Source organism: Pseudomonas sp. S30_BP2TU TE3576 (assembly GCF_050436025.1).
Classification (GTDB): Bacteria; Pseudomonadota; Gammaproteobacteria; order Pseudomonadales; family Pseudomonadaceae; genus Aquipseudomonas.
Window position 1 is genome coordinate 5,676,896 of record NZ_JBNDLK010000001.1, and the last position, 57,224, is coordinate 5,734,119.

Sequence of the window (57,224 nt, forward strand, 5' to 3'; positions counted from 1 at the left end):
ATGGCCATGACGTTCACCGGCACTATCAGTGTTGCCACGGCAGACCAGGCAGCCGAACGCACGATGATGATTGCCGCACTTGGCTGCAATCTCGCCTGGGGACTGGCTGATGCTGTGATGTACCTGTTGCGCACACTGGTCGAGCGCACGCGCAGGATCAATCTGTACCTCACGTTGCGCAATGGAATGGATGCCGCAGCCGGGCAGGCGCTCGTTGCGCAAGTGTTGCCGTTGCAGTTCGCGGCGGCGGCCGGCAGCGAAGGCCTGGAGTTGTTGCGCCGTCGGCTGCTCGAGCAGCCCCCCATGTCGACCAGGGCTTACCTGGGCTGGAAGGACTTCAAGGGGGCTCTCGGTGTTTTCCTGTTGGTCGTGTGCTCGACATTTCCGCTGGTGGTGCCGTTCATACTGCTCGATCAAACCGCACTCGCCATCCGCCTGTCCAACCTGATCGGGCTTGTGGTGCTGTTCATCGCAGGCTGGATGCTCGCCAGATACGCTGGCGCTGCGCAATGGCAGGGTGGGGTGGTAATGGCCGTTACGGGGGGAGTGCTGATTCTTGCAATCATTGCGCTGGGTGGATAACAACTGGACATAATTCAACACACTAAAGACTCATTCTCATTTACTATTGCCCTTCCATTTATGTTGGGCAGCCTGATATGGATGTTCTTGCCACTATCCATCTTTATTTATTCCAGTGGGTGATTGAGCCGGTCACCGGGCAGTTCCTCGGCATTTTCGACTTCAACGGTCGGCTCGGTCTATCCTTTCTCTGCATGTCTTACAGCGTCGCTTACTGCCTGTTCCGGTTCCGCAAGTCCCGGGGCTTGACCGATGCGCGTTCGTTCGGGCAATTCATCGGTGGCTGTCGGGTATATCTGCATCGGTCGGCACTGCTGGACTATCGCTACTACTTCGTGCTCGCCATCCTCAAGGTTGCACTGGTCCTGCCCATTGTCGGCCTGGTTGATCCGTATGTTTTGCGTTCTGCGGACTACATCGCGTTCTTCACCAACCTGTGGGGCGCGAGGACACAAATGCAGGAGAACCTGGCGCTGACCTTGCTCTATGGGCTCGGCGTTTTCCTGGTCAAGGATTTCAGCCATTACTGGGGCCATCGCGCCTTTCATTCGCGGTATCTGTGGGCTTTCCACAAGGTCCATCATTCGGCGCCCGTGCTGGTGCCAGCGACGGCCAGCCGGGTGCATTTTCTGGAAGAGGTGGTCGAGAAGCTGACGGATACCATTTGCCTCGGCGCGTTTGCCGGGGTCTTCTGGTACGCCTGTGGTGGAGAGATCAGCCGCTATACGCTGTTTGGCGCAACCTACATGGTGTTCATCTTCAATGGCCTGGCGGCCAACCTGCGTCACAGCCATGTCTGGCTGTCCTTCGGCCCGGTGCTTGAACGGGTGCTGAGCAGCCCGGCGCAACACCAGATTCATCACAGCGATGCACCGCGACACTTCAACAAGAATTTCGGCATCAATCTGTCACTGTGGGACTGGATGTTCGGCACGCTTTACGTCACACAGTCCAGACCCGAGTCCATTCAGTTCGGCACCGGTGAGCCGGATCACGAGCGTTACCTGACGCTGCGGGGGTTGATTGTCACGCCGTTTGTGGACATCGCCCGCAAACTCCTTGCTGGCAAACGCTCGGAATCACCGCCTTCCAGCCGTTCTGATCCGTATTTTTCAGCGCAATCTGCCTCTGTAACGGATGCAGCCGTCGGCCCACAATAAATCTTCGGTACGCAGTTCGGGCAACGCTCGGCGCCCCTGTACCGCCAATTCATAGTGTGGGAGGCCGCATGGCCAAGATGACGATTTTTCTCGGCGGTTTTCTGCTGTTGACCATCCTGATTGGTGTGCTCGCGACGATTCCTCCGGGGTGATCACCCCCGTCGATTTTCGTCGACTGCAAGGCGCAGTTCTCGGTAGGCCGTGACGAGTTGCTCAAGGCTGAACGCACGATTTCTCCCGCTGGGGTTAGGCAGGACCCAGACCGAGGCATTGCCGAAGGTTTTCGCTTGCAGGCCCCAGGCAATATCCCGCTGACCGGACAGTGCGCAATACGCAGCCTTGCCCAGAAACGCCACGAAACGCGGCGCATGGCGTGCGATTTTCTGTTCGAAGTCCGCGGCGGCGGCGGTGAACTCGTGCAAGGACAACTGATCGGCACTGGCCGTCGGCCGATCGACCACGGCGGTTAGTCCGCATTGGTAGCGCAAGATCGTCCGGTCGTTTTCCGGTCGCACCTCCTCGGGGGTAAACCCGGCGAGATGGAGCGTGCGCCAGAAGCGATTGCCGCGCCCCGCAAAATGCTGCCCTTGAGCAGCGGCAGTCATTCCGGGATTGATCCCGCAAAAGATCACGGCCAATTGCCCGGCAAGAATATCCTCGAGTTGTTCACTCACCGCAGATCACTCTGATCGCCTGGCGTGCGAGCTCCGTCAGTTCGGTCCGGGATTTACCGGCCCGCGCACGTATCGAAATGCTGTGCAGCAGAGAAGAGGCGAGTACGGCAAGGGCGGCCGGGTCTGCATTGCCTTTCAACTCGCCAGCATTTTTAGCCGCTTGCAATCGAATCTCCAGATCGGCATCCAGCCGGCTCAACCGGTCGGAAAGCACCTCACGAATTTCCGGGTCCTCGACGGCTTCGGTGGTTGCCGTGCCGATGGCGAAGCAACCGCGGGGCTGGCCGTCTCCCGAGAAGTAAATCGATAGCTGCCCCTCGTAGAAACGCCGCAAGGCTTCGGCCAACGGCAGATCCAGGTCCGTCAGCGCCTCGCGCATGGACGCCGCTGCAAACTCCCAATACTGCTCCAGTGCTTTGATATAGAGCGCGTGCTTGTCGCCGAATGCCGCATAGAGGCTGGGGCGATTCATGCCGGCGGCGGTGGCGATGCTGTCCAGGGATGCGCCGGAATAGCCGGTGTTCCAGAACACACCGAGCGCCTGCTGCAACGCTGTCTGCGGGTCGTATGCGCGAGGGCGGCCGCGGACTTTGCCCTCTGTCGATTTATTTTGTGCCATGTCGTACAAAATCCTTGTGAGAAGGTGGGTCGAGGGATATTCTTACACCATCGCACAAAATTAAGGAATCAGAAATTCCTTGATCCAGGGTTTGTTGTAGCCGAGCGCGAACTGAGTGTTGCGGCGACGAAACCGACGCGGTGGGAGCGATCCTCCTGACCGCGCACGGGCTTGCTTGTTTCCAGCAGTTATTGACCTCCGGGCCGCCGGCGCTTGTTGCCGATGCCGGCCCGATTACCCGGCTAAAGGTGAACTCGATCATGACCAAACAGTTCGATATCCCGGTTTCACAGACCTTCGAGCAGCCTGGCCCCAACCCGGCTGACGCCCCCATCAGGAAACCGCTGAGACAGACGTTGCGTCCCTGGCTGATGGTGGGTGTTCCCATCCTCTTCGCGGCGGCGGGTTATGCCCACTATGTGTCGGGGCAGGCGTTTGTATCGACCGATAACGCTTACGCCCGGGTGGCGAAGGCATCGATCAATGCGCGGATCTCCGGGCAAGTTGTGGAAATCGCCGTCGAGGACAATCAGCAGGTTCAGAAGGGCCAGGTGCTGTTTCGGATCGACCCGAAACCGTTCCAGATCGCCGTCGACCGTGCGCAAGCGCAACTGAGTGTGGCGCGGCTGCGCATCGACGGGCTCAAGGCCAGCTACCGCCAGCAACAGGCTGAACTGCAATCGGCGAAAGAGTCGGCTGACTTCGACCAAAAGGATTTTGCCCGCAAGAAGGCACTGGTCGTGTCCGAGTTCGTTTCGAAGTCGATTTACGAACGTGCCGACACCGACGTGAAAGTGGCGCGGCAACGGATCGCGTCCATCGAGCAACAGATCGCCAGCACCGTGGTGGCCTTGAACGGCAATCCGAACATCGATGCCGATAGTCACCCGACGGTTCGCGAAGCCAGGGCGCTGCTCGACGAGGCCCAGTTGTACCTCTCGTACACCACGGTGTATGCGCCCGACAATGGCATCGTGGCCAAGGTCGACGACCTGCAGGTGGGCAACCATCTCAACAACGGTGCCCCGGCCTTTGCCTTGTTGTCCGATCATGAAGTCTGGATCGAGGCCAACTTCCGCGAAACCGACGTGACCCACATGCGCCCGGGCCAGGAGGCCACCATCCGCATCGATACCTACCCGGATCGCGTGTTCAAGGCCCACGTCACCAGCATGAGCCCGGGAGCCGGCTCGGACTTCGCGCTGCTGCCGCCCGAGAATGCGACCGGTAACTGGGTCAAGGTGACGCAGCGGGTGCCGGTACGGCTCGAGCTCGACGAAGTAGACCCGACGCTGCCGCTGTTCTCCGGGAGCAGCGCCACGGTCAGGATCGACACCCGGTTTCGCAGCCCCTGGTGGCATCCGCTCAAGGCGTTGCTGACTGCAGGTAACTTCTGATGAACGCCCAATCGGTGGTAAGCCCCGGTGGGGAGGGTGCGCGCTCGCTCAGGTTTGCCGCATTGCTGGCGACTTATATGCAGTCGGCGAATTTGCCGCTGCCGAACTCGGCACTCAGGTTGATTCAGGGCAGCCTGTCGATGAGCGACGATCAGGCGGGGTGGATTTTCACTGCGTACCTGGCCGCGAGTGCGATCAGCATGCCGCTCGCGCAGTGGCTGGCCGGGCGCTTTGGCTTGAAGTTGGTGTATCAGGCGGCGTTGGTGTTGTTCGTCCTTGGCTTGTTGCTCGCCACGGCAGCGACGACGCCACTGGAATTCGTGGGTGCGCGCATCGTTCAAGGCATCGCCAGTGGCGTGCTGGCACCGCTGTCGATGGCAATTGCCACGGAAACCTTGCCGCTGGAAAAACGCGCAAAGTTTGGCGCTACCTGGACCGCCATTGTGCTGTTCGGCATCGTCAGCGGCCCGAGCATCGGTGGCTGGATCGCCGAACATTTTGGCTGGCGGCCGATGTTCTACCTCAGCGTTCCACTGTCGGCGTTTATCTTCCTGGTGGTGGCGCTGTTGCTGGCGCAGAAGAAGGCCGAGAAACCTCCGGCGTTCGATTTCTTCGGTTTTGGCACCTTCACGCTCGGCATGATCAGCCTGCAAATGCTGCTCGACCGTGGCGAGCGGCTGGACTGGTTCGCCTCGCCCGAAATATGGCTGGAAGCGCTGGCATCGGCGCTGGGGATCTACCTGTTCGTGGTGCATGTGCTGACCTCGAACGTGCATTTCCTCAACAAGCGCTTACTCAAGGACCGCAACTTCGTGTTGTCGACGGTGATCTTTTTCGCCCTCGGTTTTGTGCTGTTGTCGACCATGGCCCTGACGTCGCCGATGCTCGACGAGATTCTCGGCTACCCGCCTGACACCACCGGTGCCTTGACGATTCCCCGTGGCATGGGACTGGTCGGCGCATTTCTGCTGATGGGCCGGGTTCCCGAGCGTTTCGACCGCCGTCCCTTCGTGGCGGCAGGCGTGGCGGTGGTGGTTTATGCCAACTGGTTGATGCTCGGCTATTCGCCGCTGATGGACGAATGGCCCGTGGCCGTCGCCGGTGCGATCCAGGGTGCGGGCCTGGGCATCTTGATGCCGGCGGTGAGCAAAGTCGCGTTCAGTACGCTCGACCCCAAGCTGCGCCCCGAAGGCACCGGTCTGTTCAATCTGGCCCGTGTCTACGGCAGCACGCTGGGCGTGGCGATCGTGCAACTGTTCTTCTTCAACAACACCCAGGCGATGCACATGGCGCTGGTCAGTAACCTGACGGCGTACCGCGCCGCTGCGCATTCGCTGGCCTCGGCGCCCTTGCAGGTGCTTGGCGGCCTCAACGAAATGATCACCGGCCAGGCCGCGTTTATCGCCGTTATCGACCAGTTCAAGATTTTGCTGGTGGTGATGCTGGTGGTGAGCCCGCTGGTGTTGTTTCTTCGCAAGCCCGTTGCGGCCAATTAGTTTTCGTGGAGTTTGCCAAATGAAATCTTATGCGCTGGTCATCAACAGGTATCTGCCGCAAACGAAGATCGCGGCGCTGTCGCTGCTGGTCTTTCTCTCGGCCTGCACCGTTGGCCCCGACTATGAAACACCGGCGGCGAGCTCGTCGCAGCACTATGACTTACAGGCCGAGCAGCGTCTTGCTCGCGGCGATGACCCACGCATCAATCCGGGCCAGCGGGTCAGTGGCGACTGGTGGACTGCCTTTCGCTCGCAGAAACTCGACCACGTGGTTCGTCGTGCCATCGATGGCAACCTTGATCTGGTGGCAGCCGATGCAACGATCCGGCAAGCGGCCTCTTCTGTCGCAGCGGCGCAGGGTGCGCTGTATCCGCAGGTCGATTTCGGTGCCGTGGCCGGTCGTCAACGGGTGCACAACGCCAAGGAGCCCTCCATCTCCAATTTCTATGCGATCGGACCGCGGGTGGGTTTCGACCTTGATGTGTTCGGCGGCAACAAGCGATTGATTGAACAGCAACAGGCGTTTGCCGAGCTGCAAAAACACCGCTACGAAGCGGCGTACCTGACCCTGACCGGCAACGTCGCCAGCCAGGCGTTGCTGGTGGCCTCCGCCAATGCGCAGATGCAAGCCGTGGAACAGCTGCTTGCCAATGACGCGAAGAACCTTGAATTGGTGCGCATGGCCCACCGCAATGGCACCACCACACAGATTGATGTGTCGCTGGCCGAGACGCGCCTCGCTCAGGACCGCACGTTGTTGCCACCCCTCGCTCAGCAGCGCGATGCCGCACGTCATGCACTGTCGATTCTGACGGGGAAGGGGCCGGCAGACTGGATCGCTCCCGACTTCGAGCTGAGCGAGTTTGCGTTGCCGTCAAACGTTCCCGTCAGTTTGCCCTCGGAAATGGCCCACGACCGGCCAGATGTGCTGCAAGCCGAGGCTCAACTGCACATGGCCAGCGCGGCGGTGGGTGTGGCGACGGCGAACCTCTATCCCCACGTCACGCTGTCTGCGTCCCTGGTGCAGGCGGCTTCGGGTAATGGCAGCGCGGCACTCTGGGGTTTTGCTGCCGGGTTGGCCGGGCCGCTCTTCGATGGCGGAACGCTCAAGGCGCAGCAGCAGGCCGCCATCGACGGCTACAAAGCGACGCTCGCCGGTTACCAGCAGACGGTCATTACCTCGTTCGGGCAGGTCGCCGACACCTTGCAGGCGATCAACCATGACGCCGAGGAAAATCTGGCACAGGCCGACGCGTTGCGAGCGGCCGAAACCAGTTTGCAGTTGAACCGGCAGGCCTTTGCGCAAGGCGAGAACAGCATTCTCCAGGTCCTGGAAGCGGAGCGCGCCTATGAGCAGGCGCTGCTGGGACAGATCCGTGTGAAAACGGCGCAGTACCTCGACACCGTGCAGTTGTTTATTGCGCTGGGCGGTAATTCGGTCGGTACCTTCGAGCAACGTGTCGCGTCTGGCGACGGGCAGAAACCTTCGTATCAATAATGGCTGCGGCCTGGAGTAAAGACATGACCTATGAAGCCTTTCACGACGGACTGCGCGACACCGGGTTTGCGCTCAACCATGGCGCGGTCGAGATGCCGGCGGTTGGATTCGGTACGTTGTTCCGCGATCTCGCCACCACGACCCAAGCGGTCAAGGAAGCGCTGGCCGCCGGTTTCCGCCATTTCGATTGTGCCGAGCGCTATCGCAACGAAACACAGGTTGGCGTTGCCATCAAGGAAGTGCTGGAAGCGGGCAAAATCCGCCGCGAGGAACTGTTCATCACCACCAAACTGTGGAACACCAACCATCGTCCCGAACGCGTCGGACCTGCGTTCGACGCCAGTTGCCAACGCCTGCAAGTGGACTACATCGACTGCTACCTGATCCACACACCGTTTGCCTTCCAGCCCGGCGAAGACCAGGACCCGAGGGACGAGCAGGGCAACGTCATCTACGACAACGACGTGACGCTGATCGAGACGTGGCGGGCGCTGGAGCGGCTGGTGGATGAGGGGCGGGCCAGGTCCATCGGTGTGTCCGATATCACACTGGAGGCGCTGAAGGCACTGGTCGCCGTCGCCCGGATAAAACCCGCCGTAGTGCAGGTCGAGTCCCACCCTTATTTGCCGGAGTGGGAGTTGCTTGAGTTCTGTAAAGAACACGGAATCATCGTGCTGGCGTTTGCGCCGCTGGGGCATGGCATGCAACCGAATGTGCTGGAAGACCCGGTGATCACCGGCATCGCCCGCGCGCTTGCAGAAGACGCCGGCCCAGGTGGCACTGGCCTGGTCGGTACAACGTGGGGTGGCGTTCCTGACCACCTCGGCAACCCCAAGTCATATCCGGGAAAATATCGATATCTCGACCTTGCCGTTCAGGGCCATGGTTGAGATTAAACAAGACATCACAACCCGTATACGCTTTAACTCGGTGGTTGAAACCGGTGTCCCCGGATTCATTGCGCGCAAGCAGTAGTGCCTGACGTCAGGGCGGTTCGTCACAGGGCCGTCCTGTTTGTCTATCCCTTGAGGTGAAGACGATGGATGTTTTCCAGACCCTGCGGTGTTTCGCGGCGGTTGCCCAAAGCGGCAGCTTCACGGCAGCCGCCGCGATGTTGGACACCACCACGACCAACGTTTCAAAAGCCGTTTCCAGCCTGGAGGCCAGGCTGCAAACGCGGTTGATCAACCGCACCACCCGGCGCCTGGCGTTGACCGAAGCCGGTGTGCGTTATTTGCAGCGCTGCGAGCGGATTCTGCAGGACATACGTGAGGCCGACGAAGAGGCGGGCACGGCGCAGGTCATGCCCGCAGGCCGGTTGAAAATCCATGCCATGTCGGCCATTGGCAACCACTACGTGATCGGTGCCATTGCCCGCTACAGAGAAAACTATCCATCGGTATTGTTTGATCTGACCGTGACCAATCGGCTGCCGGATTTGCTGGAGGAAGGCTATGACATGTCGATTGTGCTGGCGCGGGATCTGCCCGATTCCGGATTTGTCGCCCAGCGGCTGGGTATCACCTACAGCATCCTCTGCGCCTCGCCGGCGTACCTGAGCCAACGCGGGATTCCAGAGTCGCCGAGTGATCTCGGCAGCCATGATTGCCTGCGAATCGTCAACACGGTCATGCCGGTCGAGAATTGGGTATTCGAAGGTCCGCAAGGGATGGAAACGTTCAACGCGCCCGTGTCTCCCTTTCACGTCAATACGGCTGATGCCATGACAGTCGCGATCAGGAACGGGATGGGGATCGGTATTCAGCCGATTGCTTCGGCCGTCGATGGTTTGCGGGCGGGGACATTAGTGCGCGTATTGCCCGGGTATCGACTTGAAGAATTGAACTTGTTTGCCATCTACCCGTCACGCAAGTTTGTCGATGCAAAAATAAAAACCTGGGTGGAGTTTCTAAAACACTCCATTCCGGGTTTGCTCGCGTCTGATGAAAAAATTATCGGTTCGTCTGTAGCGCGTTGAAGCCTTTGATGTGACAGGAGCTGTACGCATGGAGTGTCGACCCTCCATCGTCCATACAGTGTTCAACCGTTCGAGCATCCGGTACCCATGACTTGATATTCAATGGTGCGCCGCTGGCCCCGGGAATCTTCATAGGTCATGCGCGCCGGGACCGGTCCGCATTCATCCGCGATTTCCGACACTTCGATGACGCGTTTGATATCCAGCCTGGTGTCGTACGTGTAGGTTTCAACCGACGGTTTGCTGTTTGCGGCCGCTGCAGGGCTGTCGTCTGCAAATGCCTGGGCGCCGGCGGCGCCAAGCGCTACGAGGAGCGCGATTTTTAGCAGTTTCATGATGTTCACCTTGTGGTTCAAGAGTTGTCCGGCAAGCGTTTTTTACCTCGTGAGTGAGTTGCGCTTCAGTGGGTTTACTCACTTTGGTAGAGCCGATGTTAGGCGTTTGTCAGGGGCGCAAATATCGGTCCGCGGGATAAACACTGTTGCCGGATTGCCCATGAATCGAACCTGTAGTCATGATCGTTTCAACGCTCAGCACCAGCGGCGCACAATAGCCTTGACCGCTTCGACACTGTTCTGGAGAAAGCATGAAAGTTGGTGTGATTTCCGATACCCATGGATTGCTGCGCCCCGAAGCCCTTGCGGCCCTGGAGGGATGTGAGCAGATCATTCACGCAGGTGACATCGGTAGCCCGGAGATTCTTGATCGACTGGCATCTATCGCGCCTCTGCACGTCGTACGTGGCAACAATGACCGGGAGGCACGTTGGGCAGAGAGGCTTCCCGAGCTTCTGCGTTTGGATCTCAACGGATGGCAGATTCTATTGACGCATGACATTGCCGATGTCCCGGAAGAACTTGATGCAGGCATAAAACTGGTCATCACCGGCCACTCCCATAAGCCTTGCATTGAATGGCGCGGCACACAGCTTTATCTCAATCCTGGCAGCGCGGGACGGCGGCGTTTCAAGCTACCGGTGACGCTGGCTTTGCTTGAAGTACTTGAGACTTCAATTGAGCCACGACTGATTTACCTTCTCGAATGACTCACGTTATCGGTGGTGGGGCGCTCGTGCTTCTCATCGGAAAGTCTCGGTGGACGCTTGCGATAGTGGCCTATAGCCGCTAAACGTTAGGAGGTGTTTGGAGAGGGTGTGAAGATGATTTCAAGATTTGTGGTCGTGCCTGCAATCCCAACGGAAACCGGCCCCATGCGTAACGGATCACGCTTCTACTGTCAGACGGCGCCGATAGGCTTCAACCTCTACGACAATCAGGAGAAGCTGCGGCTGAAGACTACCTATCAGGCCCGAGAAGAGGCCGAGAATGAGTGCCAGCGGCTTAACGTGGAGCGGCTACAACGCATCACCCATCATGGTCAGATTTTGGGCCCTAAGGTGAAATAGACGGATCAGGGCTTCTAGCCGTTCATCGAAAATGGACGGTTCATCCAAGGTATGGGTTGCGTGGTCCACAGCTCCTCAAGAACCTCGATTTTGGTTAACTGACTTCCTCAGGGCGTGAAGCAGACACTCACTGGAGGGTCCGTTGATGGGTAATGCCGATCAATCAGGCGAACCCGGACGCAACGCCTTCTTTGTAGCAGCTGCCGAAGGCTGCGTCCGGCTGCGCAGCAGTCGTAAATCCGGCTTGCACGATCTCTCTGTCGTACCGCGAACGCTGATTTTACGACTTTGAATTGGATGCTGTCTGAGGGCCACCAGACCCACGATGGCGGCGAGTAGCTGCAATCAGCTGGCTTGGTTAATAAAATTGTCCATAACGTAGCTCCGCCGTGCGGTGCACCAAGTTGCTGTTTCTTCCGCTCGCATTCAGCCAGCGGCATCTCGTCATGTCGATGGTATTGCTTCGGCGTGCCTGGGCAAGGCGATTGAAATCAGAGCGGCCAATATTACAAACGCCGTGGACACCCACAGACAAGCCCCCAGCCCATAGGTCTGGTAAATCCAGCCGGACAGCACGGTGCCGAGCAGCCGCCCCAGAGCGTTGGACATGTAGTAGAAACCAACGTCCAGCGATACTCCGTCCTCTTTGGCATAGGAGACGATCAGGTAGCTGTGCAAGGATGAGTTCACCGCAAACAGCGCACCGAAGATCATCAACCCACTCAGGAGTACAGTCTGGGGCGACCAGCCCGCCGAGAGACCGAGGGCGATGGCCGCCGGCAGGCCGGCCAGCAACGCCGCCCAAACGAAGGCCGCTCGCCCATCCGGGACGTGGCCATGCTTCTTCCCGGTGATGTTCGGGGCGAGAGACTGGACGATGCCATAACCGATGACCCAAGCCGCCAGAAATCCACCCACCCACCAAAAGTCCCAGCCAAATACCTCACTCAGGTACACCGGCAAAGCGACGACAAACCACACATCGCGAGCACCAAAGAGAAACAGCCGCGCTGCCGAGAGGATGTTGATCGCTCGGCTCTTGGAAAGCATCTCGCGGAACTTCGGCTTGGCCTTGGCTTTGCCCAGGTCCTTTTTCAGCAGGAGCAGGCTCGCAATCCAGACCAGCGCCAATACCGTTGCCATCAGTAGCACCGCCCCTCTGAAAGTCAGCCATGCCAGTAAGGCGCCGCCCAAGAAGAAGCCCATACCCTTGAGGGCGTTTTTTGAGCCGGTGAGGATAGCTATCCACTGATAAAGCGTGCCCTGCTGCTGGTTGGGTACCAGAAGCTTGATCGAACTCTTGGCACTCATCTTGTTGAGGTCTTTGGCGATACCGGACAACGCTTGAGCGCCCATCACCCAAGGGATGGTTAGCCAGGCGGCTGGCACTGTGAGCATCAGCAAGGCGGCCACCTGGAGCCCCAAACCGATGTTCATCGTGCGATTCAAGCCCAGGCGAGCGCCGAGGTAGCCACCCACCAGGTTGGTGATGACGCCGAAGATCTCGTAAAACAGGAACAGCGCGGCAATTTGCAGCGGCGAGTAGCCCAATGTGTGGAAATGCAGCACCACCAACATGCGCAGTGCACCATCGGTGAGGGTGAAGGCCCAGTAATTGCCGGTGACTAGCAGGTATTGCCGAACTTCCGGGGAAAGGGCTGACAACGCCTTCATGATCGCTCCTGTTAACCGGCCAAACCAACCAGCCTGGCCAGTTCGACAACACGGTTGGCGTACCCCCACTCGTTGTCGTACCACGCGTAGATTTTCACTTGAGTGCCGTTCACCACCATGGTCGAGAGTGCATCAATGATCGAGGAACGCGGATCGGTGCGGTAGTCGATCGAAACCAGCGGACGCTCCTCATAGCCGAGGATGTTTATCAGCGGGCCAGCGGCCGCCGCTTTGAGCAGGGCATTGACCTCATCCACCGAGGTCTCGCGTTCCACCTCAAATACGCAGTCGGTAAGAGAGGCATTGGCCAGCGGTACGCGCACGGCGTGGCCGTTCAGGCGGCCACGCAACTCTGGAAAAATCTCGGCAATTGCTGTCGCCGACCCGGTACTGGTCGGGATCAGGCTCATACCCGAAGCACGGGCTCGACGCAGGTCCTTGTGCGGCTGATCGAGAATACTTTGGGTATTGGTCAGGTCGTGGATCGTGGTGATAGAGCCATGGCGAATACCCAGGTTTTCGTGGATCACTTTGACCACTGGAGCCAGGCAATTGGTGGTGCAGGATGCAGCGGTAACAATACGGTGCTGCGCCGGATCGAACAGGTGCTGATTGACGCCCATGACGATGTTCAGCGCCCCCTGTTCCTTCACCGGAGCACAAACCACCACGCGCTTCACACCTTGTTCCAGATACGCCTGAAGCACGTCAACGGTCTTCATTTTGCCACTGGCCTCGATGACCAGGTCACAGCCGGACCAGTCAGTGTCGGCGATGGATTTGTTGGCGGTCACCCGCATGCGTCGACCGTCAATGACCACATAATCGCCATCGGCGCTGGCTTCGTTGTGCCAACGGCCGTGCACCGAGTCGAAATTGAGCAGATGCGCATGAGTGATAGCGTCGCCAGAAGGGTCATTGATTTGCACGAATTCAAACTCAGGCCAGTGCCAGGCCGCGCGCAAGGCAAGACGACCGATTCGACCGAAACCGTTGATTCCTATTCTGATGCTCATAGCGTTGTTCTCTTTCGTGTGCTGTCTTCGGAGGGGCAGGACTGGCCTGATTGAATTGGCTGTTACGTTAGCAGCAGACAGCCCTGCGCTCAGGGCGGCCACCCATCTGATCAAGGCGTTTTTCGTCCCGGCTCAGCCAGTGTCGGTTGGCTTCGAGTGTCACCTGGAGTATGTCGACGACCCACTGTGAAAGTTCAGGGTGCACTCGATAGTAAATCCATTGATCTTGACGGCGATTTTCGAGCAGGCCGCAGGCGCGCAACTGAGCAAGGTGGCGTGAAACCTTGGATTGACTGTCGTCCAGCGCCCAGATCAGTTCACACACGCAGAGTTCGCCTTGTGCACAGAGCATCAGCATGATTCTGGTGCGGGTTTCATCACCCAGGCATTTGAAGACAGTGGCAGGCAGGAGGCTCATAGCACGGCTCGTATATTCGAGAATGCGAATATACAGATATTGTTGAAATGAGAAAGCCGACTTTTTCAACACAATCGGCCGATACCGACCGATTTATCCCTGCCGACCGGGTCTCTGGCAACGTATGAGAGCCCGCGCCCGGCAATCCAATCCTCAGCGCGACCTGCAAACAGCGCCAGACCTCAACTTCGCAAAACCCTCAAAGTAACCGTTCAATGGCAGAATCTCCTCAATTTGATCGTTTTGGAGAACACTATGCTTCGTGCGTTTGAACGAAGGCTCGACCCCTTTCCTCCTGACGAGGTACCCCCGCCACCCGACGGTCTGGCTCGCTTCCTGTGGGCCTGTACGCGGGGCGCCCGCGGTTACATCCTTGCGCTTGCGCTACTAAGTGCCGCTGTGTCGATTTACGAAGCCTGGCTGTTTTCCTTCCTCGGGCAGGTCGTGGACCTGCTCTCGACCTGGCAGGCAGGCGGTGAAGCGGCTGCGCAGGAAAGTCGCGTGTTGTGGGGTATGGGCATCGTAATGGTGACCAGTGTCGGTCTGGTGGCGTTGCGCACCATGGTGCAGCACCAGATATTAGCGATTAACTTGCCGTTGCGGCTGCGCTGGGACTTCCATCGCCTGATGCTGCGACAAAGCCTCTCGTTTTTTTCCGATGAGTTTTCCGGCCGAGTCACGACCAAGGTGATGCAGACTGCGCTAGCGGTGCGCGACGTGCTATTCACCCTTATCGAAATCGCACCCGGGATCGGCGTGTATTTCATTGCGATCATCGCACTGGCCGGCGGCTTCGCTCTGAAACTGATGCTGCCTTTCGTTGCCTGGGTCGTGTTGTTCGGCCTGGCCATGCTGTACTTCGTGCCCCGTCTGGGAAAAGTCGGGCAGGAACAGGCGAATGCGCGGTCGATGATGACCGGGCGTATTGCAGACGCCTACACGAATATCTCTACGGTGAAGCTGTTCTCCCACTCCAATCGTGAAGCGCACTTCGCGCGTGCAGCGATGGAGGATTTCAAGCAAACCGGCTTTCGCCAGATGCGCCTGGTAAGCCAGTTCGAGATCGTTAACCAGGCATTGGTGGTGGCGTTGATCATGGCAGCAGGTGGTTATGCCCTGTGGCTATGGCACCAGGGTGAGGTCGGCGCAGGTGCCGTGGCGGCAATCATCGCCATGGCGTTGCGTATCAATGGCATGTCGAACTGGATCATGTGGCAAATGACCTCGCTGTTCGAGAGCATCGGCACCGTACAGGATGGCATGGCGACGCTGACCTTGGGCACCAAGGTGCAGGACGCGCCGGGTGCCGGCGTGCTAGTGACCTCCGGTGGCGCGGTAACGTTCGATAAGGTGAGCTTCAACTACAATGGCGAACGCCAGGTGCTCGATGGCCTGAGCCTGAACATTCGCCCGGGCGAAAAAATCGGCCTGGTTGGCCGCTCTGGCGCCGGCAAATCCACGCTTATCAACTTGCTGCTGCGCTTCTATGACGTCGACAGCGGGGAGATTCGCATCGACGGCCAAAACATCGCACAAGTGACGCAAGACAGCCTGCGCAGCGCCATCGGCATGGTCACGCAGGATACCTCCCTGCTGCACCGTTCCATTCGCGACAACATCGCCTACGGCCGTCCCGATGCGACCGACGCGCAAATCCGCAGCGCCGCGGCCAATGCCCAGGCCGATGAGTTCATCAGCCAACTGAGCGACCGGCAAGGCCATACCGGCTACGACACCCTTGTGGGTGAGCGGGGCATCAAGCTGTCGGGCGGCCAGCGCCAACGCGTCGCGATTGCCCGGGTGATGCTCAAGAACGCCCCGATCCTGCTTCTTGACGAGGCCACCAGCGCGCTGGACTCGGAAGTCGAAGTAGCCATTCAGGAAAGCCTCGATGAAATGATGCAGGGCAAGACTGTGATCGCCATCGCCCATCGGCTGTCCACGATTGCGGCCATGGACCGACTCATCGTCATGGATGACGGACGCATCATCGAACAGGGCACCCACACCGAATTGCTCGGGAAGAACGGTGTCTATGCGCGGCTATGGCAGCATCAAAGCGGCGGGTTCCTGGGGGAGGACAAGGGAGTGGTCGAGGCGTTGGATCAGGCGTGAGCGTGATCAGCGTAAATCAAAGGCATGTTTCTGGCCGATAGATGCCTGACGCGATGGGCTGCAATCAACCCAAAGCCGGCTGTGATGACAGGCGGCTTTGGGATTGAATCGGTCATGTAAGCGGTTTTTTGCGTTTGCCGACGCCATGACCGGCCGTTTGATAGACGACGCTAGCCTCCGCTGCCACTTCCTTGGTCATTGTTGACCTTGACCTGTGGCCCGACGCCATCCCCTGTACGGAATGTAGGTAACGCAACCGAGTTCACGAATTTCACACCGTCCCAGCTGGGCAAGGGTGTGGGCATCAACTGGAACTGGCCCGGGTGCTCAGAGTCCCAGCGCAGCAGCATCGCCGTGTCCTCATGCTGAGTGTTGTGGCAGTGCTCCATGTAGGTACCGGCAAACTCACGGATGCGTATGGCCATTTCGACATTGTCGAGGCTCTCAGGATGGCGGCCTATATTGTAGATATCTTTGCGCGCCCCTTTTTCCCATTCGGGTGGTGGTTTGCCACCTCGAGTGAGAATGATCCCTTCCTCGAAGTGCACATGTACCGGGTGACTCCAGCCATTGCCGCCGTTCTGGATCTTCCAGACTTCCAGCGTGCCTTCACCCTTGAATCCGGCCGGTGTCGGGCCTGTGGCCAGTTGGGGCGCAGCTGAAATCCGGCGGGGGTCCATGGGGAAGCCTGGGCCGCCATCGGTCTTGATCGTCCAGGGCGTAAAATCCGTGCCGTTGGAGCGGCCAAAGATGAAGGTGCGGTGCCGCGCCTGGGCAAGCCGGGCGATATCGGCAGGGTCATCACGGTGCAAGGGCAGGGGGATCATGAACCTGCCCTCGGGCTTGCCAGGTTTGGCGGGCTCGAAGTCGACCGGATTCAGGCTGACATCCTGGCCGGTGTAAGGCTGGACGTTGAGTTGCAGGAACAGGCCCACGCCCGGGTCACCGTTGACCCACTGTGGCCCGTGGCTGGTTTGCCTGACAACGGGCAGGTACTTCCCGGAGAGTACATCCGCCAATGGAATGTCACGATTTGGACGCTTACCGTCTTCATGCTCCTCGATGTTGACGAAGAAAATCTTGTCGCCCGGGCTGATGCCGTTTTTCGCGAAGTCGATGACGATGTCATAGCGCTCGCCAATGCCCTGTATCGGCAGAATGGCATTGTGGTTCTGTGTGTCACCGTCGCCATCGAGGTCCAGGCTGCCATCGAACGGTACCGCGTGCTCCATGATATTGCCGTCGTTGGCAATCAAGTGGAATGGCACCCGGTTATAGGAAACCCCGGAGCCGTTCGGGCCAGGGAACTCGCCGCCATTACCATTGACCTGACGTACCACCGCCAGCTTGAAGTAGCGAGAAACCGATCCATTGAGAATGCGGAAACGGTAGCGGCGGGCACGTACGTCCAGGAAGGGCTTGTACTCCCAGTTGGTCAGCACCTGGTCACCGAGAAAACCGTCGGTGTTGAAGGGGTTGAACCACAGTTGGCCGGTCTGGTCCCAGGCCTTGTCGGCGATCATCAAGTTGACGTCATAGTCGCGGTTACCCCAGCCCAACGCCGAACCGCTGGGCAAGCGCAGGTTGACCCCGTCGTCGACCGACTCGTTGCCACGGTCCACGGCGCTGTAGTAGTTCATCATCGTCGCATTGCCCTTGTAGACATTTTGCGCGGTGAAATCGAGCATGTGGTCGTGGAACCAGTGGCTGCTCATGGTTTCGCGCCAGTCGCCACGGATCTTGATGGTGCCGTTGTTGCAGGTCTTGAGGCCCGGAGTGGCGTCGTTGACGAACAGGGTTTCACCGGGGTCGCACGGGAACGCTGCCCGTGGGTCCTGTGCAGTGGTGTTGATGGTGTCGTAACCGGCCAACTGGATCGGCCAGCGATAGTCGTAGTACTGGCCCGGGAAGAAGAACGCGTTGGTAAAGCCGTCGCTTTCCGCAGGCGAGTGGCCGTTATGTTCATGGGTGGTGAGGGTGTGCAGGCCGAAGCCCCGGTTGGCCGACGGGTCAATGGGCAAGGCATCGTAATGACGCATCAGCATCGCCTGGCCATAGCGCACCAGGAGCAGTTTGGGCGGAAAGGTGCCGTCGAATGTCCACAACGCATTGTGGTCCTGGACAGGGAAGTTGGGGTGAAACTGCACTTGAATACCCTTGGTCGTGCCCTCGTTGGCCGGGTTGCCGTTGGTGTTGTGGTAGAGCCCGCCTGGCGCAAATTCCCCCACGGCGTAGTTATGCCGTTGCATACGATCACGCAAGCCGCTGTTGACGTGTGCGCCGGCTTGCACCGTCTTGAAGGCATCGCGCGGGAGAAACTCATTGAAACGCTGGTGCGACCAGCCTTTTCCCGGTGGCCGGCCTTCTGCGGGGGAGTCGACCCGGCGGTTGAGGAAAAGCTCGATCTGCGCCTTCCAGGGGTTGCGGTCCAGGACATTGGAGAACTCTGTCGGGAAGGGCGTCAGTGCCGGCTGCCTGAGAAAGGCGTCCAGCGCATCCGGCGACGGGCCGCTACGCGCCACGTTCAATGGATCTTGCGCGGGGGCGGGGCCCACCGTCGGAACGGGAAACGGAACGGGTGATGGCGGGTCGGTCGGATCCAGTTTGTTCGAGCCGAACTCCTCGAAAAGCTCAAGCTTCTGGGTGAAGGGTTGAGCCCCGAACACCGGGCTGGCATTGCCGTTAGTGGGGATGTTGAAGCTGGGTTGCAGATTGGGTGGCAGCACATTGTCGACCAAGGGGGTCTGGCGGTTACCAACCACGCCATTGGGTAAGTCAAAGGCACCGACGTTGGCGGGAGGTAACTTGAGCAAGTCCCGCAATGCGGCATTGGGGTCGGCGGGCGGATTGGTGAACGCCGATGGATCGGTAGGGGGCGGTGGATCGGTGTTGTCGAGGGGGACTGCCTGGGTCTGGGAAAAGCCCAGCCCCAACATGATCACGGCAGCAGAGATACTCAGCGCCAGCCTGGTTTTGAACAATGGACTAGGTTTCGACCTTTCGGTGTCTAGTTTCATCGCAAACACCTCTGACGGGTTCCTCGGAGCGCGTGGCAATACAGGGGCAACGAGCCACGACTTCCTGGCCCGGCTGGCGAAACGTTGGATTTCGAGCAGGGATATTGACGACGCAACTTTCCTGCCAAAAATGACAGAAAGTGACCAGTGGCTCTACGCCATACCTCCTTGTCTGCCGGCTTTGAGCAGGCGCATGAGAAACCGGGGTGAAAGCCCCGAAGGCGGGGAATATCCCCCAATAAAGGGTGCGATTGTAGGGGAGGGGGCGCTTTAGCGGCCTGTGTCAGCCGCCGGTTGACGTGAAGGGCTTGTTTCATGCTCTGATCGCTTCGAGCAATCCTTGAACACCCAAGTTACTCATCATTCGCGTGGGGTTGTAGCCGACCATTTTGGTGCCTCGGCCGCTCTTGGCCGTTGAGCGTGCATCAGGGGCGGTGAGGGGAGTTTGTTGGTCGGGGTTATCGTGCAACTGCGTTTCGATGTCCTTGAGTTTTGGCATCTGCTGTTTCAGGAATAGACCAACCTAGCTTTTTCGGCGCCGTGGGTGCACTCGATGTGCCAGAACACGTCTTCCTCTGGGGGCCTGCGCCTGGCCGATAGCAGTCTGTCGCCAGCAGCTATTTACGGCCATCAGTCTTGCCTGTGAGCCGTGAGGGGCGAAAGACAGTAACGTTCGCAGTACCTCACGGCTGACCTGGGTTGTTTTCAGAAACGGCGCTTAACAAACTGCTCTAATAGCGGTGAGGTCGGGGGCACAGGTCACGGCACTCATCACTTAGAGGCAAGCGCAGTGTTCCCCTGTACCTGTTGGGTATCCGCGGCCGTCTGGCGACCCACCTTGAACCATGCGGCGTATAACGCCGGGACGAAAAAAATCGTCAGCAGCGTCGCCACAGTGAGACCACCCATGATCGCGATCGCCATCGGTCCCCAAAATACACTACGCGTGAGCGGGACCATTGCGAGTACGGTGGCCAGCGCCGTCAGCATCACCGGACGCGCTCGGTGAATGGCGGCGTCCAGCACAGCATTCCACGGGTCGCGCCCCTCGGCGATCTCGATTTGTACTTGATCGATCAGGATCACCGCGTTCCGCATGATCATGCCACCCAGAGCGATGATGCCCAGGATCGCGACGAAGCCCAGCGGCGACTGAAACACCAGCAGCGCCGGCACCACACCGATCAGACCCAGCGGTGCCGTCAGCACCACCATCCACATGCGGGAGAAGTTTTGCAGTTGCAGCATGAGCAACAGCAGGATGGTGATTAACATCAACGGAGCCACCGCGAACAGCGCCTTGTTGGCCTTGTCACTTTCCTCAACCGCTCCGCCCACATCGATGCGGTAACCGGTCGGCAGCTTGGCTTCGATGTCTTTAAGCAACGGCTGGATTTCCTGCGTCACCGATACACCCTGTTCTCCATCCTTCACATCCGCACGTACAGTGATCGCCATGTCGCGATTGCGGCGCCACAGTACCGGCTCTTCCAGTTCAGAGCGCACCTGTGCGACTTGTGACAGCGGCACCACGGTTCCCTGGCGTGTATAAAGATTGATGTTTTTCAGGGTGTCGAGATTCAAGCGCTCCTCTGGCACGGCACGGGCCACGATGTCGATCAGGTCCTCGCGCTCGCGCAGCTGCGACAGGGTTGCGCCGTTCATAACGGTCTGGGTTGCCAGCGACACGTCGGCAGGCGTGAGGCCAAGCGCGCTCGCCTTGTCCTGATCAAGCTCCACTTTCAGCGTACGCACCGGGTCGTTCCAGTCGAGCTGGAGGTCGCGCACCTTCGGGTTGGACGCAATCACCTTCTCCACGTCGCGGGCGATCTTGCGCACCACCTGGGTATCGGGGCCGACCACGCGGAACTGCACCGGGTAGCCGACAGGTGGCCCCAACTCGAGCCGGGTCACCCGCACCCACGCCTGTGGGAATTGTTGGTCGGACGAGGCCACCAGCCGCGCACGTACCCGCTCGCGTGCATCCAAATCCCTGGTCATTACAACGAACTGGGCAAAACCCGGGTTCGGCAATTCGGGGTTGAGCGAGAGGTAGAAGCGCGGTGCGCCGGCGCCGGTGTAGGCAGTGTAGAAGCGCACGTCTTCGTCCTTCGCCAGGATCTCCTCCATGTGCTTGACCTGCTCGGTCGTCGCGGCGAACGAGGAACCTTCCTTAACGCGCAGGTCAATGACCAGCTCAGGGCGCGAACTGTTGGGGAAGAATTGCTGCGGCACCAACTTGATGCAAGCCAGGGCAAGCACCAGTGCGCTCACCGTCGCACCGATGACCACCCAGCGGTGCTCGATGGCGGCGTCGATCAGGCGGCGCAGGTTGCGGTAGAACGTTGTGTCGTGCTGATCACCGTGCTGGTGCTTGCCCAAGTCATTGGGCAGCATCTTGACCGCCAGGTATGGCGTGAAGATGCCGGAACAGATCCACGAGAACAGCACCGCGGCGCCGACGATCCAGAAAATGCCACCCGCATACTCGCCGGTGGTGGACTTCGAGAGGCCAATCGGCAGGAAGCCCACGACGGTGATGAGTGCGCCGGTCAGGCGCGGCATGGCGGTGGACTGATAGGAAAAGGCGGCCGCCTTCACTCGGTCCATGCCGGTTTCCATCTTCGCCACCATCATCTCGATGGCAATGATGGCGTCATCCACCAGCAGTCCCAACGCGATAATCAGTGAGCCGAGCGAGATGCGCTCGAGGTTCCAGCCCATCGCCAGCATCACCAGCGCCACGCCGCCCAGCACCAGCGGCACCGTGGCCGCGACCACGAGGCCGGCGCGCCAGCCCAGGCTGGCCAGACTTACCGCGATCACGATGATCAGCGCCTCGGCCAGCGCACGCCCGAAGTCCAGGATTGCATCCTTCACCGTGGTTGGCTGGTCAGCCACCAGCTCCAGCTCCACGCCGTGCGGAAGTTCTGACTGGATCTTGGCGACTGCCGTGTCCATCGCCTTGCCGAGGTCCACGATGTTGCCGTCGCTGGTCATTGTGATGCCAAGCATTAGCACCGGCTGGCCGTTGTGGCGTACCGTGTAGGTCGGCGGATCCTCGAAGCCGCGTGTAACGGTCGCGATGTCGCCGAGCTTGATCAGCCGGCCTCCCGCGGAGATGGGCACGTTGCGGATTGCCTCTTCGCCGGTGAATTGGCCACTCACGCGCACCATGACGCGGTCGCCGCGGGTGTCAATCTGGCCGGCGGGCAACATTGCGTTCTGGCTCTTGAGGCTATCGGCGATGGCCAGCGGTGTAATGCCCAGCGCTGCCAGGCGCTCGTGAGAGAACTCGACGTAGACACGCTTGGCCTGCTTGCCGATAAGATCGATCTTCTTGACCATCGGCACCTTCAGCATCTGGCGCTTGATGCCCTCGGCCGCGTCCGACAGCTCAGCGTGGTCAATGCCGTCGCCTTTGACGGCGTACATCAGGCCATATACGTCGCCGTACTCGTCGTTCAGGATCGGACCGATTACGCCGTCGGGCATATCCAGCCTCAGGTCGTTGAGTTTCTTGCGCGCCTGGTACCAGGCCTCGCGCTGGTCAGCCTTGGAAGTACCGCCACGCACGGTGAGCGTCATGCCGGCGTAACCTTGCCGCGCGTAGGTAACCACCTTCTCGAAGTTGTCGATCTGCTCGAATTTTTTCTCCATGCGGTTGAGGACCTGGTCCTGCAACTGCTGGGCGGTAGCGCCCGGCCAGATGACCATGGCGGTCATGGAGGGCACGGAAAAATTCGGATCTTCGAGCTGACCGAGCCGCGTGAAGCTGAAGGCACCGGCCGCCGCGACAATGAGGAGCATGAACAGAACGATGGCGCGATGGCGCAGCGCCCAGTCGGTGAGGTTGAAGTTGTTCATCGGGCGGCCTGCTGCGTAGCGTTCGCATCAACAATCGCCGCGCCGGGAAGCGCGACCTTCAGTCCGGATGCCATTTTCTGCACCCCGGCGGTGACGACTAATACTCCGGCCTGCGGCCCGGAGACGAGCACCTCATCGTTGCGATATCCCAATACCGCCACGGGCAGCAGTTCGACAGTGCCTACCGGATCCTTGCCTGCGGGTGTGACCACCCACAGCGCCGGCTGGCCACCGCTTTGCGTCAGTGCCGTCGCTGGCACCCGCTGCCACCGAGACATTGGCCATCACGCGCTCGGCCGTGACCGTTGCGGTGGCACCCAGTGGTAGTGCCTTGGCTGGCTTGAGTCGAGCACGGTAGGTGCGTGTTTGCGCCGCAGCCTGTGGTGAAAGTTCGCGTAAGGTGACGTCAAGGTTTTCGTTTGGCGCACTGGCCAGCGAGGCTTTGAAACGCGCCTCCTTGAAGGCGGACATCTGATCCTCGGGAACATCGATGACGATCTCGGATTCGTCCGGATTCGCAATCGAGATCACTGGCTGACCCTGCGCAACGATCTGTCCCGCTTCGATGCGTACTGCCGTGACCACGCCACTACGGGAGGCGCGCAACACGGTGTACTTGAGCCGGTTGCGTGCGAGCTCAAGCTTTCGCGCTTCAGCCTCGGCGGTCGCATGCGTGGTCTGAGCATTGGTATGCGCACGCTCATCGTCGGCCGCACTGACCGAGCCGTCAGCCTTCAGGGCAGTCAGGCGCTGACGATCGGATTCCGCCTGACGTGTCTGCTCCACGGCAGCAGCCCACTGCTGTTGCGATGCTTCCTCCGCGAGGCGGTAGTCGCTGTCGTCCAGCACAGCCAGTATGTCGCCTTCGTGCACCAACTGACCCACATCAACCTTGCGTTGGGCAACCTTGCCGTCCACACGGAAGGATTGTTCGACTTCATGCCGCGACTGCACGGTGCCCACGTAGCGACTGACGTCGCGGGCATTGTCGTAGTTGATTTCAACGGTACGTACCGCTCTTGGGGCCGGCACGGACGGTTGATCCGGGCTGCACGCGCAAAGCAAAGCGGCGACGGCCAAGGCGCCGGCCGCAGTAAGGGAGTTCTTCAAGACGGTTCCTCTTTGGAAGCTACAGATACTTAGGAAAGTGGTGGCCGGTCGGCTTTGGCAGATGCGGTTGGGTTGGAGGGTTGTTCGAACACCTGCCAGCCCCCGCCCAGTGCCTTGTAGAGCTGCACGCTGTCGAGCAGTAGTCGGGTGTTGCTTTCGTTGGCGCTCAGGCGTGCACTCAGGCGCGCACGCTGCGAATCCAGCAGAGGCAACAGGTCGATCTGCCCACGGTTGTAGAGCGACTGGGCGCGATTCTGGGCAGTCTCCGCAGACGCGGCGGCCAATTGCAGCGACCCGGAACGGCGGCGTTCCTGCGCAAGCGTGACGAGGGCGTTTTCCACATCCTCGAGCGCCCGTACGATGCCGTCTTCCGCGCGCAGCAACGCCTCTTGTTGAGCACTTTCGGCCGCTTCGTTGATCGCTTGCGTACGACCAGCGTTGAAGAGTGGCATCGCCAGCAGGCCCGCGACGTTGGTAAAGCGCGCAGCGCCGAGATCGGCACCGTTCAGGTTGAGACCCTGGCGGCCGAAGGACGCGCCGAGAAAGAGTTGCGGGAACCACTCAGCTTTCGCTTGCTGGCGACGAGCATTGGCGGCGTCGAGCTGTGCCATCAGCGCCAGTACGTCAGGTCGACGTTGCAGTAATTCGGCGGGCTGGCCGGGCTTGGCCTGGGGCACGTCGACCAAATCACCACTCGATGGCTGGATGTTCCTGGTGTTGAAAGACTGGTCGGCGATCAGCACCGCGATACGGTGACGTGCCACGGCTACTTGGGTTTCCAGTGGCGGAATCTGTGCCCGCGCCGACAAGGCGTCGGTCTGCGCGCGTTCGACGTCGAAGGCGGATGCCAGACCCACCTGTTGACGCGCGGTGACCAGACGCAGCGTCTCATCCTGCATTGCCGAAATTGCGCGCAGCGTTGCGACCTGGCGCTGTGCACCGACCAGTGTGAAATAGTTGCTGACGACATCGCTCATCACCAACAGGCGTACTCCACGCATGCTGTGCTCCGCGGCTAGCGCATCGGCGTCTGCCGCCGCTGCGCCGGCTCGCAGACGGCCACTCAGGTCGAGTTCCCACGAGACGTCCAAGCCCACACTGGCGGTCTTGGTATCCGGATACCCCTGTTTTACTGCCGAATTGAAGCCAGTGCTGCGGTCACTGCCGGAGACGGATGCTCCGACGCTCGGGAGCAGCCAGGACTGGCTGACCGTTTCTCCGGCACGCGCGGCACGCAGGCGCTCGGCGGCAATCTTGACGTCGCGGTTCTCCCGCGCGGCTCGGCGCACCAGATCCGTCAGCAGCGGGTCGTGGTAAACCTCCCACCACGCCGACTCGGGTTCCATCTCGGAGGCCGTACTCGCGGCGAAGTTGCTGGGCAGGTCAACCGATGGCTGGACGACCGGCGTGGAGCAACCGGAGAGGGCGAGGGAGATCGAAGTGGCAAGGGCTGCCGCAATTACGACGCCAGTCGTGCGCTCGAAGCGCTGTAAGGTTGTCCGACCGGTGTGATGGGACAGCGGATGGGAAGTGGAAAATCGCGACATCAGAGTGAGCTCGTGTAAATTCGAGGTTGCATCAGCGTAGGTTCGGGTGCGCGCGAAGTCGTCAGCGAACCGTCGCGGTTCGGTCGCCATGCGCTTATTTATGTTTATGTTGGAAGGAGTCACTCACGGTCAGTGTCTACAGCTTGCTCACTGACGGCCGACGCTAGATCCGAGTCAATCGACTCCAGCAACTCTTCGGCAGACGAGAACTCGCGTTGACGACCGGTGACCAGGTTTTCGAGGCGGCCCATCAGGGCCCCCGGCGTGGCATCACTGCGCAACTTGACTACGTATGCGCGGCGGCTCGGGTACTTGGATTCAGGGTTCAGGCTCATCACGGACCAGGGGGGCAAAAAAGTTCGACGACAGCGTAGGCCGCCCCTTGAGTCGAGTCGTAAGCGAAAGGTCAGGGTTTGGTCGGGACAACGCTCGCAAAACAGAGACGGTGATCACCGGAACGCTTGTGGCCAAGCGGTTTTAGCTCACGCTGAGTGGGAGCGATATCAGTTCACCAGGCAATGGGGGGTACGCCGTCGCTTCACGTCGACTTGGCAGACTGAAGCAGTGAATGCGCATGTTTCGCCAGTTCGGTTCCGTCAGTTTCGGGCAATTGGTCAATCAGAATCGACAATGTCTGATGGTCCTCGGCCGTAGCCTCGTAGTGCTCACACAACTGCACCCGCGCTAGCAGCTCCAGCCACGGTGCTTCCTGGACGCGAGCCTCCTCAACTGCGCGGCGCACCGCAACGCTGCCAGCGTCGGGCCGACCCTGTGCTCTCGCGATCGCGGCCTCCAGCAGTAACAGCTGCGGCAGGTATACGCGTTCGCCCAGTTCCTCTCCCACCCGGAGTGCTTCCTGCAATTCGACGTGCGCTGCGTCGTAATCACCTGCCAGCAGCAGCGCCTCGGCGGCGTAGCCGAGTACTTCGCTGGCACCGGAGCGCATGCCAAGTCCAGTGTGTTCCTCGTAGGCCTCACGAATGTGTCGGTAGCCATCGTGGGGGGCACCATTGCGCGCGTCGGCCCAGCCGCGCCACCAGCGGCAAGCCGTACGTCCGAGTGCAAGCGAATATTCATCGACGAGCTTCTGCATTTCGTCAGCCAGCGCTGCCACTCGCACAGGGTTTCCCATTCGTACCTCGACCAACACCTCCTGCCAGGTAGCGACCAACCAAGTCATAGGTTGTCGAAGTGTATGCGCGCGGATTCGTGCCCGCTGCATATGGGTCCGCCCTTGCTCAATCAGGCCAGACCGCACCAGCTCGATGGCCAGCATACCGTGCAGCATGACCTGGGGATCTACCGCAAAGATCTCATTCGCTACGATATCCAATGGCTCGGCGATCGCTAGGGCGCGCTCTAGCCAACTGCGAGTTGTTTTCGTGCGTCCCTGAAGGTGATGCACCTCGCCCTGCACGATGCACGCCGCCAGCATGAGCTCTGGATCTTTTGAATCGGAGGATAGGGCTTCGGCACGTTCGGCCAACTCCAGCGCCTGCGCATAGTCGCCGCGCAACCCGAGCAGATAGCCGAATCCATGTAGCAGGCGACCGCGCATGGGGTGCTCGGGTACATCCGCGAGCAGCGTGTACGCCCGTTCGAAAGCGCCCTTGGCTTCGCTACCTACACCGAACATGTGGAAAGCTGAAACCCCCTGTAATGTCGCCAAGGTAATTTCGAACGTATCTCGCTCCGTCCCTTCGGGTGCCTGCATAAGCAAGATCAGGGCGCGCTCAGTAAGGCCGATGCACAAGTCCGGACTGAAGTGCATTAGCGCGGCTTCTGCGGCCTCGGCGTAGTAGCGCAGCGCGATCATCGGCAGCCGGGCACGGTCGAAGTGCATCGCCAGTTCCGAGGCAGCAACCGGCACACCGGCCGAGCGCTCGCGCTCGAGGGCAGTGCCAACCCGGCCATGGAGATCGATGCGCAATGAACGCGGCGTACGGTCATACAGCACCTGGCGAAAAAGGGCGTGTCGGAACGAGTAAGGAGGCTCTACCGCCTCGTCAACATCGAGAGCCCGCGATTGTGTGAGCCATACCTGCTCACGCATCAGCTCCTCACAGGCGCCGATCACCGAAGAGAGATTGCGCTCAAGGGCCAGCGAAACAGTCTCAACCCGGAAGTCGGCCCCGCACACCGCCGCCGCGCAGAGGAGTGTACGTTGCTCAGGACCAAGCTTGGCGATGTAGTGATCAATGATGGCGGCCAGGTTGTCGGGAACCGCCAGATCCGCCAGTCGAGCTTCGATGGTGGTTTCGTCTTCTTTTGCATCCATCACTTCACTGATGATCGAGGAAACGAACAACGGCACGCCGTCGGTCCGTTCGTGCAGGGCGCGCACGAAGTCTTCATCGCGTGCCAGAGAGGCAGAACGCAGCGCCACATAGTCGGCGACCTCGGTTTCGGAGAACGGGTCGAGCACCACTTCCTCGCACAAGCGTTGCAGACGCAGTTCGTGACGCAATGAGCTGAGCGGATGGTCGAGCGCCACCACTTCGGCAAGGCGCAAGCTTGACAGCCACATGAGCCTTGCGGGGCCACGGCGTCGCGCCATGTAGTTAATCAGCTGAACCGTCGCCCGGTCGCTCCAGTGCAGGTCTTCGGTCACCAGCAACAGCGGGCGCAGCTCTGTGTAGCGGTCCAATAGTTCACCGAATTCCCTCAGCATGCGTTCCGGGCCGACGCCGGCCAGCTCGCGCCGCAATGCGTCTCGCTCCTCCGAGCTACTCAGCCAAGGCAATTGCAGCAGCCAGGTTGGTGCCACTTCGCGCAACAACGCCGGCAGGGTCGGGTCACTGCGGCACAGCTCGGCCAACGCCTCCAGCACCGGCAGGTACGGTTCGCCGGTGCCGAAGTGTTCCATGCAATGGCCGCGTGCGCAGGTGATGGCGCCAAGGCCGGCGAGGAAATGTTCGATCAACGTGGTCTTGCCGATCCCCGGTTCTCCAGCAAGCCAGATCACGGCCCGCTGGCCCCCACTAGCCCGTTCCCACGCCCGTTGCAGCCTGGAGACCTCGTCAATGCGACCGATGAATGACGGAAACGGATGCGTGTCGGTCGCCGTAACCGCCGTGGATGTAGTCGGTATCGAAGCAGCAGGGAGCGACACGGCAATGAAACGATAGCCGCGCCGCGACACAGTCTCGATAAAACGCGGATGCTTGGGGTCATCGTTCAACACCTTGCGCAGATCGCTGATGGCCGTCTTGAGAACCGAATCGCTGACAAAACGATGCCCCCACACGGCATCCAGCAAGGCGTCCTTGGATACCAGCGACCCCGGCTGGCGTGCGAGTACGCATAACAACAGAAAAGGGGTCGGCGCCAACGCCACGGCTTGCCCATCACGCAACAAGCAAGCGTTAGCCTCGTCGAGTTCGAACTCGCCAAAGTCAAGCAGGACAGGGGTCGGATGGGGCTGCGGACGCGCCACGGTTGATTCCTAAAGACTTAAAACAGGGTGGTGCGCTGAAGATTCGCACGTGATTCAGTGTTGAAAAAACAATGTTCCTGCCGTCCTGGGCCATTACTCCCATGACAACGCTGATCGGCACTGAAGCCAAGCGTCGTCGGTCGGAAACCGGCACGTGCGCAACTTCACGCCACGAGCTTTCTTCGGCTTGACACGGGCAGTTACGCCTGAATCTCAGTTCGTCCGGTCGGTGACATCACGGCTTTTCAATGATCTCAAAAACTAATAACAAAAACATCAATATTGAAGTATCTCTCAATTTTGCTTGTCTTGATTCTGCCTGACGATGAGACCTGCGCGCCTCGCGACTTCAATCACAACAAGGGTGTTCTAAAAAGTTTTTACACAGCCTCGGCCGATTACAGCCTGTCGCGACGGGCCGAAAACGATCAAAGCGGTCAATTGAGGAATCGTTGGATCGCGCATGTCTTTCTGCATCGTCAGGATTGCCAAGAACTGGCATGCACACTTGACCATGCAAGACAGCCCCAAGACCACTCAGTCCACGAAAGCTGGGTGGTTTTGGGTTTCTAAATCGGGTGGTTTGAAGGTGTTAGCAAAACCGATCGACTGCATTTGGTAGGTTGACCGTCTGCTTTGGCCGATTACTGCCTCTGGCCAGGGGCAGCAGTCGACCCATGACGGACGTTAATAATAGCCTCCAATTCTGCTTGTACCTCATCGCGTACGAGTGCGGGTGTCTCTGCAGAACCTTGGATGTCGAGTGCCGCTGTCCACCTATTCAAGACAGGTTTGAGACATTGAGGGCAAGTTATCAAGAAATACGGCAATCTGCCGACGATGCCGCAAGTGCACCGTAGGAATCTGCGGGCCTATGGCCAGACGCACCGACTCGATACCTGGGCGGTAGCCTCGATCGAAATTCCACACGAAGTTCAGAAAGGTAAGGAACGCCCGGTCGAGCTTCTCTGTACATCCTGCTGCCAGGTCAGACCGAGGGCGATTCAATATGCTGCGCATGATCACCCGGGTGACACAGGTGAGTCGCGGTGTATCGAGCCAGATGATCAGGTCGGCACGGGGCAGGCGAAGATCGAAGGTACGCCGGGCGCCCCCTCGGTTCCCGACTGGGAGCGCGGCGCCTACACAGTTGCCATTATCACTTGTCGTCCATCTTTGTTGACGATTGTGGCCGGCGCTCAGTGCTCTCTTCGGCGTTGGGCGCTTCTGGAAAACTCCCTGGCGTGAACACATGGGTCTGCAAGTCGCTGGCATCGACTTCGGCGACACCATGAACCGAACGGGCCAGACCAATGGCCTGTTCACACTGTCTATGAGTGTTGACGCGGCCGCTTAACCCCACTTTGCCCGCATGGGTTTTGACATTGATATGCAGGCTAAGGGTCGGATCGGAAAATGCCAGGGCCGACTTCACCTTGGCGGTAATCCATGCATCGTGAACGGCCATTTCCAGACCATGAGAGTAATGCTGGAAGGAGTGAATTTTCATGGCTGAACCCTCTCTCGCGTAATCAGATGTACTGTCCATCCCATTTGCTGTGCTGCCTTCTGCCTGTCGGGTGAACGCTATGGATACCTGATTCGTTTTGGAGCGCTCGCCACGCAAACATTGACAGACATTAATTATAGTACGGCCGTTGCCTGCGGTCAGAGCGCTGACCCCGTGAACGTCCGCCATGGTCGCTCTGTGCCAGGCGCAACATCTACAGAGCACTCCAGACAGTCCTTATTGCGATCAGCCCTGATCAACCCGAAGCAGCCCTTGATGTCTGTTTGTTGTCACCATATGTTATCGGTCTTCATGGAGGATTCTGACTGATGGCACGTGTGGGTTTGATACTGACACCCGGTTTTGCGGACTGGGAATATGCTTTCATTGCTGGAACTGCGTCGCCGTTTTACGGGATCGATGTCAGATTTTTCGCTTCTGCTACGGGGCAGTTCCGCTCGCAGGGCGGATTGGCTGTAACTGTCGATAGCAGTTTGCAGCAATGTCTGGACTGGAAACCGGACGTTGTTGTCGTCATTGGAGGAATGGTCTGGGAACGTGCAGAAGCACCAGATATTCGAGACTTTCTGCATGCCAGTCGCTCAAGTGGGGCGACCATTGCCGGTATCTGTGGGGGAACGCTGGCACTTGCGAGGGCCGGGCTTCTCGACACGGTTCCTCATACCTCGAACAGCGCTGACTTCTTACAACAGAATGCCGTAGGTTATGAAGGGCGCACGCTTTATCGAAGCAGTCCAGTAGCTGTGGTTGCGGACCGCATTATAACTGCTCCAGGCCCTGCGCCCGTTAGCTTCACCTGCGCAGTGTTCGAAGGTGCCGGGCTATCTTCAGAGATCATTTCTCAGTTCAGGTCAATGTTGGCAGCGGAACATGGGTGACCGCTTCGCCCTACAAAACAGCCGATCAGGTGATGTGTTCGAGTGGCCGCTCAGCCGATTTCTGCCGGTGACGACGGGCCGGAATCGACTGGTGCAAGCACTCAATGAAATCTACGAATCGTTCCACGTACAGCTACGGAAAGCCAAGAGCCAAGGCATGGGCTGGCAGGTTTTTTCCAAACCCCAGAAACGACAAAGCCCTGAATAATCAGGGCTTTGTCGTATAAAGATGGCGGAGGCGATGGGATTCGAACTCATGGACCTGTTACAGTCGACGGTTTTCAAGACCGTTGCCTTAAACCACTCGGCCACACCTCCGTTTGCGTTGCGGGCGCCATAATACCTGAATGAAACACACTGTCAAACTCTCTGCATAGCTTGTTACAGGGCGTCTGTTATGATCTTTGCGACTGAACGTTTCAAACCAACAGGAGTGTCGCCATGCGCGAACAGGATTACGCAGTTAATAACAGCGTGCAGGCTGAGCAGCTAGAGGTTAGCCGCGTCCTGCGCAACACATACGGCTTGCTCGCCCTGACCCTGGCATTCAGCGGTGTGACGGCCTACGTTGCCCAGCAGATGCGCGTTGGCTACCCGAACATTTTCGTGGTGCTGATCGGCTTCTACGGTCTTTTCTTCCTTACCAACAAACTCCGTGATTCGGCCTGGGGCCTGGTGTCGGCATTTGCCCTGACCGGTTTCATGGGTTTCCTGCTTGGCCCGATCCTCAACCGTTACCTGGGGATGCAGGGCGGCGCTGAAGTGGTCAGCTCGGCTTTCGCGATGACGGCGCTGGTGTTTGGCGGTCTGTCGGCGTATGTGCTGATTACCCGCAAGGACATGAGCTTCCTTGGTGGTTTCATCACGGCAGGCTTCTTCGTGCTGCTGGGGGCGACGCTGGCGGGCATGTTCTTCCAGATCAGCGGTCTGCAACTGGCGATCAGCGCAGGTTTCGTGCTGTTTTCCTCGGTCTGCATTCTGTTCCAGACCAGCGCCATCATTCATGGCGGCGAGCGTAACTACATCATGGCAACCATCAGCCTGTATGTATCGATCTACAACCTGTTCGTCAGCCTGTTGCAGCTGTTCGGCATCATGGGCCGCGATGATTAATCGTCGGCATTGAGTAAAAAACCCGCTCAGGCGGGTTTTTTACTGCCTGAAATTCAGGATTACTCTGTAATGACAATGCTGCCGTCGGCTTGTTGCCGGTAGATGGTGTAGGGCAGCAGCAACGTATCCATCGCCCCGGACACGACTGCGTCGAGCAGCACTAAAGCGGGGGCGGGACCATGTACCTGCGCATCCCGACCCTCTTCGAGAGGCGCATTCAGGTAGCAAAAATCGTAGGTCACGCCGCTGTAGATTCGCGGTACCGCGCCGCAATAACTCTTTTGGTCCTTCAGGTCCTTTGCGGCCACTTCGTCGCTGCGCACAACCGTTTGAATCGTGCCACAACCCGCAAGCAGCATCGCCACGAATAGCATTGCCTGAGTTTTCATACCGTCAATCCTTCGCCGGAAACCATCAATCTACTTCAGTCTGAAACAAATATCACTCACGCCATGGGCGGCAACCGGCGCTTGACCGGGGTTTTCTTGACGATCGCCGTATTGGTTTCAGCGTGGGTGTTGAGGCGGTCGAGCAGGGTGTCCAGTTGTTCCATCGAGCGCACATGCAGGCGTGCAATGAAACAGTCGTCGCCGGTCACCTTGTCGCACTCGGTGAATTCGGGAATGGCCATGATTTGCCGTTCCACTTCCTGCAATTGCCCCGGCAACGGGCGAATACGCACGATCGCCTGAAGTTGATAGCCAAAGCATTTCGGGTCGATTTCGACGGTGTAGCCCTTGAGCACGCCACGCTCTTCCAGGCGGCGCAGACGCTCGGCAACGCTGGGGGAGGACAGGCCACTGATTTGCGCCAGGGCCTTGAGCGAGCGTCGCGAGTCTTCCATCAGGGCCGTGATCAGCACCTGGTCGATGTCATCCGTCATGGCGAAAACCTCTGTTAGGCATTTTTTCAAAAAAGCCTTGATAAAAAAGGTGGATCTAGAGTTTAGCCTGCTTTTTGCTCTGGAATGGCGCCTGAGTGCCTTGGCATACTTTGGCCACAAATACAGGAGTCTGATGATGGACAAAACCCTACGCCGCGGTTCGTTCGAAATGACAGCCGCCATGCTGATCTCTGGCACCATCGGCTGGTTCGTACTGGTGTCCGGGCAACCGGTGCTGGATGTAGTGTTCTGGCGCTGCCTGTTCGGTGCCGGCACCTTGCTGTTGATTTGCGCAGCTTTCGGCTTTCTGCGTCCCGGCATTTTGACCCGTACCACGTTCTTGCTCGCCGTGCTGAGTGGTGTGGCGATTGTCGGCAACTGGGTGCTGTTGTTCGCGTCTTATTCCCGGGCGTCGATTGCCATCGGCACCGCCGTTTATAACGTCCAGCCGTTCATGCTGGTTGGGCTGGCGGCGCTGTTGCTCAACGAAAAAATCACCACGCAGAAACTTGCCTGGCTGGGCGTTTCGTTTCTCGGGATGCTGGCCATTGTCAGCGCCCATGGCAGCCAGGGCGAGAGCGGCAGCGATTACCTGATGGGCATAGCCTTGGCGTTGGGCGCGGCGTTTCTCTATGCGATTGCCGCGCTGATCATCAAGCGCCTGACTGGAACCCCGCCGCATTTGATCGCGCTGATCCAGGTCAGCACCGGCGTGTTGTTGCTCGCGCCATTTGCGCATTTTTCGGCACTGCCGCAGGCACCGAGTGCGTGGGCCAGCCTGGTGACGCTGGGCATGGTGCACACCGGTGTGATGTACGTGTTGCTGTATGGCGCGATTCAAAAACTGCCGACTGCGCTGACAGGCGCGCTGTCCTTCATTTACCCGATTGCGGCGATTTTCGTTGACTGGTTTGCCTTCGGCCATCGCCTGGAGGTGCTGCAATGGATCGGGGTCGCGGCAATCCTGCTGGCCGCTGCCGGCATGCAGCAAGGGTGGTCGCTGAAATTTCGGCGTACGGTGACGCCGTAAACCGCTACGCAGGCATCAGATGTTCCAGCGTGGCGCGCTCCCGGCCAGCCGCTGGCGCATCTCGCCGATGTTGGCGGCCAGTTGTTGAGTCAACAAACGATACCCGTCCAGCGTGTTGTAGACCGGCGCGTCGAGGCTGACAGCCGGCAAACTGATGGGGCGATTGAGCCGCTGGCAGGCGCCGGATTTCAACGCCCGGGCCATGCCGATCAATTGCACGCGAATCTGCCGGTGTTCAGCGTTCAATGCCGTTTGCAAGAGCGTCATCGCCTCGGGGTCATTGGCATCCGGTCGGGTATTGCCGAGGATTTCCAGGGTGCTGACGCACATGCGCAAGTTACGCTGGATGGCATCCAGGTCAGTCATGGAAATTTTCACTTCCTTGGACACCGAAGGCATCAGTGAGCGCAGCTGCACCATTACCGCGTTCAGGCGGGTCATGAGTTTGAGGTGTTCGTCGGCCGTGATGGCCTGGCCGTCAATGATGCGCCCGTAAATTTTCGCGCAATCACGCAGCGCATCGGCCAGGTTGTAGCGCCAGGAGTAAACCGCGTACAGCGGCAGGGCGAAGGAAAACGCCAGGGCCAGGGCAATGCCGATCAGGATGTCCACCCCTCGCCACAAGCCATCGGTGACCGGGTTATCGCCGTGCCCGGCTACGATGAACACGGTAATTGCCGATAGCAGTGCGGTGTAGCCGCCCTTGCCGATGGCGTGATACGAGAAAAACCCGCAGACCACCGACATTGCGAAATAGGTCAGCCAGGGCATCCCGAGCCAGGCCTGTTGTGCCACCAACGCCAGGCCGACACCGGCCCCGATCAAGGTGCCGATGGCGCGTTCGGCAGCTTTCTTGCCGATGTTGCCATGGTGCTGCAAGCCACCGATTACCACCAACATGGTCACCGACGCCCACTCGCCGTGGGGCAGGTGGATGCCGGTGGTCAGCAGGATCGTTGCCAGCAATCCCAGCGACACGCGTACGGCGTGAATCACCCGGGCGTGGCGATAGCGCCGATACGGGTCCAGCAATGGACGCAGCAGTCGGCGCAGCAACGGTGGCAGCCGATGGGCTCTGGATGTACTCAGGCTGGCTCTCCTCAGAAGATGTAGTCGGTCGTCAGGAAGCTCGAACTGCGGCCGCTGATGATTTCGCTGATCAGGTCCTTGTTGGTCTCCTGGAATTTGGTGGCGACCAGGGTGCGGATCGAAAACACACGCAGTGCATCATGTACCGACAAGGTGCCCTCGGCCGAGTTCTTGCGACCATTGAATGGATAAGTGTCGGGGCCACGCTGGCATTGCGCATTGAGATTGATGCGTCCGACCTGATTGGCAAACGTGTCCACCAGTCGGCCGACGGCGACCGGGTTGGTGCCGAAGATGCTCAACTGCTGGCCGAAGTCCGATTCCAGCACGTAGTCGATCACGGTATCCAGATGACGATACGGCACGATGGGGACGACGGGGCCGAATTGTTCTTCCTGATAAACGCGCATCTGCGGGGTGACCGGGTAGAGCACCGCCGGGTAGAAAAACGACGCTCGGGCCTCACCGCCGTTGGGGTTGACCACCTTGGCGCCTTTGCTCTCGGCGTCCGTCACCAGTGAGTGCAGATAGTCGACCTTGCTCGACTCCGGCAGTGGCGTCAGGGATACGCCACTGTCCCAAGGCATGCCGGGCTTGAGCGTAGCCAGTCTGGCATTGAATTTCTCGATGAAGGACTCGACCACGTCTTCGTGGACAAAAAGGATTTTCAACGCTGTGCAGCGCTGGCCATTGAAAGACAGCGAGCCGGTGACCGCTTCGCTGACGGCGTTGTCCAGATCCACTTCCGGCAGGACGATGCCCGGGTTTTTCGCATCCAGGCCCAGCGCCGCGCGCAAACGGTGTGGTTTTGGATGGAGTTTTTTCAGGTCACTGGCGGCTTTGTTGGTGCCGATGAAGGCAAAGATGTCGATCTTGCCGCTGGCCATCAGCGCACTGACTGTCTCGCGGCCGCTGCCGTAGATAACGTTGATCACCCCGATCGGGAAACTGTCGCGGAAGGCTTCCAGCAGCGGGCGAATCAGCAGCACGCCCAGTTTGGCCGGCTTGAACACCACCGTGTTGCCCATGATCAGCGCCGGGATCAGCGTGGTGAAGGTTTCGTTCAACGGATAGTTGTAAGGCCCCATGCACAGGGCGACGCCCATCGGCACGCGACGGATCTGGCCGAGGGTGTCCTGTTCAAGTTCGAAACGGCTGGAACGGCGGTCGAGTTCTTTCAGCGCGTTGATGGTGTCGACGATGTAGTCGCAGGTGCGGTCGAACTCCTTTTCCGAGTCCTTGAGGTTCTTGCCGATTTCCCACATCAGCAACTTGACCACGGCATCGCGCTGCTCGCGCATGCGCCCGAGGAAGGTTTCGACATGCTGGATACGCTCGGCCACGCGCATGGTCGGCCACAATCCCTGACCGCGGTCGTAGGCGCGGACAGCCGCGTCGAGGGCGGTCAGTGCGGTGTCGGCATCCAGCAGCGGCGTGCTGCCGAGGATCACTTGCTCGTCGCCATTCGGGCCAGTCAGGTACACCGGGCTGCGGACCTGGGCCAGTGGCCCGTTCCAGGTTCTCAGTTCGCCATCGACCAGGTACTCACGCTGCTCGGTCTGGCCATCAAGGCGGTACTTTTCCGGGATGTCGGCGTGGCTCGGGAACAGATTTTCGAGAATATTGGCTGTGGTCATGTCGCTACCCCTCTGGATTGGGTGATGCACTGATGAATCGTTTTAGCAGACCTCAGCAACGCTTGTCATGACTCATCTCAGCGTTTTATCGCACAGCGTGATGGTTAGCGGATTCATCGACGCCTACAGTCATGGCCTCAGAAGCTCCCCTTGATGGCCCCCAATGCCCTCAACCTGCCCACGCGGTGACCTCTCCTTGATCACAACAAAAAAGCTGCACCCGGCTGACCGGGCAGCCAATGAGAGGACAGCCATGCGGGCAAGCCGATTAACTGAAAAGCCTAGCCTTTGTTTGGCTTTGGCGGGCAGCGTCTTCTTTTGTGGCGAGGGGGCTTCTGTGGCCTCTGACGGCACACAAATCCTCGTACTCCGGTTAAACTCCATGCTCTTTTTCAAGGAGTTCATATGAGCCATTACCAGCCGGGCATTCTCGCCACCCCCGTTCCGCCTCAAGCGCGCCATATGTTCTTCGCCCTCGAATCCGTCGAAGCATTGCCGGTCGCACTCGACAACTTGATGCAACTTGTGGACGGCAAATCGGCTGTCGTCGGCTTCGGTGAATCCCTGGTCAAGGCGCTGGATGGGCAGATCGATGGCCTGCGAACTTTTCCGGCGTTGACTGGCGTCGGTGTCGACAATCCATCGACCCAACACGCGCTCTGGTGCTGGCTGCACGGTGAAGACCGTGGTGAGTTGCTCAACCGCAGCAACGCCATCGAAGCGGCACTGGCCCCGGCGTTGCGCCTGGTGCAGATGAACGAAACCTTCCGCCATAAGACCGGGCATGACCTGACCGGCTTCGAAGATGGCACCGAGAACCCCCACGACGCAGCCGCCGTGACCGCCGCCGTGGTGGGTGAGGGCGCCGACGGTACGGTGGGTGGCAGCTTCGCCGCGATCCAGCAGTGGCAGCATGACTTGAAAGGTTTCCATGGGCTGTCGGCGGATGAAAAAGACAACATCATGGGCCGCCGCTTGAGCGACAACGAAGAGATCGACGATGCGCCGGTTTCCGCCCACGTCAAACGTACTGCCCAGGAAAGCTTTGCGCCTGAAGCGTTCGTGGTGCGCCGTTCGATGCCGTGGATCGAAGGCGACCGTGCCGGCCTGATGTTCCTGGCCTTTGGTTTTTCCCTTGACGCCTTCGAAGCCCAACTGCGCCGCATGAGTGGCCTGGAAGATGGCATCACCGACGGTTTGTACCGCATCAGCCGTCCGGTCACCGGTGGCTACTACTGGTGTCCGCCACTCAAGGACGGTCGACTGGACCTGCGCGCATTGCGCATCGGCTGAGCATCAGGGAGAGCCTATGAACGTGGTGCGCTGGGGCATGATCGGTTGTGGCAGTGTCGCTGAACGCAAAAGCGGGCCGGCCTTCTACAAGGCGCCTGGATCGGCGTTGGTGGCGGTGATGGGGCGACGCCTGGACGTTGTCACCGACTATGCCGCGCGCCACGGCATCGCGCGGGTCTACACCGATGCGCAAGCGCTGATCGACGATCCCGAGGTCGACGCTGTGTACATCGCCACGCCGCCCGACAGTCATCATGCTTACGCCTTGCAGGTGGCCGCCGCCGGCAAGCATTGCTGCGTCGAGAAACCGATGGCGCTCAACGCCGGGCAAAGTCGCGAGATGCAGCAGGTGTTTGCCGATGCCGGGTTGCATCTGTTCGTGTCCTATTACCGACGTTCGCTGCCACGCTTCCGGCAAGTGCGGCAATGGCTGGAGGAGGGGCGGATCGGCGAGGTCCGGCACTTGACCTGGACGCTCACCAAAGCTCCGTCGGCAGCGGATCGGAACGGCACTGATAACTGGCGCACCGACCCGGCGATTGCCGGCGGTGGTTACTTTGCGGATCTGGCCAGCCATGGCCTGGACCTGTTTCAGTATCTGCTCGGCGATATCGTCGACGTCGCCGGGTTTACCGCGCGGCAGGCCGGGCTGTATGCCGCCGAAGACGCCGTCAGTGCCACTTGGCGGTTTGCCAGCGGAGCACTGGGGATGGGTTGCTGGAACTTCGTTGCAGACCGCCGCGAAGACCGTGTCGAAGTGATTGGCAGCAAAGGCCGGATCACTTTTTCAGTGTTCGATGAACACCCGATTGAACTGCACGCCGATGAACACCTCAGCCTGAACATCGAGCATCACGCGCACATTCAGTGGCACCACGTAATGGGCATGAGTACGCATATTCGTGGTGGGGCGCAGCATCCCGCCATCGCCGGGCAGGCGCTGAAGACTGATTGGGTGATGGACCAGATCCTCAAGCGCCACTGATCCTTCAGACCACACATAGCCCCCTGTGGGAGCGGGCTTGCTCGCGAAGAGGGAGTGTCAGTCGACGCCAATGTTGTTTGACACACCGCCTTCGCGAGCAAGCCCGCTCCCACATTTGTTCTTGCGTCGCGCATCTAACCTTATGCTCATTCGATATTTCTCAAGCTTGTCATAACCTCTCTAAGATCACGTCATAACTCGTTATAACAAGTGATCTGCCATGACCGATAACGTTCTATCCCTGAGCAGCGTCCCGTTGCACACACAGCTGCGAGACGTGCTGCGCGCCCGCATCCTCGACGGCGAATACCCGCAAGACAGCCAGATGCCTTCCGAAAGCGAGCTTGGCGCCTTGTTCAAGGTCAGCCGCATCACCGTGCGCCAGGCCCTGGGTGACCTGCAAAAGGAAGGGCTGATTTTCAGGATCCACGGCAAGGGCACTTTCGTCGCCAAGCCGAAAACCTTCCAGAACGTCGGCACCCTGCAAGGCTTGGCCGAGTCCATGACCGGTCGCGGCTACGAGGTGATCAACCGTCTGCGCAGTTTCAAATTCATTGCCGCCGACAAGCGAGTGGCCGAGCGTTTGCAGGTCGCCGTAGGCGAGACCGTGGCGCAGATCAAACGGGTGCGCCTGATCAATCGCGAGCCGGTTTCCCTGGAAATCACTTACCTGCCCAAGGTCATTGGTGAGCGCCTGGAAAAAGCCGACCTGGTCACCCGCGACATTTTCCTGATCCTGGAAAATGACTGCGGCCTGGCCCTGGGACACGCTGATCTGGCCATCGATGCGGTACTGGCCGACAGCGACCTGACCCATGCGCTGAACGTCGAGTCCGGCTCGCCGATCATGCGTATCGAGCGCCTGACCCACGATGTCGACGGTCGCCCGCTGGACTTCGAGCACCTTTACTACCGTGGCGATGCTTTCCAGTACCGCCTGCGGATCGATCGGCACAAAGGGGATCAGGCATGACGCGCAGCACGTTGGAACAGGAATACGACATCGTCGTGATCGGCGGCGGCACCGCCGGCCCCATGGCGGCGATCAAGGCCAAGGAACGCAACCGCGACCTGCGGGTGTTGTTGATCGACAAGGCCAACGTCAAGCGCAGCGGCGCGATCAGCATGGGCATGGACGGCCTGAACAACGCGATCATTCCCGGTCACTCGACACCGGAGCAATACACCAAGGAAATCACCATCGCCAACGACGGTATCGTCAACCAGGCCGCGGTGTACGCCTATGCCACCCACAGCTTCGAAACCCTCTCGCAACTGGACCGCTGGGGCGTGAAGTTCGAGAAGGACGAAACCGGTGACTATGCGGTGAAAAAGGTTCACCACATGGGCGCTTATGTGTTGCCGATGCCGGAAGGGCACGACATCAAGAAAGTCCTCTACCGGCAGCTGAAGCGCGCGCGGGTGAATATCACCAATCGGCTGGTGTGTACCCGATTGCTCAAAGACCAAGAGGGCGCGGTCAACGGCGTGATGGGCTTCGATTGCCGCACGGCGGACTTCCATGTGATCAAGGCCAAGGCGGTGATCCTCGCCTGCGGTGCCGCCGGACGCCTGGGGTTGCCGTCCTCCGGTTACCTGATGGGCACCTACGAAAACCCGACCAATGCCGGTGACGGCTACTCGATGGCCTACCACGCCGGGGCCGAACTGGCGAACCTGGAATGCTTTCAGATCAACCCGCTGATCAAGGATTACAACGGCCCGGCCTGCGCCTACGTCACCGGTCCCTTGGGCGGCTACACCGCCAACAACAAGGGTGAACGCTTCATCGAGTGCGACTACTGGAGCGGGCAGATGATGTGGGAATTCCACCAGGAGCTGGAAAGCGGCAATGGTCCGGTGTTCCTCAAGCTCGATCACCTGGCCGAGGAAACCATCCAGAATATCGAAGAGATCCTGCACAGCAACGAGCGTCCGAGTCGCGGCCAGTTCCATGCCAATCGTGGCACCGACTACCGCACGCAGATGGTCGAGATGCACATCTCCGAGATCGGCTTTTGCAGCGGGCATTCGGCCTCGGGTGTGTGGGTCAACGAGAAGGCCGAGACCTCGGTCAAGGGCTTGTACTCGGCCGGTGATATGGCCGCGGTGCCACACAACTACATGCTCGGCGCGTTCACCTATGGCTGGTTCGCCGGCAACAACGCGGCGGATTTTGTCGCCGGGCGCGAGTTTTCCGCGCTGGATGCCGCGCAGATCGAAAGCGAAAAACAGCGGGTCTATGCACCGCTGGACCGCGAACACGGCCTGCCACCGGCCCAGGTCGAATACAAGCTGCGGCGCTTCGTCAACGACTACCTGCAACCGCCGAAAGTGACGAAGAAGATGCAGATTGGCCTGCAACGCTTCAGTGACATCCAGCGCGATCTCGACCAGATCAAGGCCCACAACGCCCACGAACTGATGCGCGCCATGGAAGTCAGCATGATCCGCGACTGCGCCGAAATGGCCGCCCGCGCTTCATTGTTCCGCACCGAAAGCCGTTGGGGGCTTTACCACCATCGCGTCGATCACCCGCAGCGCAACGACCGCGACTGGTTCTGCCATTGCCACCTGAAGAAGGACGAGAACGGTTTGATGAGCAGTTTCAAGAAAGCCGTCGAGCCTTACATTATCCCGCTGGATGCCGATGAGATGCAGGCCTACGACCGGTTGCGGGTCGGTGCCGATGCGGCTTGATGCCGACCACAAAAGAGAGACCGAACATGGCTTACCAACCCCAGGAAATCTTCTTCCGCTCCAACGCACCGGTCACGGTCGATGAAGACAAATGCATCGCTCACAAAGGCTGCACCGTGTGCGTCGACGTTTGCCCGATGGACCTGCTGGCGATCAACCCGGCCACGCAAAAGGCCTACATGGCGTTCGACGAATGCTGGTACTGCATGCCCTGTGAAAAAGACTGCCCGACCGGGGCCGTGAAAGTCGAGATCCCGTATTTGCTGCGGTGAAACACATATCAAATGTGGGAGCGGGCTTGCTCGCGAAGAGGCCGGCACAGCTGGCATCTCCATTGACTGACCGGACGCCTTCGCGAGCAAGCCCGCTCCCACAGGGGATCGTGGCCAGTTCAAATAATATTTAAAGCCATCCGGCACCACCGGACGCTTGCTTTACAAAACCCCTCGTTTCCCACCACGCCCTGATCGTGGCGGAGACGAACATCCTATAAATGATTCGAGGGGAAACACTCATGATGTTGCGTGCAGCTTTGGCCGGTCTGGTACTGGCTTCATTCACCCTGTCGGCCTCGGCCGAAACCATCCGCATTGCCATTGGCACCCAGGACACCACCATCAACTGCGCCGCTGGCGGGTTGTTGATTCGCGAACTCGGGCTGCTGGACAAATACCTGCCCCACGACGGCCCCTACAAAGACACCCAATACGATGTGCAGTGGAAAAATTTCACCAGCGGCGCCCCCCTGACCAACGAGATGGTGGCCGGCAAACTCGACTTCGGCGCCATGGCCGATTTCCCCGGCGCGTTCAACGGAGTGGCGTTCGAAACGGCGGGCAAGCACAGCCTGTTCATTAGCGTGTTGTCGGGCAGCATCAAGGGCAGCGGCAATGGCATCGTGGTGCCGAGCGCATCGGGCGTGCAGTCGCTGGCCGAGCTCAAGGGCAAGACCATTTCCGTACCGTTCGCTTCCACTGCCCATGGCCTGTTGCTGCGCGCCGTCGCGGCCCAGGGCTGGGACCCGCTCAAGGACGTGAACATCATCGCCCAGCCGCCGGAAGTCGCCGGTTCCGCGTTGCAGGCCGGCAAGATCGATGCTCACGCTGACTTCGTACCCTTCGCCGAACTGTTCCCGAGCCGTGGTTTCGCCCGCAAGATTTATGACGGCTCCCAGGCCAACGCGCCGACCTTCCACGGAGCGCTGGTCGATCAGGCCTATGCGAAAAAATATCCGGAAATCGTCGTCGCTTACCTGCGGGCGAGTATCGAAGCCAACCAACTGCTGGCGGCTGAACCAGAGAAGTACAGCGAGTTGATCGCCAGGGTCACCGGGGTCGATGCCGAGGTCAATTACCTGTTCCACGGCCCCCTCGGCGTGCAGACCCGCGACCTGAGCTGGAAACCGGAATACCGTCAGGCCGTGGGCACCGCCATCGATACCCTCAAGTTGTTGAAGAAGGCCGATCGCGGTCTTGATCTCAACACCTTCATCGACGACCAGTACATCCGCGCCGCCTTCAAGGCCTCGAACCTGGACTACAGCGCGCAGCTTGGGAATTACCAGCAGACGCCGCTCAAGGCCGTCGATGCCGCCAGCGGCAAAGCCATCACCGACTTCAGCCACGTGGCGGAAATCTGGGTGCGTGGCGAGCCGAAGGTTCGTCAGTACGCCTCGGCGCAAGCGGCATTTACCGCGCTCACAGCGTTGAAACAGGAGGGCAAGAGCATCCGCGCGGTGTACGCCCAGGCCAGCGACAGCGGGATCAAGTTGCTGGCGGATCAGGCGTGGTTTGCCACTGATGCCAAGGGGCAATTCAGCGCGTTCTTGCTCAAAGGCCAAGCCCAACAGTTCGCCACGGCGCAGGGCGGCAAAGTGTTCGACTTCGCCGATGCCACCACACAGGCCGTGGCCGTTCGCTAACACCTGGAACGACTCGATCTAATGTGGGAGCGGGCTTGCTCGCGAAAGCGGTGGGTCAGTCGACATCAATGTTGAATGTCCGACCGCATTCGCGAGCAAGCCCGCTCCCACAAGGGTCCAGGGTTGAGAGGAAGAATTGTGTACCGACCATTTGCGCGCTGGATTCCCAGAGCCGCTTCACTGCTGCTCTGCCTGCTGTTCTGGCAACTCGCCGCCAGCCACCACTGGAACCTTGGCCTGGTGACTTTCGCCAACGTCCCGACACCCTGGGCGGTCATTGAAGCCGCCCTCGGCCTCGGCGACTCCGGCAAACTCGCCCAGCACCTGGGCAGCAGCCTCGGCCGGGTGTTCGCCGGTTACCTTGCGGCGCTGATCATTGGCGTGGCCCTGGGCCTGGCCATCGGCCGCTCGAAATGGGCCGAAGATCTGTTGCTGCCACCCCTGGAAGTCCTGCGCCCGATCCCGGCAGTGGCGTGGATTCCCCTGGCGATTCTGATGTTTCCCTCGTCGGAACTGTCGATGGTGTTCATCACCTTCACCGGCGCACTATTCCCGATCCTGCTCAACACCGTGCACGGCGTCGAAGGTGTCGACCCTCGGCTGATCGCCTCGGCGAAAAGCCTCGGGGCAGGGCGCCGGGCAATCCTGCTGGAGGTCGTTCTGCCGGGCGCGGCGCCGAGCATCATCACCGGCCTGGCCATTGGCATGGGCACCTCGTGGTTCTGCCTGGTGACGGCGGAAATGATCTCCGGCCAATTCGGCATCGGCTATTACACCTGGGAGTCCTACACCATCCAGAACTACGCCGACATCGTGGTCGGCATGTTGTTGATAGGCGTGCTCGGCATGGGCAGCAGCCTATTGATCAAGCGCCTGGGCGGGCTCTTCACGCCTTGGCACCGACCGCGAGGAAAAGCCTGATGAGCGTTTTTCAACACCTGGAAGGGCGCATCGATATCCGCGGGTTGTCGATCAGCCTGGGCGAGGGCCACGCGGCTTTCGAAGCGGTGCAGGGCCTCGATTGCCAGATTGAACCGGGCCAGTTCGTGTGCATTCTCGGGCCGTCCGGTTGCGGTAAGTCCACCTTGCTCGGCGCGCTGGCCGGCCACCTGCAACCGCGCACCGGCACCTTGAACGTGGATGGCGCGCCAGTGTCGGGGCCATCGCCACAACGCGGCATGGTGTTCCAGCAGCACACACTGTTTCCGTGGCGGACGGTGCGTGACAACGTGGCGTTCGGCTTGAAAATGCGCGGCGTCGGCAAGGTCGAACGGCACAAGGCTGCGGATGAAATCCTCGCGCTGGTGGGCCTTGAAGGCTTTGCCGGGCGCTGGCCCGACCAGCTCTCCGGCGGCATGCAGCAACGGGTGGAAATTGCCCGGGTGCTGGTCAACCGTCCGCGCCTGTTGCTGATGGACGAACCCTTCGGTGCCCTCGATGCCCTGACCCGGTTGAACATGCAGGAACTGCTGCTGGACATCTGGACGCGCATCCGCACCACCGTGGTGTTTGTCACCCATGACATCGATGAAGCGCTGTTCCTCGCCGACCGCTTGCTGGTCATGAGCTCGCGCCCCGGGCGAATCATCGAAGACCTGCGCCTGGATTTCCCCCGGCCGCGCAGCACGGAGCTGGTGACCCGCCCTGAATTTTCGCATCTGAAGCGTCATTGCCTCGAACTCCTGCGGCACGAAGACGGTCGGCAGCTGCCGCGCCTGAACCCGCTCGGACTTCCCCCTGAAAACAAACTGCCGCGATTTGCCCTATGACCTCACTATTCGATGTAACCGATAACAACGACATTCTTGCCCTGCAACCGCGCCTGACCGATGACGACCCCGGCGTGCGCCGGATCGCGCTGATCGAGCTGGCTGACCTTGAGGAGCCGGACGGCCTGCAGTGGTTGATCAATCGACTGGCCGAAGACCCGATGGCAGACGTTCGCGCCGAAGCTGCGCGGTTGCTGGAAGCCTGGGAGGACGAGCCCGTGGTCGAAGCGTTGTGCCAGGCCCTGACGGATCCATCCCCGGCGGTGCAGGCGGCCGCTGCGCAAAGCCTCAGCCTGCTCAAGAGCGAAGCGGCGGGCCGGGTCATTCTGCCGTGGACCGGGCATGCCGACAGCGGCGTACGCATTGCCGCGTTCCGAGCGTTACGCGAGTTGCGTTGCCCCGATGCCGCCGATGCGGCTGCCCGGGCACTGGATGATGAAAGCGCCAGTGTGCGCCGCGAGGCGGTGGGCGTGCTCGGCTGGCTCAAGCAACTCGAGGCCTTGCCGGCCCTGGCGCGGTTGGCCAGCGCTGACCCGGACACCGACGTGCGGCGTGCCGCCACCGGGGCGCTGGGCCTGGCGTCTGACGCGCAGGTGCTGCCGGCCCTGCGACAGGCCTTGCGGGACGATGCCTGGCAAGTCCGCGAAGAAGCCGCCACCACCCTGGGCAAGGTCGGTCACCTCGACGCCGGCCCGGCCCTGATCGACGCCTTGGGTGACGATTACTGGCAGGTGCGTCTGCGCGCCGCCCGCAGCCTCGGTCGCTTGCGTTATGGACCGGCGCTCGATGCGCTGATCGACACCCTCGGCCATCGCATCAGCAACCTGCGCAAGGAAGCCGCTTTGGCCTTGGGGGAGCTGAACAATCGAAGCGCCGTCGCGCCATTGCAGGCGGCGCAAGACGACGGCGACCCGGAAGTGCGCAAGGCTGTGCGCATTGCCTTGAGCCAGTTGCAATGAACCCGCTGGCGATTGGCAATTCCCGCAGCAAACAGCAGTTGCGACTGAACTGGCCCGATGGCCGCGAACAGGTATTGGACCACGCCGAACTGCGTCGCCAGTGCCCGTGTTCGCAGTGTCGGGCCTTCCGTTTGCGCGGGTTGACCCCGATGGTTGATGCACGGCTTCGGGTGACCGAATTGCACTCGCAGGGATATGGCCTGCAACTGGTCTTCAGCGATGGCCATGAACGGGGGATTTATCCGTGGGCGTATCTGGCACAACTCACTCCTTGAGCCACTGAAATCCAGCGTGGGAGCGGGCTTGCTCGCGAAAGCGGTGTGTCTGTCGATACTTCATTGGCTGATCCACCGCCTTCGCGAGCAAGCCCGCTCCCACAGGTGATCTGCCCACCAGACGATTGACGGTCCTTGCCAGGAAAAAGCCGAAAGAGTACAAATGTACTCCATGACGACTCTGACTCCCCGCCGTACCGCCATCCTGACCTTTATCCGCGATCGCATCGCCGAGCACGGTCAGCCTCCGAGCCTCGCTGAAATCAGCGAGGCGTTTGGCTTCGCTTCCCGCAGCGTGGCGCGCAAGCATGTGCTGGCGCTGACCGAAGCCGGGTTTATCGAGGTCAACCCGCATCAGGCCCGGGGCATTCGCCTGCTCGGGCAGCCGCCGCGTCCCGAGTTGCTGGACATCCCGGTACTTGGCCGGGTGGCGGCCGGTGCGCCGATCGGTGCCGATGCCGAGGTGCACAGCCGTTTGCTGCTCGATCCGTCGATCTTCTCGCGGGTACCGGACTACATGTTGCGGGTCCGGGGCGATTCGATGATCGAGGACGGCATTCTCGACGGCGATCTGGTGGGCGTGCACCGCAGCCCCGAGGCGCTCAACGGCCAGATCGTCGTGGCACGGCTCGACGGCGAAGTCACCATCAAGCGCTTCGAGCGGGTTGGCGATGTTGTTCGCCTGCTGCCGCGCAACCCGGCCTACCAGCCGATCATTGTCGAAGCCGACCGGGACCTGGCCATCGAAGGCGTGTTCTGTGGCCTGGTGAGGCAAGGCTGATGGGTGTCGTCGTTGCGCTGGATACGCTGTTCAATGGCGGCCAGGTCTGGAAAGGCCGGCCTGCGCCACCGGCTGCCAGCCCGCAGCCCACCGGGCATGCCGCACTGGACGCGGCATTGCCCAGCGGTGGCTGGCCAGAGGCGGCGCTGACGGAAATCCTGTTGGCCGGGCAAGGCGTGGGCGAGTTGCAACTGGTGTGGCCGACGCTGGCACGGCTGTCGGCGGCGGGCGAGCGCATCGTGCTGGTGGCGCCACCTTGCGTACCGTATCCCCAGGCGTGGCAGAGCGCCGGGGTGGATCTGCGTCAGCTGTCGATCATCCAGGCCAGTGAGCGCGATGCGCTGTGGGCCGCGGAGCAATGCCTGCGTTCGGGCAGTTGCGGCGCGGTGCTGTGCTGGCCGCACAAGGCCGACGACCGCGCCTTGCGCCGCTTGCAGGTGGCGGCGGAAACCGGCCAGACCCTGGCCTTCGCCTATCGCCCCATCGGTGAAGCGATCAATCCTTCGCCAGCGGCCCTGCGCATCGCCATCGATGCCCAACCGGCACAACTGCGCGTGCTCAAGTGTCGCGGCGGCCTGGCCCGTTCGGCGCCGATTGCCTTCGCCGTGGAGCATTGAGGTTGCCATGCGCTGGGTCTGCATTCTTTTCCCGCAATTGGCGCTGGACGCGGTACTGCGTCAGCGCGCCGATCCCGATGAGCCCCTGGCGTTGCTGACCGGCCCGGCCCAGCGCCGGGTGCTGCAGGCGGTCAACGGTGCGGCGCGGGCGCGGGGTTTGCGTCCCGGTCAGTCCATGAGTGCGGCGCAGGCCTTGAGCAAAGGCTTTGTCACGGCCGAATACGACGCCGCCGAAATCGAACACTGGCAGCAGTTTCTCGCCGCCTGGGCCTATCGCTTCAGTTCCCAGGTCAGCGTGCATTACCCTCGGGCCGTGGTCTTCGAGATCGAATCCAGCCTCGGGTTGTTCGGCACCTGGCCGCAATTCGAAGCGCTTCTGCGCCGTGAACTCGGCGAACTGGGTTTTCGGCACCGTATCGTGGCCGCGCCCAACCCGGTGGCGGCGCGGGTGCTGGCCAACGCCTATGACGGGCTGGTGGTGCCGGACGATCAAGCCTTGCAGCATCATCTGGGGCAAATGCCCGTCGACCGGATCGGCCTGCAAGCATCGGTCGCCACAGCCTTGTCACGCATGGGCCTGCGCACCTTGAGCCAGGTGCAGGCGTTGCCCCGGCACAGCCTGGCCCGGCGTTTCGAGGCCCAGGTGCTCAGGCACCTGGATGCCCTGTCGGGTTTGCGACGGCTGGCGCTGGCGTTCTACCTGCCGCCGGACCGCTTCGATGTGCGCATCGAGCTCAATTTCGATGTGCAGTCCCATCAAGCCTTGCTGTTTCCGTTGCGCCGGTTGACGGGCGACCTGTCGGCGTTCCTGTGCGGTCGTGACAGCGGTGTACAGCGTTTCGACCTGCATCTGGAGCACGCCGGGTTGCCGGATACGGTCATCAAGGTCGGCCTGCTCAGTGCCGAGCGCGATCCGGCGATGCTCTTCGAGCTGGCCCGGGGGCGGTTGGAGCAGGTCCAGGTCGAGGCTCCGGTACGTGGCTTTCGCCTGCGCGCCGAAGATTTGCCGACCTTCGTGCCCCAGCATCAGGCACTGTTCGACGACCGCCCGCAGCAGTCCTTGCCCTGGGAGCAACTGCGCGAACGCCTGCGTGCACGGCTGGGGGATGACGCGGTGCATGGCTTGCGCTTTCAGGCCGATCACCGCCCCGAGTGCGCGTGGCAGGCCAGTGCCGACAGCCAGCCTTGCGCGGTGCCGGCCGCGGTGAAACGGCCGGGCTGGCTGCTGACCGAGCCGTTGGCCGTGCATCAGGGCTCGGCGCGCATCCTCATGGGGCCGGAGCGTATCGAGTCCGGCTGGTGGGACGGCGACGACGTACGCCGTGACTATTACCTGATCGAAACCCGTGCCGGCCAACAGGGCTGGGCCTACCGGGCGGTCGGCGAGGACGGCCCGTTGTGGTTGCAGGGCTGGTTCGCATGAGCAGCGAATATGCCGAATTGCACTGCCTGTCGAACTTCAGCTTCCAGCGCGGTGCCTCCAGTGCCATCGAGCTGTTCCAGCGCGCGAAAAAACAGGGTTATCAAGCCCTGGCGATCACCGACGAATGCACCCTGGCGGGCATCGTTCGTGCCTGGCAAGCGGCAAAGTCCGTGGAGTTACCGCTGATTATCGGCAGTGAAATGCGCATCGAGAACGGTCCGAAACTGGTGCTGCTGGTGGAGAGCCTCGAGGGCTATCAGGCGCTGTGCCGATTGATCACCCGCGCCCGGCGCCGCACGCAGAAAGGCCAGTATCAGCTACTGCGCGAAGATTTCGACGAACCGTTGCCGGGGTTGTTGGCGTTGTGGGTGCCGGACGCGGTCGATGCCTTTGCACAGGGCCACTGGCTCAAGCAGGTCTTCGCCGAACGCCTGTGGCTGGCCGTGCAGTTGCATCGTGGTCAGGACGATGCCCGGCGCCTGAACGATCTGCTGACACTGGCCAGGGAATTGCGCATTGCGGCCGTGGCCAGTGGCGATGTGCACATGCACGCTCGCGGCCGGCGCGCTTTGCAGGACACCATGACCGCGATCCGTCATCACCTGCCGGTGGCCGATGCCGGGTTGCGCCTGCATCCCAACGGCGAACGCCATCTGCGCAGCCTGGACGTGTTGCGGGAGCTTTATCCACCAGAGTTGCTGGCCGAAACGCTGAGCATCGCCCGGCGTTGCACCTTTGATCTTGGTCAGTTGCATTACCAATACCCCCGCGAACTGGTGCCGCAAGGGCACTCGGCCACCTCGTGGCTGCGTCATTTGACCGAGGAAGGCATCGAGTGGCGCTGGCCAAAAGGGCCGAAACGCGAAGTGCTGGTGCAGATCGACAAGGAGCTGGAACTGATCGCGGAACTGGGCTATGAAAGCTATTTCCTGACGGTCCACGACATCGTCCGCTTTGCCCGCCAGCAACAGATTCTTTGTCAGGGTCGTGGTTCTGCCGCCAACTCGGCCGTGTGTTTTGCCCTGGGGATCACCGAAATCGATCCGGATCGCACCACGTTGCTGTTCGAGCGCTTTCTGTCCAAAGAGCGCAACGAGCCGCCGGACATCGACGTCGATTTCGAGCACGAACGCCGCGAAGAAGTCTTGCAGTACGTGTTCCAGCGCTATGGCCGGGCCCGCGCTGCGCTGACGGCGGTGGTCAGCACCTATCATGCGGCCGGTGCGGTGCGTGATGTGGCCAAGGCCTTGGGCTTGCCGCCGGACCAGATCAACGCCCTGGCCGATTGCTGCGGTCACTGGAGCGATGAAACGCCGCCCGTTGAACGCCTGCGCGAGGGCGGTTTCGACCCCGAGAGTCCGGTGCTGCACCGGGTGCTGAGCCTGACGGGGCAGTTGATCGGCTTCCCCCGGCATTTGTCCCAGCACCCCGGCGGTTTCGTGATTTCCGAGCAGCCGCTGGACAGTCTGGTACCGGTGGAAAACGCGGTCATGGCCGAGCGCACCATCATCCAGTGGGACAAGGATGACCTCGACGCAGTGGGCCTGCTCAAGGTCGATATCCTGGCGCTGGGCATGCTCAGCGCGATTCGCCGATGTTTCGATCTGCTGCGCCGGCACCGGAGCCTGGACCTGAGTCTGGCGACCATCCCGCCCGAGGATGCGGCCACCTACGAGATGATCGGCCGGGCCGACACCATCGGCGTGTTCCAGATCGAGTCCCGGGCGCAGATGTCGATGTTGCCGAGGCTCAGACCCAAGACCTTTTACGATCTGGTGATCGAGGTCGCCATCGTTCGGCCGGGGCCGATCCAGGGCGGCATGGTGCACCCGTACCTGCGGCGACGGAACAAGGAAGAACCGGAGGCGTATCCGTCGCCGGAACTGGAAGTGGTGCTCAAGCGCACCCTCGGCGTGCCGCTGTTTCAGGAACAGGTCATGCAAATCGCCATCGTCGCCGCCGACTACAGCCCCGGCGAAGCCGATCAGCTACGCCGCTCCATGGCCGCGTGGAAACGTCACGGCGGGCTCGAACCGCACAAGGCGCGGCTGGCCGCCGGGATGAAGAAAAACGGCTACACCGCCGAGTTCGCCGCGCAGATTTTCGAGCAGATCAAGGGTTTTGGCAGCTATGGTTTTCCCGAGTCTCACGCGGCCAGTTTTGCCTTGCTGACGTACGTCAGTTGCTGGTTGAAATGCCACGAGCCGGCGGCCTTCGCCTGTGCGCTGATCAACAGTTGGCCCATGGGTTTCTACAGCCCGGACCAGATTCTGCAGGACGTCCGGCGCCATCATTTGCAGGTGCGCCCGGTGGACGTGCGCGTCAGTGATTGGGATTGCAGCCTGGAGCCGATCAGCGCTGCGCAACCGGCGATTCGCTTGGGGCTACGCATGATCAAGGGCTTTCGCGAGGACGATGCCCGACGCATCGAAGTGGCTCGTTCGCAAGGGGCGTTTGCCGACATTGCCGACCTCGGCGAACGGGCACGGCTCGATGCCCGCGCGCAGGAGCAACTGGCCGATGCCGGCGCGTTGCGTGGCCTGGCGGGTGACCGGCATCGGGCACGCTGGGAGGTGGCCGGGGTACAAAAACAGCTGGGGTTGTTTGCCGGTCTGCCGAGTCAGGTGGAGGACGCGGTGTCGTTGCCCAAGCCCACCGTGGGCGAGGACCTGCAAGCCGATTACGCCAGTGTCGGCACTACCCTCGGGCCGCATCCGCTGGCCCTGTTGCGCGATGAGTTGAAGGCGCGGCGCTGCCGCAGTTCGAAGGAGTTGCTGGACGTTGAGCACGGTCGGCCGGTCAGCATCGCCGGGCTGGTCACCGGCCGGCAACGCCCGGCCACCGCCAGCGGCGTGACGTTCGTCACCCTTGAGGATGAGTTCGGCAACGTCAACGTGGTGGTGTGGCGTGACCTGGCCGAGCGGCAGCGCCAGGTGTTGGTCGGCTCGCAGTTGCTCAAGGTCGATGGCCGTTGGGAGAAGGAGGGCGAGGTACGGCATCTGATTGCCGGGCGCTTGAGTGATCTGAGTTCGTTGCTGGATGGGATCACTGTGCGTAGCCGGGATTTTCACTAACCCCGCAAACCTGTGGGAGCGAGCTTGCTCGCGATGACGGTTTCACAGTCAACATCTGCGTTGCCTGACAGACCGCTATCGCGAGCAAGCTCGCTCCCACAGGGTTTGTGTTAATGCCTGTTATTTGGCCAGCGGCCAAAACCGCTCGCCACCCCCCGGCGCATCCGTCCACGCCTGCAACGAACGCGTCGGCAAATCGAAGTAATCCCGCGTCCGCGCATAGCCATGACCGCCCATGCGGCCAATTGCATCCAGTCCCAACTGATCGATGTACAGGGTTTTCGGATCGATCAGTTCGTCACGCACATGGGCCATCAGCACTTCACCAAAGATAATCTCCCGGGATTGGCCGATGGACAGCGCCATCATTCGCCGGCACTCCAGCGCCACCGGGGCTTCGCCGATGCGCGGGCACTTGACCGTGGTGCCGGGGATGGCGGTGAGGCCGGCGGCGGTCAGCTCATCGAAGCCGGGAGCGAAGGGCACGGCACAGACGTTCATGGCCTCCACCAGCGCATCGCTGACGATGTTCACGGTGAATTCCTGATTGAGCTGGATATTGCGAGTGGTGTCCTTGGGGCTTTGGTCGCCGTAGTTTTCCACGCCCAGGGCGAGGATGGGCGGATCGGCCGACAGCGCATTGAAAAAGCTGAACGGCGCCGCGTTGACCCGGCCTTCGCCGTCGACGGTGGTGACCAGGGCAATCGGCCGTGGCACCACGCTGCCGATCAGAATCTTGTATTTGTCCCGTGGGCTCAATGTGCTGAAGTCGAAGCTTTGCATGGGCAGAAATCTCTAAATAAGTGGATCAATCGCGCTCAGCGGCGCGTGGGCGCTGTAGTCATCGGCGAAGGGGATGGCCGGCTGGAACAGGCTTTTCCAGTCCGGTTGGCCAAAGGCCCGGTCGCTGTGGCTGCGCATCAGTTTTTCGAATTGGCGTTGGGCCTGGCGTTGCAGGGCGGGGTAGTCGACGCCCTGGACCTGACTGTCCTGCATCACGCAGCGACCATCGATGTAGCTGGCGATGCAGTCATCACCGCGACCGGCCAGAACAAGATTTTTCAGCGGATCGAACAACGGCCCCAGATGCATCCCGCGCAGGTTGAACACGGTGATATCGGCCTTGCAGCCCGGTGCGAGGCGGCCGAGATCATCACGGCCCAGTGCCTTGGCGCCGCCGAGGGTCGCAGCGTTGTACAGGTCCAGGGTGCTGGTCAGCTCGTTACCGCCCTCCATCAGTCGGGCGATGTTCAAGCCCTGGCGCATGTTGTCCAGCAGGTCCGCCGGCCAGGTGTCGGTGCCCAGGGCGAAGTTGATGCCCTTGGCCCGATAACGCCCAAACGAATTCAGCGCTTCGCCGTCCCGGGCAAATACCACCGGGCAATGCACCAGGCTCGCGCCGCCATCCACCACACGTTGCAGGTCGTCATCGCCGTGGGTGTAAATGCCGTGGGGCAGCAGGCTGCGTGGGTTCAACAGCTCCAGTTGTTGCAACCATCCCAACGGCGAAGTGCCACGCAGTTGCTCGACCATCGCCACTTCACCGAGGCCCTGACAGCAGTGCAAACGCATCGGTGCGTTCAGTTCCCGGCTCAGCGCGGCGGTGCGTTGCAACAGCGCCGGGGTGCAGGTCTGGATGCGATCGGGCAGCAGCGCGCCGCGAATCAGGCCATTGCGAGAACCGTCGAAATCCTCAAAGAACCTTTCAGCGGCATCGAGCCCGGCCATGCCCCTGGCTTCGTCCCAGTGGTGCGCCAGGGTTCCATCGGCGCGCCAGTAACTCATACCGCTCATGTAGCAGGGACCGAGGTAGGTGCGCAGCCCCAACTCGGCAGCCACACCGGCCACCGCCGAAAATTCGTCGTAGGTCTCGGCCCACTCGCGGTAGTACATCGAGGTGATTGGCATGGCCGTGGTGATGCCATTGCGGATCAATTGGCTGAAGGCGTAGCGGTATTTGAAGACTTCTTCTTCGGGGCTGTAACTTTCCCGCGACCCGCGCGCCAGATATTCCGCCGACCACATCCGGCCCATGTCGCGCTCGTCGCCGTTGTCCAGGGTCAGTACCGTGGAGTCGAGGTCGCCAAGGGCATCCAGATCGATGAAGCCGGGACCGATCAGCGCGTTGCCGTAATCAATCCACTGATCCACCGGCCCCGGATAACCGCGCCCGACAAACTCGATGCGCGAGCCTTCGAACACCACTTCGCCGTCGCGCCACAGCACATGCCGGGTGCCGTCGAAGCCGACCACGCAACTGGCTCGCAAGCCGATGCGCTTCACAAACGGCTGTCCAGCAAGCGACCGCCCGCCGCGATCAACTGCCCGCCGCGATAGACCTGACGCAACGGCCGCGAAACCACGGCTTCGCCCAGCGTTTGCACCGGCATCAGCAAGAAGTCTGCCGCTTGGCCGATCTCCAGGCGATTGGCTTCGCAACCCAGCGCTTGGGCGCCATTGACGGTCGCCGCTTCGAACGCCGCCGCCAGTTCTTCGTCCTTGTTCAAATCGAAACGGAACGCCAGCAGCATCGCTCGTTCCAGCATGTCGCCGTTGCCCATGGGCGACCAGGCATCACGAATACCGTCCGAGCCCAGGCACAGATTCACACCGGTTTCGCGCAGGGCGAGGAACGGTGGCACCGCGCAATCGGCAGGGGCCGAGCTCATCAGCGAAATACCCAGCGTCGCCAGGCGCTCGGCCACCGGTTTGACCTGGCTCCACGGCAACATCCCCAGGCAATACGCATGGCTGATCATCACCCGGCCTTCGCGGCCGAAGCGCTCGGTGTAGTCGGCGATCAGGGCGATCTGCCACAGGCCCAGCTCACCTTTGTCATGCAGGTGAATGTCGACGCCGCGATCGAACTCACTGGCCAGTTTGAAGACGAAGTCGAGTTGTGCGATGGGGTCATTGTCGATACCGCACGGGTCCAGGCCACCGACGTTCTCCACACCCAGGGCCATGGCTTCGCGCATCAGTTCGGCGGTGCCGGGGCGGCTGATGAGGCCGGTTTGCGGGAACACCACCAGTTGTAGGTCAATCAGGTCGCGGTAGTTTTCACGCAGTTGTTGCATGGCCTCGACATGACGCAGGCCGAACTCCGGGTCGATATCGACGTGGCAACGCATGGTCAGTGAGCCACGGGCGATGCAGTTTTCCAGCAGGGCACCGGCCCGTTGCGCAATCGGTGTGGTGACTTCACGCAGGATGCGCCGTTCGTTGGCGATGTAGTCCTTGAGGGTCGGACCGGCGCTGTTGGGGCGCCACGGTTGACCCCAGAGGGTTTTGTCCAGGTGCACATGGCTTTCCACCAGTGCGGGGGTGAGCAACTGGTTCTGGCCGTCGATGTCGGTGGTCAGCAGTTCGGTGCTCGAGGCCGGGCGACGTTGGCTGAACCGGCCGTTTTCGATCAGCAGGTCTTCGGCGATTGAGCCGTAGGGGCGCACGTTGCGCAGCCAGCGGGGTTGATTCATTGCAAACCTCAATTTTATGGTGTCTGGGCGGGCCTCATCGCGAGCAAGCTCGCTCCCACAGGGGAATGCATTTCAATTGTGGGAGCGGGCTTGCTCGCGAAGGCCGCGACTCGGTTTTGGATCAGCCCTTGAGCTTGGCCCAGATCCGGTCCTGCAGCTCACGCGCCTTGTTGCTGCATTCCTTTTCCGGACGCAGGCGCGAGGCGAATTCGTCGGGCATGTTGATGGCATCCATCACCCGCCATTTGGCGTCGATCAGCTTGTCGCTCTGGATGCCGTTGTCGTAGGCGATGGCATTGGACACGGCGGCGGCGTTTTCCGGTTTCATCATCCAGTCGATGAAAATTTTTGCGTTGCCGGGGTGTGGCGCGCTTTTCGGTACGGCGAAGTTGTCCTGGAACATCGCCAGGCCTTCCTTCGGATACACGTATTTGATGGTGCTCTTCTGCAATGTGGCCCGTGCGGTCGAGCCGTTCCAGTTCTGCATCATGATCACTTCACCGGAGGCCATGCGGTCGACGGTGTTGTCCGAGCTGTACATCTTCAGGAACGGTTTCTGCCTTTGCAGCAGCTCCAGAATGCGTTTGGCGTCCTGCGGGTTTTCGCTGCATTCGTCGACATTCAGGTAGTGGCTGGCGGCGTTGATCACGCTGCTGGAGGTGTCGAGGGCGGCGAGTTGGCCTTGCAGTTCCTTGCGTGGCTCGAAGAACTCTTTCCACGAGTCGTCCAGTTTGCCGCCGGGCACCCGGGCACTGTCATAGGAGAACCCGGTGGTGCCCCA

General features: G+C 60.7%; 49 protein-coding genes, 1 tRNA gene and 2 pseudogenes (2 of these 52 running past the window's edge). 28 read left to right on the forward strand and 24 right to left on the reverse strand.

The window, feature by feature from the left end; translation table 11 throughout:
- Positions 1-582, forward strand: the 3' portion of a protein-coding gene (locus ABIA48_RS26020) for a hypothetical protein (protein WP_429492357.1). The gene continues 81 nt to the left of window position 1, outside the view; the window shows 582 of its 663 coding nt (coding positions 82-663); the start codon falls outside the window, past its left edge; it ends in the stop codon at positions 580-582.
- 77 nt (positions 583-659) lie between these two features.
- Positions 660-1,742: a sterol desaturase family protein gene (locus tag ABIA48_RS26025; RefSeq protein WP_429492359.1), complete on the forward strand. Its 1,083-nt coding sequence runs from the start codon at positions 660-662 to the stop codon at positions 1,740-1,742.
- Between the two features lie 152 nt (positions 1,743-1,894).
- Here the strand turns inward: ABIA48_RS26025 and mug are convergent, their stop codons facing one another.
- On the reverse strand, positions 1,895-2,416 hold the full coding sequence (mug, locus tag ABIA48_RS26030) for a G/U mismatch-specific DNA glycosylase (RefSeq protein ID WP_429492361.1): 522 nt from the start codon (positions 2,414-2,416) through the stop codon (positions 1,895-1,897).
- Positions 2,409-3,035 carry a TetR/AcrR family transcriptional regulator gene (locus tag ABIA48_RS26035; RefSeq protein WP_429492362.1) on the reverse strand — a complete coding sequence of 209 codons (627 nt, stop codon included), beginning with the start codon at positions 3,033-3,035 and terminating at the stop codon, positions 2,409-2,411. The genes mug and ABIA48_RS26035 overlap by 8 nt, the downstream gene beginning before the upstream one ends.
- 260 nt (positions 3,036-3,295) lie before the next feature.
- Between ABIA48_RS26035 and ABIA48_RS26040 the strand changes: the two genes are divergently transcribed.
- The 5 genes and pseudogenes from ABIA48_RS26040 to ABIA48_RS26060 all read left to right on the forward strand — a co-directional run bounded on the left by ABIA48_RS26040 (position 3,296) and on the right by ABIA48_RS26060 (position 9,404).
- Positions 3,296-4,432, forward strand: a complete 1,137-nt coding sequence (locus ABIA48_RS26040; RefSeq protein WP_429492364.1) for an HlyD family secretion protein — start codon at positions 3,296-3,298, stop codon at positions 4,430-4,432.
- The gene (locus ABIA48_RS26045; protein WP_429492366.1) at positions 4,432-5,928 is read left to right on the forward strand and encodes a DHA2 family efflux MFS transporter permease subunit; all 1,497 of its coding nucleotides are present in this window, start codon (positions 4,432-4,434) and stop codon (positions 5,926-5,928) included. The genes ABIA48_RS26040 and ABIA48_RS26045 overlap by 1 nt, the downstream gene beginning before the upstream one ends.
- 19 nt (positions 5,929-5,947) lie before the next feature.
- Entirely contained in the window at positions 5,948-7,426 is a 1,479-nt protein-coding gene (locus ABIA48_RS26050; protein WP_429492368.1) for an efflux transporter outer membrane subunit, read from the forward strand.
- Positions 7,427-7,449: 23 nt separating this feature from the next.
- Positions 7,450-8,401 (forward strand): annotated as a pseudogene (locus tag ABIA48_RS26055) (aldo/keto reductase).
- Positions 8,402-8,465: 64 nt separating this feature from the next.
- Complete coding sequence (locus tag ABIA48_RS26060; protein ID WP_429492370.1) at positions 8,466-9,404, forward strand: LysR family transcriptional regulator; 939 nt, start codon at positions 8,466-8,468, stop codon at positions 9,402-9,404.
- A gap of 62 nt (positions 9,405-9,466) precedes the next feature.
- On the opposite strand, the gene ABIA48_RS26065 is transcribed toward ABIA48_RS26060, so the two are convergent.
- Positions 9,467-9,739: a DUF2790 domain-containing protein gene (locus ABIA48_RS26065; RefSeq protein WP_429492372.1), complete on the reverse strand. Its 273-nt coding sequence runs from the start codon at positions 9,737-9,739 to the stop codon at positions 9,467-9,469.
- A 251-nt stretch (positions 9,740-9,990) separates the two neighbouring features.
- On the opposite strand from ABIA48_RS26065, the gene ABIA48_RS26070 reads away from it, so the two are divergent.
- Positions 9,991-10,449 carry a metallophosphoesterase family protein gene (locus ABIA48_RS26070; protein ID WP_429492374.1) on the forward strand — a complete coding sequence of 153 codons (459 nt, stop codon included), beginning with the start codon at positions 9,991-9,993 and terminating at the stop codon, positions 10,447-10,449.
- A 114-nt stretch (positions 10,450-10,563) separates the two neighbouring features.
- Positions 10,564-10,809, forward strand: a complete 246-nt coding sequence (locus tag ABIA48_RS26075) for a hypothetical protein (protein WP_429492948.1) — start codon at positions 10,564-10,566, stop codon at positions 10,807-10,809.
- Positions 10,810-11,253: 444 nt separating this feature from the next.
- On the opposite strand, the gene arsJ is transcribed toward ABIA48_RS26075, so the two are convergent.
- The 3 genes from arsJ to ABIA48_RS26090 all read right to left on the reverse strand — a co-directional run bounded on the left by arsJ (position 11,254) and on the right by ABIA48_RS26090 (position 13,917).
- Positions 11,254-12,483, reverse strand: coding sequence for an organoarsenical effux MFS transporter ArsJ (gene arsJ / locus ABIA48_RS26080; protein WP_429492376.1), 1,230 nt, complete (start codon positions 12,481-12,483; stop codon positions 11,254-11,256).
- Between the two features lie 11 nt (positions 12,484-12,494).
- Positions 12,495-13,499: an ArsJ-associated glyceraldehyde-3-phosphate dehydrogenase gene (locus ABIA48_RS26085; RefSeq protein WP_429492378.1), complete on the reverse strand. Its 1,005-nt coding sequence runs from the start codon at positions 13,497-13,499 to the stop codon at positions 12,495-12,497.
- A gap of 67 nt (positions 13,500-13,566) precedes the next feature.
- Positions 13,567-13,917, reverse strand: a complete 351-nt coding sequence (locus tag ABIA48_RS26090; protein ID WP_429492950.1) for an ArsR/SmtB family transcription factor — start codon at positions 13,915-13,917, stop codon at positions 13,567-13,569.
- A gap of 255 nt (positions 13,918-14,172) precedes the next feature.
- On the opposite strand from ABIA48_RS26090, the gene ABIA48_RS26095 reads away from it, so the two are divergent.
- Positions 14,173-16,032, forward strand: a complete 1,860-nt coding sequence (locus tag ABIA48_RS26095) for an ABC transporter ATP-binding protein (RefSeq protein ID WP_429492379.1) — start codon at positions 14,173-14,175, stop codon at positions 16,030-16,032.
- A 170-nt stretch (positions 16,033-16,202) separates the two neighbouring features.
- Here the strand turns inward: ABIA48_RS26095 and ABIA48_RS26100 are convergent, their stop codons facing one another.
- From ABIA48_RS26100 to ABIA48_RS26140, 9 genes and pseudogenes are all read right to left on the reverse strand, one after another.
- On the reverse strand, positions 16,203-19,049 hold the full coding sequence (locus tag ABIA48_RS26100; RefSeq protein ID WP_429492381.1) for a multicopper oxidase domain-containing protein: 2,847 nt from the start codon (positions 19,047-19,049) through the stop codon (positions 16,203-16,205).
- Positions 19,050-19,362: 313 nt separating this feature from the next.
- Positions 19,363-19,548 carry a hypothetical protein gene (locus tag ABIA48_RS26105; RefSeq protein WP_429492383.1) on the reverse strand — a complete coding sequence of 62 codons (186 nt, stop codon included), beginning with the start codon at positions 19,546-19,548 and terminating at the stop codon, positions 19,363-19,365.
- Between the two features lie 272 nt (positions 19,549-19,820).
- On the reverse strand, positions 19,821-22,916 hold the full coding sequence (locus ABIA48_RS26110) for an efflux RND transporter permease subunit (RefSeq protein WP_429492385.1): 3,096 nt from the start codon (positions 22,914-22,916) through the stop codon (positions 19,821-19,823).
- A gap of 132 nt (positions 22,917-23,048) precedes the next feature.
- On the reverse strand, positions 23,049-24,026 hold the full coding sequence (locus ABIA48_RS26115) for an efflux RND transporter periplasmic adaptor subunit (protein WP_429492387.1): 978 nt from the start codon (positions 24,024-24,026) through the stop codon (positions 23,049-23,051).
- A 29-nt stretch (positions 24,027-24,055) separates the two neighbouring features.
- Entirely contained in the window at positions 24,056-25,573 is a 1,518-nt protein-coding gene (locus tag ABIA48_RS26120) for an efflux transporter outer membrane subunit (RefSeq protein ID WP_429492389.1), read from the reverse strand.
- A gap of 119 nt (positions 25,574-25,692) precedes the next feature.
- Positions 25,693-25,908: a hypothetical protein gene (locus tag ABIA48_RS26125; RefSeq protein WP_429492391.1), complete on the reverse strand. Its 216-nt coding sequence runs from the start codon at positions 25,906-25,908 to the stop codon at positions 25,693-25,695.
- Positions 25,909-26,111: 203 nt separating this feature from the next.
- Positions 26,112-29,009, reverse strand: coding sequence for an ATP-binding protein (locus tag ABIA48_RS26130; RefSeq protein ID WP_429492393.1), 2,898 nt, complete (start codon positions 29,007-29,009; stop codon positions 26,112-26,114).
- A 777-nt stretch (positions 29,010-29,786) separates the two neighbouring features.
- Positions 29,787-30,119, reverse strand: a pseudogene (locus tag ABIA48_RS26135) (AAA family ATPase); the annotation flags it as partial.
- A 49-nt stretch (positions 30,120-30,168) separates the two neighbouring features.
- Entirely contained in the window at positions 30,169-30,519 is a 351-nt protein-coding gene (locus ABIA48_RS26140) for a BON domain-containing protein (RefSeq protein WP_057396657.1), read from the reverse strand.
- Positions 30,520-30,848: 329 nt separating this feature from the next.
- Here ABIA48_RS26140 and ABIA48_RS26145 point away from each other — a divergent pair, with 329 nt between their 5' ends.
- Both ABIA48_RS26145 and ABIA48_RS26150 read left to right on the forward strand, forming a co-directional pair.
- Positions 30,849-31,418: a DJ-1/PfpI family protein gene (locus ABIA48_RS26145; RefSeq protein ID WP_429492396.1), complete on the forward strand. Its 570-nt coding sequence runs from the start codon at positions 30,849-30,851 to the stop codon at positions 31,416-31,418.
- Positions 31,411-31,626: a hypothetical protein gene (locus ABIA48_RS26150; protein ID WP_429492398.1), complete on the forward strand. Its 216-nt coding sequence runs from the start codon at positions 31,411-31,413 to the stop codon at positions 31,624-31,626. Before ABIA48_RS26145 ends, ABIA48_RS26150 begins: the two co-directional genes overlap by 8 nt.
- A gap of 22 nt (positions 31,627-31,648) precedes the next feature.
- Here the strand turns inward: ABIA48_RS26150 and ABIA48_RS26155 are convergent.
- Positions 31,649-31,736: transfer RNA gene (locus ABIA48_RS26155), tRNA-Ser, on the reverse strand.
- Positions 31,737-31,859: 123 nt separating this feature from the next.
- Here ABIA48_RS26155 and ABIA48_RS26160 point away from each other — a divergent pair.
- On the forward strand, positions 31,860-32,531 hold the full coding sequence (locus ABIA48_RS26160; RefSeq protein WP_007995889.1) for a Bax inhibitor-1/YccA family protein: 672 nt from the start codon (positions 31,860-31,862) through the stop codon (positions 32,529-32,531).
- A gap of 59 nt (positions 32,532-32,590) precedes the next feature.
- On the opposite strand, the gene ABIA48_RS26165 is transcribed toward ABIA48_RS26160, so the two are convergent.
- Positions 32,591-32,920 (reverse strand): YceK/YidQ family lipoprotein, encoded by a 330-nt coding sequence (locus ABIA48_RS26165; protein ID WP_429492400.1) that lies wholly within the window; start codon positions 32,918-32,920, stop codon positions 32,591-32,593.
- 56 nt (positions 32,921-32,976) lie between these two features.
- The gene (locus ABIA48_RS26170; RefSeq protein WP_007987480.1) at positions 32,977-33,414 is read right to left on the reverse strand and encodes an Lrp/AsnC family transcriptional regulator; all 438 of its coding nucleotides are present in this window, start codon (positions 33,412-33,414) and stop codon (positions 32,977-32,979) included.
- 136 nt (positions 33,415-33,550) lie between these two features.
- Here ABIA48_RS26170 and ABIA48_RS26175 point away from each other — a divergent pair, with 136 nt between their 5' ends.
- Positions 33,551-34,444 carry a DMT family transporter gene (locus tag ABIA48_RS26175; RefSeq protein ID WP_429492402.1) on the forward strand — a complete coding sequence of 298 codons (894 nt, stop codon included), beginning with the start codon at positions 33,551-33,553 and terminating at the stop codon, positions 34,442-34,444.
- A 15-nt stretch (positions 34,445-34,459) separates the two neighbouring features.
- Here ABIA48_RS26175 and ABIA48_RS26180 read toward each other — a convergent pair whose 3' ends face one another.
- On the reverse strand, positions 34,460-35,500 hold the full coding sequence (locus ABIA48_RS26180) for an FUSC family protein (RefSeq protein ID WP_310064956.1): 1,041 nt from the start codon (positions 35,498-35,500) through the stop codon (positions 34,460-34,462).
- Between the two features lie 44 nt (positions 35,501-35,544).
- A complete protein-coding gene (locus tag ABIA48_RS26185) occupies positions 35,545-37,170 on the reverse strand; it encodes an NADP-dependent glyceraldehyde-3-phosphate dehydrogenase (RefSeq protein ID WP_007987477.1) in 1,626 nt (541 codons plus the stop codon).
- Between the two features lie 405 nt (positions 37,171-37,575).
- Here ABIA48_RS26185 and ABIA48_RS26190 point away from each other — a divergent pair, with 405 nt between their 5' ends.
- The 14 genes from ABIA48_RS26190 to ABIA48_RS26255 all read left to right on the forward strand — a co-directional run bounded on the left by ABIA48_RS26190 (position 37,576) and on the right by ABIA48_RS26255 (position 52,967).
- On the forward strand, positions 37,576-38,463 hold the full coding sequence (locus tag ABIA48_RS26190; RefSeq protein ID WP_429492405.1) for a Dyp-type peroxidase: 888 nt from the start codon (positions 37,576-37,578) through the stop codon (positions 38,461-38,463).
- A 16-nt stretch (positions 38,464-38,479) separates the two neighbouring features.
- Positions 38,480-39,448, forward strand: coding sequence for a Gfo/Idh/MocA family protein (locus ABIA48_RS26195; protein ID WP_429492407.1), 969 nt, complete (start codon positions 38,480-38,482; stop codon positions 39,446-39,448).
- 220 nt (positions 39,449-39,668) lie between these two features.
- A complete protein-coding gene (locus ABIA48_RS26200; RefSeq protein WP_429492409.1) occupies positions 39,669-40,421 on the forward strand; it encodes a GntR family transcriptional regulator in 753 nt (250 codons plus the stop codon).
- Positions 40,418-42,148: a fumarate reductase/succinate dehydrogenase flavoprotein subunit gene (locus ABIA48_RS26205; protein WP_429492411.1), complete on the forward strand. Its 1,731-nt coding sequence runs from the start codon at positions 40,418-40,420 to the stop codon at positions 42,146-42,148. The genes ABIA48_RS26200 and ABIA48_RS26205 overlap by 4 nt, the downstream gene beginning before the upstream one ends.
- 26 nt (positions 42,149-42,174) lie before the next feature.
- Positions 42,175-42,420, forward strand: a complete 246-nt coding sequence (locus ABIA48_RS26210; RefSeq protein WP_003180418.1) for a 4Fe-4S dicluster domain-containing protein — start codon at positions 42,175-42,177, stop codon at positions 42,418-42,420.
- 242 nt (positions 42,421-42,662) lie between these two features.
- Positions 42,663-44,069 carry an ABC transporter substrate-binding protein gene (locus tag ABIA48_RS26215; RefSeq protein WP_429492413.1) on the forward strand — a complete coding sequence of 469 codons (1,407 nt, stop codon included), beginning with the start codon at positions 42,663-42,665 and terminating at the stop codon, positions 44,067-44,069.
- Between the two features lie 138 nt (positions 44,070-44,207).
- Positions 44,208-44,990 (forward strand): ABC transporter permease, encoded by a 783-nt coding sequence (locus ABIA48_RS26220; protein ID WP_429492415.1) that lies wholly within the window; start codon positions 44,208-44,210, stop codon positions 44,988-44,990.
- Positions 44,990-45,838 carry an ABC transporter ATP-binding protein gene (locus ABIA48_RS26225; RefSeq protein ID WP_007987466.1) on the forward strand — a complete coding sequence of 283 codons (849 nt, stop codon included), beginning with the start codon at positions 44,990-44,992 and terminating at the stop codon, positions 45,836-45,838. Before ABIA48_RS26220 ends, ABIA48_RS26225 begins: the two co-directional genes overlap by 1 nt.
- On the forward strand, positions 45,835-46,797 hold the full coding sequence (locus ABIA48_RS26230; RefSeq protein ID WP_429492418.1) for a HEAT repeat domain-containing protein: 963 nt from the start codon (positions 45,835-45,837) through the stop codon (positions 46,795-46,797). Before ABIA48_RS26225 ends, ABIA48_RS26230 begins: the two co-directional genes overlap by 4 nt.
- Positions 46,794-47,072, forward strand: coding sequence for a DUF971 domain-containing protein (locus tag ABIA48_RS26235; RefSeq protein ID WP_429492420.1), 279 nt, complete (start codon positions 46,794-46,796; stop codon positions 47,070-47,072). The genes ABIA48_RS26230 and ABIA48_RS26235 overlap by 4 nt, the downstream gene beginning before the upstream one ends.
- 163 nt (positions 47,073-47,235) lie before the next feature.
- Positions 47,236-47,853 carry a transcriptional repressor LexA gene (gene lexA, locus ABIA48_RS26240; RefSeq protein WP_429492422.1) on the forward strand — a complete coding sequence of 206 codons (618 nt, stop codon included), beginning with the start codon at positions 47,236-47,238 and terminating at the stop codon, positions 47,851-47,853.
- Positions 47,853-48,470: a translesion DNA synthesis-associated protein ImuA gene (gene imuA, locus ABIA48_RS26245; protein ID WP_429492424.1), complete on the forward strand. Its 618-nt coding sequence runs from the start codon at positions 47,853-47,855 to the stop codon at positions 48,468-48,470. The genes lexA and imuA overlap by 1 nt, the downstream gene beginning before the upstream one ends.
- A gap of 7 nt (positions 48,471-48,477) precedes the next feature.
- A complete protein-coding gene (locus ABIA48_RS26250) occupies positions 48,478-49,893 on the forward strand; it encodes a Y-family DNA polymerase (protein ID WP_429492426.1) in 1,416 nt (471 codons plus the stop codon).
- Positions 49,869-52,967 carry an error-prone DNA polymerase gene (locus tag ABIA48_RS26255; protein ID WP_429492427.1) on the forward strand — a complete coding sequence of 1,033 codons (3,099 nt, stop codon included), beginning with the start codon at positions 49,869-49,871 and terminating at the stop codon, positions 52,965-52,967. Before ABIA48_RS26250 ends, ABIA48_RS26255 begins: the two co-directional genes overlap by 25 nt.
- Before the next feature lie 120 nt (positions 52,968-53,087).
- On the opposite strand, the gene ABIA48_RS26260 is transcribed toward ABIA48_RS26255, so the two are convergent.
- The 4 genes from ABIA48_RS26260 to ABIA48_RS26275 all read right to left on the reverse strand — a co-directional run.
- Positions 53,088-53,750, reverse strand: a complete 663-nt coding sequence (locus ABIA48_RS26260) for a flavin reductase family protein (RefSeq protein WP_007995928.1) — start codon at positions 53,748-53,750, stop codon at positions 53,088-53,090.
- A gap of 12 nt (positions 53,751-53,762) precedes the next feature.
- A complete protein-coding gene (locus tag ABIA48_RS26265) occupies positions 53,763-55,250 on the reverse strand; it encodes an amidohydrolase family protein (RefSeq protein WP_429492429.1) in 1,488 nt (495 codons plus the stop codon).
- Complete coding sequence (locus ABIA48_RS26270; RefSeq protein ID WP_429492431.1) at positions 55,247-56,443, reverse strand: amidohydrolase family protein; 1,197 nt, start codon at positions 56,441-56,443, stop codon at positions 55,247-55,249. The genes ABIA48_RS26265 and ABIA48_RS26270 overlap by 4 nt, the downstream gene beginning before the upstream one ends.
- A 121-nt stretch (positions 56,444-56,564) precedes the next feature.
- Positions 56,565-57,224: the 3' portion of an extracellular solute-binding protein gene (locus ABIA48_RS26275; RefSeq protein ID WP_429492433.1), read on the reverse strand. The gene runs 393 nt beyond the window's last position; only the last 660 of its 1,053 coding nucleotides appear in the window; its start codon lies beyond the right edge, outside the window — the gene reads right to left on this strand; its stop codon occupies positions 56,565-56,567.

Excerpts from the sequence above, each read along its gene's own strand:
- ABIA48_RS26045 (WP_429492366.1), top strand. The coding sequence starts at position 4,432 with ATGAACGCCCAATCGGTGGTAAGCCCCGGTGGGGAGGGTGCGCGCTCG.
- ABIA48_RS26260 (WP_007995928.1), bottom strand. The coding sequence starts at position 53,750 with ATGCAAAGCTTCGACTTCAGCACATTGAGCCCACGGGACAAATACAAG.
- ABIA48_RS26035 (WP_429492362.1), bottom strand. The coding sequence starts at position 3,035 with ATGGCACAAAATAAATCGACAGAGGGCAAAGTCCGCGGCCGCCCTCGC.
- ABIA48_RS26140 (WP_057396657.1), bottom strand. The coding sequence starts at position 30,519 with ATGAAAATTCACTCCTTCCAGCATTACTCTCATGGTCTGGAAATGGCC.
- ABIA48_RS26145 (WP_429492396.1), top strand. The coding sequence starts at position 30,849 with ATGGCACGTGTGGGTTTGATACTGACACCCGGTTTTGCGGACTGGGAA.
- ABIA48_RS26235 (WP_429492420.1), top strand. The coding sequence starts at position 46,794 with ATGAACCCGCTGGCGATTGGCAATTCCCGCAGCAAACAGCAGTTGCGA.
- ABIA48_RS26075 (WP_429492948.1), top strand. The coding sequence starts at position 10,564 with ATGATTTCAAGATTTGTGGTCGTGCCTGCAATCCCAACGGAAACCGGC.
- ABIA48_RS26070 (WP_429492374.1), top strand. The coding sequence starts at position 9,991 with ATGAAAGTTGGTGTGATTTCCGATACCCATGGATTGCTGCGCCCCGAA.
- ABIA48_RS26270 (WP_429492431.1), bottom strand. The coding sequence starts at position 56,443 with ATGAATCAACCCCGCTGGCTGCGCAACGTGCGCCCCTACGGCTCAATC.
- ABIA48_RS26160 (WP_007995889.1), top strand. The coding sequence starts at position 31,860 with ATGCGCGAACAGGATTACGCAGTTAATAACAGCGTGCAGGCTGAGCAG.
- ABIA48_RS26110 (WP_429492385.1), bottom strand. The coding sequence starts at position 22,916 with ATGAACAACTTCAACCTCACCGACTGGGCGCTGCGCCATCGCGCCATC.
- ABIA48_RS26065 (WP_429492372.1), bottom strand. The coding sequence starts at position 9,739 with ATGAAACTGCTAAAAATCGCGCTCCTCGTAGCGCTTGGCGCCGCCGGC.
- ABIA48_RS26175 (WP_429492402.1), top strand. The coding sequence starts at position 33,551 with ATGGACAAAACCCTACGCCGCGGTTCGTTCGAAATGACAGCCGCCATG.
- ABIA48_RS26215 (WP_429492413.1), top strand. The coding sequence starts at position 42,663 with ATGATGTTGCGTGCAGCTTTGGCCGGTCTGGTACTGGCTTCATTCACC.
- ABIA48_RS26125 (WP_429492391.1), bottom strand. The coding sequence starts at position 25,908 with ATGAGCCTGAACCCTGAATCCAAGTACCCGAGCCGCCGCGCATACGTA.
- ABIA48_RS26025 (WP_429492359.1), top strand. The coding sequence starts at position 660 with ATGGATGTTCTTGCCACTATCCATCTTTATTTATTCCAGTGGGTGATT.
- ABIA48_RS26195 (WP_429492407.1), top strand. The coding sequence starts at position 38,480 with ATGAACGTGGTGCGCTGGGGCATGATCGGTTGTGGCAGTGTCGCTGAA.
- ABIA48_RS26210 (WP_003180418.1), top strand. The coding sequence starts at position 42,175 with ATGGCTTACCAACCCCAGGAAATCTTCTTCCGCTCCAACGCACCGGTC.
- ABIA48_RS26085 (WP_429492378.1), bottom strand. The coding sequence starts at position 13,499 with ATGAGCATCAGAATAGGAATCAACGGTTTCGGTCGAATCGGTCGTCTT.
- ABIA48_RS26225 (WP_007987466.1), top strand. The coding sequence starts at position 44,990 with ATGAGCGTTTTTCAACACCTGGAAGGGCGCATCGATATCCGCGGGTTG.
- lexA (WP_429492422.1), top strand. The coding sequence starts at position 47,236 with ATGTACTCCATGACGACTCTGACTCCCCGCCGTACCGCCATCCTGACC.
- arsJ (WP_429492376.1), bottom strand. The coding sequence starts at position 12,483 with ATGAAGGCGTTGTCAGCCCTTTCCCCGGAAGTTCGGCAATACCTGCTA.
- ABIA48_RS26230 (WP_429492418.1), top strand. The coding sequence starts at position 45,835 with ATGACCTCACTATTCGATGTAACCGATAACAACGACATTCTTGCCCTG.
- ABIA48_RS26100 (WP_429492381.1), bottom strand. The coding sequence starts at position 19,049 with ATGAAACTAGACACCGAAAGGTCGAAACCTAGTCCATTGTTCAAAACC.
- ABIA48_RS26095 (WP_429492379.1), top strand. The coding sequence starts at position 14,173 with ATGCTTCGTGCGTTTGAACGAAGGCTCGACCCCTTTCCTCCTGACGAG.
- ABIA48_RS26170 (WP_007987480.1), bottom strand. The coding sequence starts at position 33,414 with ATGACGGATGACATCGACCAGGTGCTGATCACGGCCCTGATGGAAGAC.
- ABIA48_RS26050 (WP_429492368.1), top strand. The coding sequence starts at position 5,948 with ATGAAATCTTATGCGCTGGTCATCAACAGGTATCTGCCGCAAACGAAG.
- ABIA48_RS26150 (WP_429492398.1), top strand. The coding sequence starts at position 31,411 with ATGGGTGACCGCTTCGCCCTACAAAACAGCCGATCAGGTGATGTGTTC.
- ABIA48_RS26120 (WP_429492389.1), bottom strand. The coding sequence starts at position 25,573 with ATGTCGCGATTTTCCACTTCCCATCCGCTGTCCCATCACACCGGTCGG.
- ABIA48_RS26205 (WP_429492411.1), top strand. The coding sequence starts at position 40,418 with ATGACGCGCAGCACGTTGGAACAGGAATACGACATCGTCGTGATCGGC.
- ABIA48_RS26190 (WP_429492405.1), top strand. The coding sequence starts at position 37,576 with ATGAGCCATTACCAGCCGGGCATTCTCGCCACCCCCGTTCCGCCTCAA.
- ABIA48_RS26200 (WP_429492409.1), top strand. The coding sequence starts at position 39,669 with ATGACCGATAACGTTCTATCCCTGAGCAGCGTCCCGTTGCACACACAG.
- ABIA48_RS26250 (WP_429492426.1), top strand. The coding sequence starts at position 48,478 with ATGCGCTGGGTCTGCATTCTTTTCCCGCAATTGGCGCTGGACGCGGTA.
- ABIA48_RS26040 (WP_429492364.1), top strand. The coding sequence starts at position 3,296 with ATGACCAAACAGTTCGATATCCCGGTTTCACAGACCTTCGAGCAGCCT.
- ABIA48_RS26185 (WP_007987477.1), bottom strand. The coding sequence starts at position 37,170 with ATGACCACAGCCAATATTCTCGAAAATCTGTTCCCGAGCCACGCCGAC.
- ABIA48_RS26060 (WP_429492370.1), top strand. The coding sequence starts at position 8,466 with ATGGATGTTTTCCAGACCCTGCGGTGTTTCGCGGCGGTTGCCCAAAGC.
- ABIA48_RS26105 (WP_429492383.1), bottom strand. The coding sequence starts at position 19,548 with ATGCCAAAACTCAAGGACATCGAAACGCAGTTGCACGATAACCCCGAC.
- imuA (WP_429492424.1), top strand. The coding sequence starts at position 47,853 with ATGGGTGTCGTCGTTGCGCTGGATACGCTGTTCAATGGCGGCCAGGTC.
- ABIA48_RS26165 (WP_429492400.1), bottom strand. The coding sequence starts at position 32,920 with ATGAAAACTCAGGCAATGCTATTCGTGGCGATGCTGCTTGCGGGTTGT.
- ABIA48_RS26090 (WP_429492950.1), bottom strand. The coding sequence starts at position 13,917 with ATGAGCCTCCTGCCTGCCACTGTCTTCAAATGCCTGGGTGATGAAACC.